At 49.3% G+C, this 57,671-nt stretch carries 57 protein-coding genes and 1 riboswitch (2 of these 58 running past the window's edge); of the genes, 38 read left to right on the forward strand and 19 right to left on the reverse strand.

Features of this window, described 5'->3' with window-relative positions; all coding sequences use genetic code 11:
• From Q320_RS0100545 to Q320_RS0100565, 5 genes are all read right to left on the reverse strand, one after another.
• On the reverse strand, positions 1–443 hold the 5' end (the start) of the coding sequence (locus Q320_RS0100545) for a 2-aminoethylphosphonate--pyruvate transaminase (protein WP_027467374.1). The gene continues 664 nt to the left of window position 1, outside the view; the window shows 443 of its 1,107 coding nt (coding positions 1–443); the start codon lies at positions 441–443; its stop codon lies beyond the left edge, outside the window.
• Between the two features lie 783 nt (positions 444–1,226).
• On the reverse strand, positions 1,227–2,915 hold the full coding sequence (locus Q320_RS17865; RefSeq protein WP_035851562.1) for a putative 2-aminoethylphosphonate ABC transporter permease subunit: 1,689 nt from the start codon (positions 2,913–2,915) through the stop codon (positions 1,227–1,229).
• Complete coding sequence (locus Q320_RS0100555; RefSeq protein ID WP_035851565.1) at positions 2,912–4,015, reverse strand: putative 2-aminoethylphosphonate ABC transporter ATP-binding protein; 1,104 nt, start codon at positions 4,013–4,015, stop codon at positions 2,912–2,914. The genes Q320_RS17865 and Q320_RS0100555 overlap by 4 nt, the downstream gene beginning before the upstream one ends.
• Positions 4,012–4,572 carry an HD domain-containing protein gene (locus Q320_RS0100560; protein WP_027467376.1) on the reverse strand — a complete coding sequence of 187 codons (561 nt, stop codon included), beginning with the start codon at positions 4,570–4,572 and terminating at the stop codon, positions 4,012–4,014. The genes Q320_RS0100555 and Q320_RS0100560 overlap by 4 nt, the downstream gene beginning before the upstream one ends.
• Positions 4,573–4,638: 66 nt before the next feature.
• Entirely contained in the window at positions 4,639–5,655 is a 1,017-nt protein-coding gene (locus Q320_RS0100565; RefSeq protein WP_027467377.1) for a putative 2-aminoethylphosphonate ABC transporter substrate-binding protein, read from the reverse strand.
• 174 nt (positions 5,656–5,829) lie between these two features.
• On the opposite strand from Q320_RS0100565, the gene Q320_RS0100570 reads away from it, so the two are divergent.
• Positions 5,830–6,204, forward strand: a complete 375-nt coding sequence (locus tag Q320_RS0100570) for a YbaN family protein (protein WP_027467378.1) — start codon at positions 5,830–5,832, stop codon at positions 6,202–6,204.
• A gap of 153 nt (positions 6,205–6,357) precedes the next feature.
• Positions 6,358–6,831: a universal stress protein gene (locus Q320_RS0100575; RefSeq protein ID WP_027467379.1), complete on the forward strand. Its 474-nt coding sequence runs from the start codon at positions 6,358–6,360 to the stop codon at positions 6,829–6,831.
• A gap of 48 nt (positions 6,832–6,879) precedes the next feature.
• Here the strand turns inward: Q320_RS0100575 and Q320_RS0100580 are convergent, their stop codons facing one another.
• From Q320_RS0100580 to Q320_RS0100595, 4 genes are all read right to left on the reverse strand, one after another.
• Positions 6,880–7,659 (reverse strand): ABC transporter ATP-binding protein, encoded by a 780-nt coding sequence (locus Q320_RS0100580; RefSeq protein WP_027467380.1) that lies wholly within the window; start codon positions 7,657–7,659, stop codon positions 6,880–6,882.
• 3 nt (positions 7,660–7,662) lie between these two features.
• On the reverse strand, positions 7,663–8,742 hold the full coding sequence (locus tag Q320_RS17870) for a FecCD family ABC transporter permease (protein WP_035851568.1): 1,080 nt from the start codon (positions 8,740–8,742) through the stop codon (positions 7,663–7,665).
• 5 nt (positions 8,743–8,747) lie between these two features.
• On the reverse strand, positions 8,748–9,872 hold the full coding sequence (locus Q320_RS0100590; RefSeq protein ID WP_027467381.1) for an ABC transporter substrate-binding protein: 1,125 nt from the start codon (positions 9,870–9,872) through the stop codon (positions 8,748–8,750).
• Between the two features lie 66 nt (positions 9,873–9,938).
• Positions 9,939–11,921, reverse strand: coding sequence for a TonB-dependent receptor domain-containing protein (locus Q320_RS0100595; RefSeq protein ID WP_027467382.1), 1,983 nt, complete (start codon positions 11,919–11,921; stop codon positions 9,939–9,941).
• Positions 11,922–12,067: 146 nt separating this feature from the next.
• On the opposite strand from Q320_RS0100595, the gene Q320_RS20485 reads away from it, so the two are divergent.
• Positions 12,068–13,033 (forward strand): helix-turn-helix transcriptional regulator, encoded by a 966-nt coding sequence (locus Q320_RS20485; protein ID WP_051534346.1) that lies wholly within the window; start codon positions 12,068–12,070, stop codon positions 13,031–13,033.
• A 215-nt stretch (positions 13,034–13,248) separates the two neighbouring features.
• On the opposite strand, the gene trpE is transcribed toward Q320_RS20485, so the two are convergent.
• The 4 genes from trpE to rpe all read right to left on the reverse strand — a co-directional run bounded on the left by trpE (position 13,249) and on the right by rpe (position 16,824).
• Positions 13,249–14,718, reverse strand: a complete 1,470-nt coding sequence (trpE, locus tag Q320_RS0100610) for an anthranilate synthase component I (RefSeq protein WP_035851571.1) — start codon at positions 14,716–14,718, stop codon at positions 13,249–13,251.
• Between the two features lie 343 nt (positions 14,719–15,061).
• Complete coding sequence (locus tag Q320_RS0100615; protein WP_027467384.1) at positions 15,062–15,730, reverse strand: phosphoglycolate phosphatase; 669 nt, start codon at positions 15,728–15,730, stop codon at positions 15,062–15,064.
• A 63-nt stretch (positions 15,731–15,793) separates the two neighbouring features.
• Positions 15,794–16,138 carry an arsenate reductase (glutaredoxin) gene (arsC, locus tag Q320_RS0100620; protein WP_027467385.1) on the reverse strand — a complete coding sequence of 115 codons (345 nt, stop codon included), beginning with the start codon at positions 16,136–16,138 and terminating at the stop codon, positions 15,794–15,796.
• Positions 16,135–16,824, reverse strand: coding sequence for a ribulose-phosphate 3-epimerase (gene rpe, locus Q320_RS0100625; RefSeq protein WP_027467386.1), 690 nt, complete (start codon positions 16,822–16,824; stop codon positions 16,135–16,137). Before rpe ends, arsC begins: the two co-directional genes overlap by 4 nt.
• A gap of 244 nt (positions 16,825–17,068) precedes the next feature.
• Here rpe and apaG point away from each other — a divergent pair, with 244 nt between their 5' ends.
• From apaG to rfaE1, 34 genes are all read left to right on the forward strand, one after another.
• Positions 17,069–17,446: a Co2+/Mg2+ efflux facilitator ApaG/CorD gene (gene apaG / locus Q320_RS0100630; protein WP_027467387.1), complete on the forward strand. Its 378-nt coding sequence runs from the start codon at positions 17,069–17,071 to the stop codon at positions 17,444–17,446.
• Positions 17,446–19,227 (forward strand): ABCB family ABC transporter ATP-binding protein/permease, encoded by a 1,782-nt coding sequence (locus Q320_RS0100635; RefSeq protein WP_027467388.1) that lies wholly within the window; start codon positions 17,446–17,448, stop codon positions 19,225–19,227. Before apaG ends, Q320_RS0100635 begins: the two co-directional genes overlap by 1 nt.
• Before the next feature lie 175 nt (positions 19,228–19,402).
• On the forward strand, positions 19,403–19,972 hold the full coding sequence (locus Q320_RS0100640) for a hypothetical protein (RefSeq protein WP_051534347.1): 570 nt from the start codon (positions 19,403–19,405) through the stop codon (positions 19,970–19,972).
• A gap of 474 nt (positions 19,973–20,446) precedes the next feature.
• Positions 20,447–21,682, forward strand: coding sequence for an amino acid permease (locus Q320_RS0100645; RefSeq protein WP_051534348.1), 1,236 nt, complete (start codon positions 20,447–20,449; stop codon positions 21,680–21,682).
• A 78-nt stretch (positions 21,683–21,760) separates the two neighbouring features.
• Positions 21,761–23,131, forward strand: a complete 1,371-nt coding sequence (locus tag Q320_RS0100650; RefSeq protein WP_027467391.1) for an L-serine ammonia-lyase — start codon at positions 21,761–21,763, stop codon at positions 23,129–23,131.
• A 34-nt stretch (positions 23,132–23,165) separates the two neighbouring features.
• Positions 23,166–23,648 (forward strand): low molecular weight protein-tyrosine-phosphatase, encoded by a 483-nt coding sequence (locus Q320_RS0100655; protein WP_156938942.1) that lies wholly within the window; start codon positions 23,166–23,168, stop codon positions 23,646–23,648.
• Positions 23,649–23,697: 49 nt separating this feature from the next.
• Positions 23,698–23,813, forward strand: a riboswitch (yybP-ykoY riboswitch).
• Between the two features lie 83 nt (positions 23,814–23,896).
• On the forward strand, positions 23,897–24,466 hold the full coding sequence (locus Q320_RS0100660) for a TMEM165/GDT1 family protein (RefSeq protein WP_035851580.1): 570 nt from the start codon (positions 23,897–23,899) through the stop codon (positions 24,464–24,466).
• 185 nt (positions 24,467–24,651) lie between these two features.
• Entirely contained in the window at positions 24,652–25,944 is a 1,293-nt protein-coding gene (locus Q320_RS0100665) for an NCS2 family permease (protein WP_027467394.1), read from the forward strand.
• A 10-nt stretch (positions 25,945–25,954) separates the two neighbouring features.
• Complete coding sequence (locus Q320_RS0100670; RefSeq protein ID WP_027467395.1) at positions 25,955–26,518, forward strand: adenine phosphoribosyltransferase; 564 nt, start codon at positions 25,955–25,957, stop codon at positions 26,516–26,518.
• An 82-nt stretch (positions 26,519–26,600) separates the two neighbouring features.
• Positions 26,601–27,149, forward strand: coding sequence for a hypoxanthine-guanine phosphoribosyltransferase (locus Q320_RS0100675; RefSeq protein WP_245590952.1), 549 nt, complete (start codon positions 26,601–26,603; stop codon positions 27,147–27,149).
• Between the two features lie 34 nt (positions 27,150–27,183).
• Positions 27,184–28,842 (forward strand): CorA family divalent cation transporter, encoded by a 1,659-nt coding sequence (locus Q320_RS0100680; RefSeq protein ID WP_035851584.1) that lies wholly within the window; start codon positions 27,184–27,186, stop codon positions 28,840–28,842.
• Positions 28,843–28,939: 97 nt separating this feature from the next.
• Positions 28,940–30,187 carry a serine hydroxymethyltransferase gene (glyA, locus tag Q320_RS0100685; protein ID WP_027467398.1) on the forward strand — a complete coding sequence of 416 codons (1,248 nt, stop codon included), beginning with the start codon at positions 28,940–28,942 and terminating at the stop codon, positions 30,185–30,187.
• A gap of 204 nt (positions 30,188–30,391) precedes the next feature.
• Positions 30,392–30,844, forward strand: coding sequence for a transcriptional regulator NrdR (gene nrdR / locus Q320_RS0100690; protein ID WP_027467399.1), 453 nt, complete (start codon positions 30,392–30,394; stop codon positions 30,842–30,844).
• Positions 30,845–30,848: 4 nt separating this feature from the next.
• On the forward strand, positions 30,849–31,973 hold the full coding sequence (ribD, locus tag Q320_RS17880) for a bifunctional diaminohydroxyphosphoribosylaminopyrimidine deaminase/5-amino-6-(5-phosphoribosylamino)uracil reductase RibD (RefSeq protein WP_035851587.1): 1,125 nt from the start codon (positions 30,849–30,851) through the stop codon (positions 31,971–31,973).
• Complete coding sequence (locus tag Q320_RS21140) at positions 31,974–32,141, forward strand: YfgJ family double zinc ribbon protein (RefSeq protein WP_084282230.1); 168 nt, start codon at positions 31,974–31,976, stop codon at positions 32,139–32,141.
• An 8-nt stretch (positions 32,142–32,149) separates the two neighbouring features.
• The gene (locus Q320_RS0100705) at positions 32,150–32,764 is read left to right on the forward strand and encodes a riboflavin synthase (protein WP_027467400.1); all 615 of its coding nucleotides are present in this window, start codon (positions 32,150–32,152) and stop codon (positions 32,762–32,764) included.
• Positions 32,761–33,885, forward strand: a complete 1,125-nt coding sequence (ribBA, locus tag Q320_RS0100710) for a bifunctional 3,4-dihydroxy-2-butanone-4-phosphate synthase/GTP cyclohydrolase II (protein ID WP_027467401.1) — start codon at positions 32,761–32,763, stop codon at positions 33,883–33,885. Before Q320_RS0100705 ends, ribBA begins: the two co-directional genes overlap by 4 nt.
• Positions 33,882–34,349, forward strand: coding sequence for a 6,7-dimethyl-8-ribityllumazine synthase (ribH, locus tag Q320_RS0100715; protein ID WP_027467402.1), 468 nt, complete (start codon positions 33,882–33,884; stop codon positions 34,347–34,349). The genes ribBA and ribH overlap by 4 nt, the downstream gene beginning before the upstream one ends.
• Positions 34,346–34,840, forward strand: coding sequence for a transcription antitermination factor NusB (gene nusB, locus Q320_RS0100720; RefSeq protein WP_027467403.1), 495 nt, complete (start codon positions 34,346–34,348; stop codon positions 34,838–34,840). Before ribH ends, nusB begins: the two co-directional genes overlap by 4 nt.
• Positions 34,841–34,984: 144 nt before the next feature.
• On the forward strand, positions 34,985–35,947 hold the full coding sequence (gene thiL, locus Q320_RS0100725) for a thiamine-phosphate kinase (RefSeq protein WP_027467404.1): 963 nt from the start codon (positions 34,985–34,987) through the stop codon (positions 35,945–35,947).
• Positions 35,944–36,438: a phosphatidylglycerophosphatase A family protein gene (locus Q320_RS0100730; RefSeq protein WP_027467405.1), complete on the forward strand. Its 495-nt coding sequence runs from the start codon at positions 35,944–35,946 to the stop codon at positions 36,436–36,438. The genes thiL and Q320_RS0100730 overlap by 4 nt, the downstream gene beginning before the upstream one ends.
• 8 nt (positions 36,439–36,446) lie before the next feature.
• On the forward strand, positions 36,447–38,327 hold the full coding sequence (gene uvrC, locus Q320_RS0100735) for an excinuclease ABC subunit UvrC (protein ID WP_051534349.1): 1,881 nt from the start codon (positions 36,447–36,449) through the stop codon (positions 38,325–38,327).
• A gap of 135 nt (positions 38,328–38,462) precedes the next feature.
• On the forward strand, positions 38,463–39,035 hold the full coding sequence (pgsA, locus tag Q320_RS17890) for a CDP-diacylglycerol--glycerol-3-phosphate 3-phosphatidyltransferase (protein ID WP_035851590.1): 573 nt from the start codon (positions 38,463–38,465) through the stop codon (positions 39,033–39,035).
• 120 nt (positions 39,036–39,155) lie between these two features.
• On the forward strand, positions 39,156–40,298 hold the full coding sequence (locus Q320_RS0100750; RefSeq protein WP_027467407.1) for an MFS transporter: 1,143 nt from the start codon (positions 39,156–39,158) through the stop codon (positions 40,296–40,298).
• Positions 40,299–40,360: 62 nt separating this feature from the next.
• A complete protein-coding gene (locus Q320_RS0100755) occupies positions 40,361–41,353 on the forward strand; it encodes a 3-deoxy-7-phosphoheptulonate synthase (RefSeq protein ID WP_027467408.1) in 993 nt (330 codons plus the stop codon).
• 17 nt (positions 41,354–41,370) lie between these two features.
• Positions 41,371–42,252 carry a prephenate dehydrogenase gene (locus Q320_RS0100760; RefSeq protein WP_027467409.1) on the forward strand — a complete coding sequence of 294 codons (882 nt, stop codon included), beginning with the start codon at positions 41,371–41,373 and terminating at the stop codon, positions 42,250–42,252.
• Positions 42,249–43,238, forward strand: a complete 990-nt coding sequence (gene mgrA, locus Q320_RS0100765; protein ID WP_027467410.1) for an L-glyceraldehyde 3-phosphate reductase — start codon at positions 42,249–42,251, stop codon at positions 43,236–43,238. Before Q320_RS0100760 ends, mgrA begins: the two co-directional genes overlap by 4 nt.
• 68 nt (positions 43,239–43,306) lie before the next feature.
• On the forward strand, positions 43,307–43,966 hold the full coding sequence (gene cmk, locus Q320_RS0100770; protein WP_027467411.1) for a (d)CMP kinase: 660 nt from the start codon (positions 43,307–43,309) through the stop codon (positions 43,964–43,966).
• Positions 43,967–44,142: 176 nt separating this feature from the next.
• Entirely contained in the window at positions 44,143–45,834 is a 1,692-nt protein-coding gene (gene rpsA / locus Q320_RS0100775; RefSeq protein ID WP_027467412.1) for a 30S ribosomal protein S1, read from the forward strand.
• Positions 45,835–45,848: 14 nt separating this feature from the next.
• Positions 45,849–46,133 (forward strand): integration host factor subunit beta, encoded by a 285-nt coding sequence (locus tag Q320_RS0100780; protein ID WP_027467413.1) that lies wholly within the window; start codon positions 45,849–45,851, stop codon positions 46,131–46,133.
• Positions 46,134–46,251: 118 nt separating this feature from the next.
• Positions 46,252–46,554, forward strand: a complete 303-nt coding sequence (locus Q320_RS0100785) for a LapA family protein (RefSeq protein ID WP_245590942.1) — start codon at positions 46,252–46,254, stop codon at positions 46,552–46,554.
• 16 nt (positions 46,555–46,570) lie between these two features.
• A complete protein-coding gene (gene lapB / locus Q320_RS0100790) occupies positions 46,571–47,743 on the forward strand; it encodes a lipopolysaccharide assembly protein LapB (RefSeq protein WP_084282232.1) in 1,173 nt (390 codons plus the stop codon).
• A 28-nt stretch (positions 47,744–47,771) separates the two neighbouring features.
• Positions 47,772–48,467: an orotidine-5'-phosphate decarboxylase gene (gene pyrF / locus Q320_RS0100795; protein ID WP_027467416.1), complete on the forward strand. Its 696-nt coding sequence runs from the start codon at positions 47,772–47,774 to the stop codon at positions 48,465–48,467.
• Complete coding sequence (gene rfaE1, locus Q320_RS17895) at positions 48,468–49,397, forward strand: D-glycero-beta-D-manno-heptose-7-phosphate kinase (protein ID WP_051534350.1); 930 nt, start codon at positions 48,468–48,470, stop codon at positions 49,395–49,397.
• Positions 49,398–49,449: 52 nt separating this feature from the next.
• Here rfaE1 and Q320_RS0100805 read toward each other — a convergent pair whose 3' ends face one another.
• The 6 genes from Q320_RS0100805 to flgA all read right to left on the reverse strand — a co-directional run bounded on the left by Q320_RS0100805 (position 49,450) and on the right by flgA (position 57,392).
• Complete coding sequence (locus tag Q320_RS0100805) at positions 49,450–51,234, reverse strand: GGDEF domain-containing protein (RefSeq protein ID WP_027467417.1); 1,785 nt, start codon at positions 51,232–51,234, stop codon at positions 49,450–49,452.
• Between the two features lie 115 nt (positions 51,235–51,349).
• The gene (ispH, locus tag Q320_RS0100810; RefSeq protein ID WP_035851597.1) at positions 51,350–52,285 is read right to left on the reverse strand and encodes a 4-hydroxy-3-methylbut-2-enyl diphosphate reductase; all 936 of its coding nucleotides are present in this window, start codon (positions 52,283–52,285) and stop codon (positions 51,350–51,352) included.
• Positions 52,282–52,767, reverse strand: coding sequence for a signal peptidase II (lspA, locus tag Q320_RS0100815; RefSeq protein ID WP_027467419.1), 486 nt, complete (start codon positions 52,765–52,767; stop codon positions 52,282–52,284). Before lspA ends, ispH begins: the two co-directional genes overlap by 4 nt.
• Entirely contained in the window at positions 52,760–55,639 is a 2,880-nt protein-coding gene (gene ileS, locus Q320_RS0100820) for an isoleucine--tRNA ligase (protein ID WP_027467420.1), read from the reverse strand. The genes lspA and ileS overlap by 8 nt, the downstream gene beginning before the upstream one ends.
• Positions 55,640–55,671: 32 nt before the next feature.
• On the reverse strand, positions 55,672–56,589 hold the full coding sequence (locus Q320_RS0100825) for a bifunctional riboflavin kinase/FAD synthetase (RefSeq protein WP_027467421.1): 918 nt from the start codon (positions 56,587–56,589) through the stop codon (positions 55,672–55,674).
• Positions 56,590–56,687: 98 nt separating this feature from the next.
• Positions 56,688–57,392, reverse strand: a complete 705-nt coding sequence (gene flgA / locus Q320_RS17900) for a flagellar basal body P-ring formation chaperone FlgA (protein WP_051534351.1) — start codon at positions 57,390–57,392, stop codon at positions 56,688–56,690.
• A gap of 82 nt (positions 57,393–57,474) precedes the next feature.
• Here flgA and Q320_RS0100835 point away from each other — a divergent pair, with 82 nt between their 5' ends.
• On the forward strand, positions 57,475–57,671 hold the 5' portion of the coding sequence (locus Q320_RS0100835) for a DNA recombination protein RmuC (protein WP_245590943.1). 1,273 nt of this gene lie beyond the right edge of the window; 197 of the gene's 1,470 nt are visible here — the first part of the coding sequence; its start codon is at positions 57,475–57,477; its stop codon lies beyond the right edge, outside the window.

The raw sequence follows: 57,671 nt of genomic DNA on the forward strand, positions 1-57,671 counted from the left end.
GGATTGAGTAGGCCTGTTGCGGTTTCGCAATGAATCAGGCCGATGTGCGTAATGGCGGGGTCGTTTTGCAGCTTGGCTTTGACCGCCAGCGCATCAATGGCCACGCCGTCCGGCCACGAAAGAACCGTGACATCGCGGCCAATCGCACGCGCGATTTTGCTCATCCGTTGGCCGTAAGCACCGTTTTCCAGCACCAGCAATTTGCCCGCGCGTGGTACTAAGGTTCCCAGCGCCGCTTCAACCGCAAACGTGCCCGAGCCTTGCAAAGGAATGCAGCAATGGTTGGCAGCGCCGTTGGCAATGCTGAGTAAATCGGCGCAAACCGAGGCGGTGAGCGCATTGAAACTGCTATCCCAAGAGCCCCAATCGGTTAGCATTGCTGTGCGAGTGGCAAGGCTAGTGGTGAGCGGGCCGGGCGTTAATAAAATCGGCGCTTGTAACATGGAGGCTCCTTGTCATCTAGATGAATTTTTGCGTGTCAAAAAAGCGCTTGAGGCGCTGACGTGGGTATTGAGTTGTAGGGCTTATTCATTAATCTACGTAGGTGTATACCTGATAATTTTTATTTTTCGTTTTTAAAGCGTTGTTTTTGGCAATGCTTTAATCGCTGAATCTGTTGTGTTTCATCTTGTCTGAGTCGCGCTCATGCCGCGCGGCACTGACTTTCTTTGCTTCGCCAAAGAAAGTAAGCAAAGAAAGGCGACCCGGGCGCGCATCGGTCCCCGATGCCCTCGGTCAGTCGTGAGCCAAACGATAAAGCTGTTTGTCTCTCTTCCTCACTCGGTGCGCTTAGACGGGGGTTTTAAGCCCCAGCTCAACGAGCGTGGCACAGCATCAACAGCAACCCTGAATGTCGATTATTCTTTTCAGGTATCTGCCTCCAGCCTTTGCTTAACAAAGCTTAGATGGCAATACATCTACAAATTTCAAACCTCGTCGAGCTGCGGAAAATCCCTTGTATCAAGCCGAGCGAGGAACAAGCGGCAAGGGGCTTTCGGCGGGCTCTGTTTTGTTAAAGCCCGACGCCTTGCCGATTGTCCGCAGCGAGGGCATCCGACGAAGTCGGACGCAGATACTAGGGCGGCCTGCTTACTTTCTTGGCCGTTCAAGAAAAGTAAGTCCCCGTCGCGGATTGCGACTGTAAAACGCTGTGCCGCAGGCACTAAATATGTCGTACAGTATTGCTCTGTAGGCATTGCCATTTAATTGATACAGCAATATACCCATCACTTAATCCGCCAATTCTGACTGCGCCGCTGCAAAAAATGACTGATCACAGCAAATAGCCCGCATGCGACTGCTGAGCTGGCGACAATCAACGTCGCCATCGCTGCCGCAGCCGCAGTGTCGCCCGCGTCGTCCATATTCAGCACTGAAACCGACGCCAGCATCGTTTCTGGTGTGTAGATAAATACGACGGCTGAAACGGTGGTCATCGTGGCGACAAAAAAGTAGCGGGCGATTTCTAAGCAAGCGGGTAGGCAAATTGGCAAGGTGACGCGCCAAGCGGTGATCCAGAATGGCACTTTGAGCGAGGCGGCGACGGCTTCGAATTCTTTGTCGAGTTGCTTCAATGCCGTGACGGCGGTCAGATGGGCGGTGGTGTAAAAGTGCGCGATCGAGCACAGCACCAAAATCGCCATCGTGCCGTACAGGCCATTGAGTGGGTTTTGCGGGTGGTTAAAGAAAAATACATAGCCCAAGCCGAGCACTAAGCCAGGAACGGCCATGGGTAGCATCGCGAGCAGATGCAGCGCTTGCCGCCACGGTTGGCAGGCGGCGACTTTTTCGGTCAGCCATGCGCCAGCAAACACCAAAATCGAGCCAAATAGCGCCGTCCACGCTGACATTTTTAAGCTATTAGCAAACGCCGCCCAACCACCGCCGTCAACATCGTCGAAATTAAAATGGCTGAGCGAGAGTTGCATTTGGTAGGGCCATAATTTAATAAACGCAGCGGCAATCGCCGTGCCTAAAATCGCCAGTAAAGCGCCGCTCACAATCACACAAAACATCAAGGCAGCGCGATCTCGCCACGTGCTGATCGCGGCTTGCATCGGCTGCGCGCGGGCGCTGAGCATCGCTTGCTGCTTTTTTTGCGAGTAATGATCGAGCACAAAAGACAGAATCGCGGGCACCAGTAGTAAGAGGCCAATCACCGCGCCGCGCGAGAAATTTTGCTGGCCGATCACTTGTTTGTAGGCTTCCAGCGCCAGCACATTAAATTGCCCGCCGATCACTTTCGCCACGCCAAAATCGGTAACAACTAGAGTAAACACCACCACCGCCGCCGAAAGCAGGCCGTAGCGCACGCTAGGCAGGGTGACAGTCAACCATTGCCGTGTTTTGCCAGCGCCCAGTGAGGTCGCCGCTTCATACAGGCGGCCATCGGCAACGCGCAGCGCGGTGAGCAAAATCATCATCGCGTGTGGGAATGTGAAAAACACTTGGCCGATGACAATGCCCCAAAAACCATAAATGCTGCCATCCGGAAACCAAGATTTGAGCAGACCTTGATTGCCAAATAAATACACCAGCGCAATCCCAGGCAAGAGCGATGGCGCGAGCAGCGGAATTAGCGCCAGCATCCGAAATAGACCTTTGGCTGCCATCGTCGAGCGGGTTAATGCCGCTGCATAGAGATATGCCAATGGAATCACGATGGCGGTGCTGGTTAGTGCGACTTGCAGACTATTGACCAGACTTTGCAATAAGCTGGGTGAATTCAGAACCGCACGGACTGAGCCTAATCCCCAAACGTTGGCTTTGGGATCGAAAAAGGCTTGGCTTAAAATCGCCAGTAAAGGCCCGCCTAAAATGACGACCAAAATTAGCACGGCGAGTCCGGCTAAGCCCCAAGCGATGGTTTCGCTGCGGATTTTTATCATCGGAGCGGGTAGGGCGAGGCTGCTCATGCGGCGCGCTCCGGTGCAAAGCAGCGCAATTTTTCTGCGGGTAAATACACCGGAATCAGCTGGCCGTCGGCAAAACGCAGCTGCGCCAATTCGCGATGGCTAATGACGACTTCTAATTCAATGCCAGCCCAGAGTGCGACCGAGAGGCGCAGCCGATAGACGCTGCCGATCAGCTCCAAATGCAGTAATTTTCCCAGTGCGAGTTGCTCGCCTGCGCGCCATTGTGGCAGTAGCTCGATGTCTTCGGGGCGAATAAATAGCTCGTGATTTTGCCCTGCGGTGAGCGCGGTTTCGCTATTGATGTTCAATTCAGCTTCGCCCAAACGAACGCGATGGCTATCGACTGCGTGTGCGTGCAACCAATTGCAATGGCCGACAAAATCCGCCACAAAACGGCTGGCAGGGTGCTGATAAATTTCAGCGGGCGTGCCGATTTGCTCGATGACGCCGTGATTCATCACGACGATGCGATCGGCCATTGTTAGTGCTTCTTCCTGATCGTGCGTCACCATGATGGTGGTCACGCCGAGTTTTTGCTGCAGCGCTTTGATTTCACCGCGTAAATGCTCGCGTACTTGCGCGTCGAGCGCCGATAGCGGTTCATCGAGCAGCAACAGGTTCGGTGATGTAGCCAGTGCGCGCGCTAGTGCCACGCGTTGCTGCTGACCACCAGAGAGTTGTGCGGGGTATTTTTCAGCAATGGCGGGTAGGCCAATCAATTCGAGTAGTTCAATGACGCGTCGATCTTTATCTTGCGCGCGACCTTTCAGGCCATAGGCGATATTTTTGGCGACAGTTAAATTTGGGAATAGCGCATACGATTGAAACACAATGCCGTAATCGCGCTCTGCGGCGCTGGCGTGTGTGATATCGCGGCCGGTCTGGACGATTTGCCCGCGATCAGCGGTTTCGAGCCCAGCGATAATCCGCAATAAGGTCGTTTTGCCACAACCAGATGGCCCCAATAGGCATACAAATTCGCTTTTTTGCACATTGAGCGAGATATCGTGCAGCGCGGTAAAGGCGCCAAATTGTTTTTGGATGCCAGAAATTTGTAGCTCAGTGGCGATGTTCAGATTGGTGGTCGATTCGCGAATCATGCCAACTCCTTGCTGATACAGATTGTTTTGGCAATCTGTAGAAAATAGTTAAGCGGGGCAGTGACTAGACCGACGACTTTCGCTTGGTCATCGCAGCGGCGTAAAAAAATCGCATCTTTTGCATAGCTACTGGCGGCAAATCGCATGGCCTGTTCATGGTTCATGACGCCGCCTTGTAGTTGCAATGACATTTGTGATGCAGGAGATAAAGCAGTTAGATAGTCCGCTTCTGTAGCGCACAGATAGCGTTTGGCATCTACATGCCGTGCAATCGCAAATAAAACGCGTTGATCAAATAAGTCTTTTAGTACTGTCACCGCCACAAATTCATGTTGGTCATCAATACCTAAAGCCACATCGTGCTCTTGTTGCTCGCAAATAATGTGGCCAATATCGTGCAGCAGCGCCGCAGTAATCGCCGCAGCATCGCCGCCAGCTAATTGGGCAAAATGGGCCGCTTGCAGCGCATGCTCTAATTGAGAGATCGCTTCTCCACCGTAGAGTTTTTGCCCTGCGCCATTAAGAAGCGGATGAAGATCATTAAAACGAAGCGTCATTATTTTCTTTTCAAACAACATAGCCGCGCCAAGCATCGCTCAGCGCGGTATTCAGATGAAGACTAATTATTTTTTCGGTTCAGATTTGCTGTCGTAACGCTTAGTCCATTCGGCCAAAATACGGTCACGATTGGCGGCAGACCAGCGCAGGTCTTGTTTGATCAGGCGTTTTTCGTAATCGGCTGGAATGTGCGCGTTCGGTTTGGCAATGCCAGGCATCGCAACAATCGCGAAGTTTTTCTCGTACAGCTCGTTGGCTGATTTTGAAGCAGACCAATCAGCGAGCTTTTTCGCGGCATCGAGGTTTTTGGTGCCTTTCATAATCGCCGTGGCTTCCAAATCCCAGCCCAAGCCTTCTTTTGGAAACACCAGATCAATCGGCGCGCCACCTTCTTTGAGCTTAGCTGCGCGGTATTCAAATGAAATACCGACTGGGAATTCACCTGCTGCGACTTGTTTGCAAGGCTTAGAGCCCGAATGGGTGTATTGCGCCATGTTATCGTGCAATTTATCCATAAACGCCCAGCCGTCTTTCTCGCCCATCATTTGTAGCCAAGCGCTGACGTCAAAATAGCCAGTGCCGCTCGATGCTGGGTTTGGCATCACGATCTTGCCTTTGAATTCCGGCTTGGTGAGGTCTTTCCATGTTTCTGGTTTTTTTAAGCCCAATTTAGCGGCTTCAACGGTGTTAAAGCACACCGTCGCACCCCAAACATCCATGCCCACCCATGTTGGCGGCGTGCTGTCATCGACGTATTGCTTGCTCAGTTTCTCTACACCTTTGGGTGCATAGGCTTGCAACATGCCTTCTTTTTCAAATACCAAGAGCGACGATGCTGCCAAGCCCATCACTACATCGGCTTGTGGATTGGCTTTTTCGGCGAGCAATTTGGCGGTGATAATGCCGGTGGAATCACGCACCCATTTGAGTTTGATGCTCGGATTTTCTTCTTCAAATTTGGCTTGATAGGCTTTAAGTTGATCGGCTTCTAGCGCGGTGTACACGGTGAGTGTGCTATCGGCCATCGCGATTGAGCTTAATGCGGCTGAAAGTAGCAGGGAAATTGCGGTGAGTTTTTTCATTACGTTTGTCTCTGAGTGGGTTTAAATGTGGCGCAATTATGCGCACCCCAAAGTGACAATACGATGACGTCTAGACGAATTTATGATGAAATTTATGGGAGTTTTGTTGTCGTAATTAAAAGTCATCAAGCTGATTTTCGTAACAAAGTCTGGCCTCTGTGCCACAATTTAACTATGTCGAAAATTCATCAAGTGTTATTTACACTCTGCGGCATCCTTGCCGTGCTGTTAGGTTTGCTGGGGATTATTTTGCCTGGCTTACCCACTACGCCTTTTATTCTGCTCGCTGCCGCATGTTTTGCAAAAGGCTCGACCAGACTGCATCAGCGCCTACTCGCAAATAAATATTTGGGCGCAATGATTAGAGACTGGGAACAAAATCGTAGTCTTTCTCGTCGTATTAAATGGAGTGCGATTGGATTGATGCTCGTTATGACGAGCTTGTCGATTTGGCAGTTCTCTGGGAAGCCACTGCTACAGTTGCTTTTGGTGGTTGTGGCGGTGATTGGTGCGATCGTCGTCGGTCGTATTCCGACTCGAAGCCATTGAATGGCGTTAGCCTGCTGATTTTGCCTGATTCGCGCCGAGAAAATGATCGCAATACATTCAGAGGTGTGAGCCGTGACTGTTTACAACGGCTAAACTGAAAACAACTATTCTGCGATGGTCGGAAAGGTCGTTTTTATTGCACGGAGAACAAAAATGTATCTACGAATTTTAGTTCCTATTGATCATAGCGAGGCTGCTACAGCGGCTTTCGGGCATGCTTTAGAGCTAGCCAAATTAATGAATAGCACGCTGCATCTGGTCCATGTAGAAAATATTGCTCGCTCATCGATTGCTGCTGGTGTCATACCTGGGTTTGAATTCCCTGCTTACAATGAGCAACGTGAAACCAATATCCAGCATAGCCAAGCATTACTGAATCGACTCGCCGAAGTGGCTAGCCAGCAAGAGGTCAAATGCACAACGCGCCTCATTGAAGAATGGGGTGGAAATCCTGCAGATACCTTGCTGAACGCAGCGAACGCATTCAATGCCGATTTGATTGTAATGGGAACCCATGGGTATTCAGGGTTTATGCAGCTGATCTTTGGCAGTATTTCTGAAAGTTTGCTACATAAATCACGAGTGCCGGTTCTATTAATTAGAAAAGATGAAGATCACGATGAGTAAATCAAACTTAAAAAAAGCCGCAAACCATCAGGTAGCGGCTTTTATTATTTACTGAACAGACCAAGCACTCATCTGGTCCAGCACAAACATTGGCTTTCCTTGTGAGCAATGCTCGATACGGCCTTCGATGCCATAGACTTTTGCAAGTAAAGCAGGTGTTAGCACTACGAGCGGCGTGCCGTCGGCAGCGCATTGGCCATCGTGCAACACGATGATTCTGTCGCAACAGCGCAGCGCCAGATTCAAATCATGCAAGGCAAGTAACGCGATACTATTGCGCTCCCGTACATCGGTACGAATGGCTTCCACCAAGGCCAATTGCCAGTGCAGATCTAGGGCGCTATTGGGTTCGTCTAGTAGTAATAGCTCTGGCTGGCGTGCCAATAATTGCGCCAAAGCCACCATTTGCCGCTGTCCACCCGATAAGGTCGCTAAGGGTCGCATGGCCAAGTTGCTTAAATGTAACTGCGACAAATAGCGAGCAATGCGCACTTCAGCCTCATGAGGTGCTAAACCCAGCGTGAGTAAGCCGCCCAGCAGTAGCTCATAGACCGTTAAGCCTGTCGATTGCGGTAGGCTTTGCGGTAGTAGCGCCACTCGACGACAGCGTTCATCGTGCGCTAATTGCGGCAGCGATTGGCCGTGCAAGATGATTTGACCCCGCGCGGGTAATAAACCAGCGAGCGCATGAATCAGTGTTGATTTTCCAGCGCCATTCGGGCCGATTAATGCGGTCACACTGCCGGCCGTTAAAGGCAAAAGATTAAGTTGAGAAATAACCTGGGTATTGCCTTGCTTGACGTTTAATTCTAATACTTGCAGGCTCATACCTTAAGTCCTTCTGCGTAAAATCAGCAGCATGAGCACAGGTACACCAACGAGTGCCGTGACGATGCCGATTGGAATTAATAAGCCAGGTATCAAGCTCTTACTGGCAATCGAGGCCAAGGACAGCATCAGCGCGCCGCACAATACACTTGCAGGCAGAAAATACCGATGCTGCTCGCCAACTAAGAGTCGTGCGATATGTGGGCCGACTAAACCGACAAAGCCAATTGTGCCGACAAAAGCCAGCGCAACCGCCGTTAAGAGGCTGACTTCAAGGAGTACGCGCCAGCTGAGTTGATTGACTTGCACGCCAAGACTTGCCGCATGGACTGCGCCACCTCGTAGCAAGGTCAGTGCCCACGCACGGCGCATCGCCAGCACAAAACACAAGAGCAATACGGCACTGACAATCGCCACATGCTGCAATGTGGCGCGCCCCAAATTGCCCATAGACCAAAATACGATTTGCTCAAGCGCATTGGCATCGGCCAAAAATTGCAGTAGCCAAACCAGCGCCTCAAGGGCAAATAACAGTGCAATACCGAACAGCACCAGCGTATCGCTACCTCCACCGTGAGCACGGCTCAATAGCAAAATCAGTGCAGTTGCAGCCAATGCCACCGTAAATGCGCCCATCGGTAGCAAGAGATTGTGTGGCAAACCGCTAGGCAGATGATGCTCAAACACAATGACGAGTGAAGCGCCTAGTGTTGCGGCAGCGGCGACGCCCAGCGTGAATGGGCTGGCTAAGGGGTTATTGAGCACGGTTTGCAATTGTGCACCGCCCAAACCTAAGGCGCCGCCAACGGCCAATGCCATTAATGCGTACGGTAGACGCACGTCGAAAATCACAACATGCAGACTGGCATCCAGCGTGCTCGGTTGGAGTACGCCGGCGAGTACGGTCTGCAAAGGATAGTTGGCGCTACCCGTTGCCAGATCGGTGGCGAGGCTGAGGATTAAAGCGATGAATAGGGCGATCAAACACACGCTGCGCCAGCGATTTTTCTGGCGATATTGTTGTGCTAGATCGTTCGGTTGCGGCGCTACTAATGGCGCTGCTTGTAACTGTAGAGAAGCCATCGGTCTTATTGTCCTGCAACCCAGAAGGTTCCCGCTAATGGGACAGGTTGAAATTGCTGATAAAAGCGCTGTAATGTGGCTTGTGGATTCAGCGTGGCAAATTGCTGTGGGTAGAGCCACTTGGCGATGGCTTGCACCGCGACAACATTGGCCGCACTGTAATTAAATTGGTGAGAAATCGCGAAAGCGCGACCTTGTTTGACTGCGTTCAGTTGCGCAAAGCCGGGGCGTGCCAAAGCGCGCTTGAGTGAGGCTTGTGCTGTAGCGTGATCAATCCCTGCGCCGAGTGCAATCCGTGGGCTATTGCTATCGCGTGCGGTAGTGGGGTTGCCGATGCCAGTGCCAATATAAACGTCGGGCTGCGTACTGAGTAAAAATTCCAAACTGACCGTGCCGTGACTGCCTGGCACCAGCGCACTGGCGATATTATCGCCGCCTGCTGCGGTGATAAACGTCCCTAACATGCCATTGGTCAGTGTTTCGCAGCAGCCTTGACTCAGCCCGACACGGCTTTCCAAAAAGACACTGGTTTTACGCGGTAATTGACGCAAACCTTGGCTGACTTTGGCCATTTCTACGTGATAAAAATCAAGGTATTGCTCTGCAGCCTTTTTCCTTCCTAGGACTTGACCCAATACCTTGATGCTCAGTGCTGTGTTCTTGAGTGGATTTTTATTAAAGTCGATATAAATAACACTGATGCCCGCTTTGGATAAGCGTTGCATTGTGGCGTGATCGTTGACATTTGGACCATGACCGCCAAGGCTAAAGATGGCCAGTTGTGGCTTGAGCGCGATGGCTTCTTCAACACTAAAACTTTGGCTGCTGCGCCCTAAGCGTGCCACCTGATCGAGATTGGGATAGACCTTGCGATATTGCGCATAGCTGCCCGGATCAAGTTGTTCAAAATCGCCCAGCATGCCAACGATGCGTTGGCGTGGCAGCTCGCGATCTAAAATCGCCAAGCTAGTTAACATGCGGCCTTCGCCTAAAATGATGCGATCAATCTTGGCTGGGATCGCTACCGTGCGCCCGGCGAGATCGGTGACGGTGGCCGCAGAGACCTGAGCGGCAACACTCAGCAAGCTCACCAAGCATAGAGCGATGGTTTGTTTCTGGAAGAATTTCATTGCGTATTCCAATCTTTGAACGAAAAACACCACTGCCAGACCGCGCAGTGGTGCTGTGCTGCGAGTTTAGAATTGCCAGCTTGCTTCTAGGCGCACATCGCGCCCTGGTTCTGGATAACCGAGCACTTTGCCTTGCCAGCCGTTATAGGCATAAGTCGCTTGGTCGTAGTAATGCTGATCAAATAAATTCTTCACGGCTAAATTGAGGCGTAAAGTCTCTTTGGCCCATGGTTTCCAGCTGATGTAAACATCGTGTACGCCATAGCCCGCTTTAGTTTGCTCAGTTTTTGTACCGATGGGTTGATAATCCAGCGACTCAACAAAACGCCCCAACCAACCCATTTCCAGCCCTTGCGCGGGTAACTGATAAGCTAATCGACTCACCCAAGTACGGCCGGTGCTAACGCCCAAGCCCAGATCACCATCATTAAATTTACGGCCATCCAGTTCAGGTCGGCTATCAGCTACGCTCAAACCCAGCGATAGATCTCCCCAGCGATATTGCGCAGCTAATTCATAGCCATCAATCGTTGCTGAGCCTAGATTGCCACGGCAACCGCCTCGTGAGCTGGGGCAGCTAAATGTGGTGATAAAGTTGTCTATCGTTTGGCGATAAACATTACCGTTCAGACTCAGGCCGCCTTGCTGGTAGACAAATCCCAGCTCGCTGTTATCCGCTTCTTCGGCTTCGATTTGACGATTGTTTTTCCATTGTGCGATATCGAGCATAAATGCTTCTTTCAGGCCGACTCCGCGCAATGCTTTGGCATAGCCCGCGCGTAATTGCAGCGCATCAGTCGCTTGCCAGCGCACGCTGGCGCTCGGGCTAAGGCCGTCACTGTTAAACTGCTGTTGGTGATTATCGGTGTAGCTGTAGTCGTCGTAGCGCAGGCCGCCGGTGAGGGTGATGGTATTAAAATGCAGCTCCCCTTCAACAAAACCACCCAATACACTCATTTCTTCTCGACCGTTTCCGGTTAAGCCAAATGGATTGGCAATTTGATTTGCAGCCGATTTTTCTTCCCGCCAATTAAGGCCATATTTCAGCAAATGCTCACTAATCGCTTGCTTAAACAGCACATCAGCACCCGTGGTCGTGAGCGTCTCACCCCAAGTACGACCTGTTTTACTAGTTCGTTCGCTATCAACTTCCGAGCGATACAGCGTGGCATCCAAGCCGTCGAGCCAACCCAATTGTTGACCTTGGTATTTCAGAGTGGCGGTATCGCGCGCTAGACTTTGTGGAATGGCATCATTGGGCAATACGGGATGGGCAAAGCCAACCATATTGGCGCGAGCGGTGCGGATGCCTTCATCGCTACTGCGTTGAAAACTAGCGCTCAGGCGTTGTTGCTCGGTTAGTTGCACGCCGAGTTTGGCGAGATAGTTATATTGTTCGGTCGATGTGTTGGCTATGGTTTGGCCATTACCGGCTTGATAATCTCGAGTTTGCATCGTGGTCGCACTCAGTAATGCATCGACCTGAGTGCCGATTTTGCCGTACGCACTTGCACTGCTGCGCCAGCCTTCATTGCTAAATGCGCTGCCTGTGAGCATGCCACCGAGTTGTTGTCCGGGGCGCAACATGTCGAGTGCCGAGACGGTTTCATAGCGAATTGCGCCACCCAGTGCGCCAGGACCCGCACTGGCCGACGCCGTGCCTTTTTCAACTTCGACTTGCTTGATCAGTTGTGGATCAAGAATCAAAGCACTCTGATGGTGATAGACCTTGCTATTGATCAGTGCGCCATCGACGCTCAGATTGAGTAATGACTCTTCCATACTGCGGATATACATTTTTTGCGAAATCGGATTGCCGCCACCACCGACGCTAATTTCTGGGTCGGCAACAAAAATATCCCTCAAATTTTGTGCTTGCCGATTAATGAGATCGTCGCGTTGAATGACACCGTCTTGTGTGGGCGTGCTTGCGCTTACTTCAATTGGCTCTAGCACGGTTTCGTCTTGCGCCCAACTAAATTCAGTCGCCAAGCAAAGTGGCAACAGCAGCGTTAACACTTTGAGTGGCAGTGGAGGATTTTGCGGCATATCAATTGTTCCTAAAAAATGCAGTCATTACGACAAACCCGACTACTAATTGAGAATTGTTATCATTACAATGCTGTCATTATCTCAATGCAGGCCAAGCAAAACGTTTGTGAACGACAATTTTTTATTTGCAAAAAGATCAAATCATGGGAAAACGAGAAGCGGTGCTTGATACGGCCAATTTGTATTGGCAGCAAAATAAAAATCATTACTCACTCTGGGGGGAAAGTGCGGTTCAGCCGGTACTAGAGGGGGTTTTTCTGGAGCGGGAGTTAAGACCCGGCCTGTTTTTACACGCGACTCACGTTGATTATCATTGCGGCGTATCAGGCGCTGGTCATCTCTCCTCAGGCTTGAAATTGATCATTATGTTGCAGGGGCGAATTGGTCTTCGCTTTGATCAAACTCATTTGGCGCTGGGTGGCGTTGCGCATAACTGCCTTTTACTACGCCCAAGAACGCAAGATTCATCGGCACGGATTCCATTTCGGCGTGAAGTGATGCAGTCCGGCCCGCAAAAACAAGTGGTTTTAACCGCGAGTGCAGAATGGTTGGCCCAAACAGGGTTGGATCAAATTGTGCTTAACTCAGGGCAAAAGCAGCGAGCAGCACAAGAACTAGCAATCCATCACCATGCGGCATCGGCGCAAATGCTGCAAATTGCAACTCATTTATTGCATTCGGCATCTGATCTAAATCCGCTGAATGCATTGCAGCAAGAAAGCCAAGCATTGGCCTTATTGGCCATCGCGTTACAAGAACCGGACTCGCAAACGGTATGCCCGTTAAATTCTCGGGCGCAGCAGCGAATTAAAATGTTACTGGATTTACTCCATAGCGATTTAAGCGTCGATTGGACTTTGCTTGCCTTGGCGAAACATTTGGGTAGCAATCCCACGACATTACAAGTGCATTTTCGTCAGGCCACAGGCTATAGCATTGCAAACTATTTGCGTCGCCTGCGTTTGCAGCAGGCGTATGAGCAAATACGGCAAGGCCTTTCAGTGACCGAAGCGGCATTTAATGCGGGGTATAACTCGTCGGCAAATTTTGCAACCGCATTTAAGCGCTTATATGGTATCTCTCCAAGGCAAGCACAAAGTGGCTACTAATTTAAGTAAGAAAATATTTTGAAAAAAATCTAGAAAGAATCCAGTCCTAGAAAATAGCGTAGCTTGATCCAGACTCAGGCGCGCTATTTCAATTTGCAAGGCGAGCGAGTGATGGGCCGATATTTTGATCGGCAGGTCGCCGAGCAGCTGCGTGTCACGACCTTAAATCGCTTCACGCAACGGGCACACGAGTGATCTCAATAAGTGGCAGGCGCTTAGGCGTCCAAACCTTGTTCAGCAAGTTCTGCTGCGCGTAACACGGCACGCGCTTTATTGAGTGTTTCTTGCCATTCACTTTGCGGCACAGAGTCAGCGACGATGCCGGCACCGGCTTGCATATAGAGTGTTTTGTTTTTCACCACAGCGGTGCGCAGCGCAATCGCCACGTCCATATCGCCGTTAAAACCCAGATAACCGACTGCACCAGAATAAACCCCGCGTTTGGTGGGCTCTAATTCATCGATGATTTCCATTGCACGCACTTTCGGTGCGCCAGAGACAGTTCCAGCAGGGAAGGTGGCTTTGAGTACGTCAATCGCGCTGAGTTTCGGTTTGAGCTTGGCTTCAACGCTGGACACAATGTGCATCACGTGTGAATAACGCTCGACGATCATTTTGTCGATGAGTTTTACTGAACCCGTTTGCGCAACGCGGCCGGCATCATTACGACCCAGATCAATTAGCATCACGTGTTCGGCGATTTCTTTGTCATCCGCCAGCAATTCGGTTTCTAGCGCTAGATCTTCATCGCGATCTTTACCGCGTGGGCGAGTTCCGGCAATTGGGCGCACGGTGACTGTGTCGTCTTCAAGGCGAACGAGGATTTCTGGTGATGCGCCAACAATTTGCATATCGCCAAAATCATAATAAAACATATACGGCGACGGATTGATGCTGCGTAGCGAGCGATACAAAGACATCGCCGAAGCCTCAAACGGCGCGCTCATGCGTTGCGCCAGCACCACTTGCATCACGTCGCCATCTTTGATGTAGTCTTTGGCTGTGAGAACGGCAGATTTAAACGCGTCTTCACCAAACTCAGAGACCGGCGCGACGTGATGGGATGTCGGCAGTGAGAGCGGGATTTCTGCCGGTTCGCGCAATTTCATACGCAAATCGTGCAAGCGCGCTTCGGCGATATCAAACGCCATTTCTTTATTTGGATCGGCGTAAACAATCAAAAACAATTTACCGCTTAGATTGTCAACGACGACAATTTCGGTTGACAGTAAAAGCTGAATATCGGGCGCGCCAATGGGGTCGGGCTTGTCGCAACTGGCGAGTTTACGTTCGATGTAGCGTATCGTTTCGTAACCAAAATAGCCGACCAAACCGCCCATAAAACGTGGCAAACCTTTGCTTGGCGGTGCTTTAAAGCGGGCTTGATAACTTTCGATAAAATCCAGCGGATTGCCCTCAAACGTTTCAAGCACATCATCGTTATGGATTAGCTCGGTTTTATTGCCGCAGACTTTAATTCGCGTACGCGCAGGCAGGCCAATAAAAGAATAACGACCAAAACGCTCACCACCGACGACAGATTCGAGCAGATAAGAGTAGGGGCGATTGGCGAGTTTGAGGTAGACCGATAGTGGGGTGTCGAGATCGGCAAAGAGTTCTTGGATCAGCGGAATGCGGTTATAGCCTTGGCTGGCCAAGGCATCAAATTCGGTACGAGTGATCATGGGTATTACTCCAATTGAATTGCAAGAAGGGCGTGCGTACGCGAAATCAGCGACGCCATCGCCATGCAAGTCCTGCAAAACCAGTTTCGCGGGTCGGTGTGGAGTAAAAAGCCATGTTAAATGAGTTCTATATGGGAATCGATGTGAGCTGCAATTGTGCGTGAACTGAGGTGTACCGTCAAATTCAAAAACTTGGATCATGAAAAGTACGAAAAACCCTCGCACAAAGCGAGGTTTTAATTGTTATTAGCGCGATACGCTGATGCACTTCTTAGTTGTTATTAATTTTGCTGTTCTTTCGTGCTTTTCGTGATCTCGTTTGTGAACTTGTTTTTTAATACACTTAATCGTTAAGCGCTAAAAAATCACGCAAATCGTCAAAACGATGAATCACTTCATCGGCGCCGAGCGATTCGATATCGCTGCCGTAGCCATAACTAACCGCCACGACAGGGCAGCCTGCTGCGCGAGCGGCGAGGATGTCGTTTTCTGAATCGCCGACCATCAACATATTCGCCAATTCAACATTGAGTTGCAGCGCTGCAAATTGCAGTGGCTCAGGGGCGGGTTTCTTTTTCGGCAGCGTGTCGCCTGCGACGATGACATCAAAATGCTCAAAAACACCGAGTTCACGCAGCAAGGGAATGGTGAAACGCTCGGGTTTATTGGTGATAATCGCCAGCGGCATGCCGCGCTCGTGCAGCATATGCAAGGTTTCTTGTACTTTTGGATAGAAGGTCGTAGCCAGCGTGAGGCCAGCGCGATAGTGCGTATTGAACAGCGCCATACCCTGTAGCTGTATCTCGCTGCCGGTGTATTCTGCATTATGGCTATCAGCCAATACCCTTGCTACTAAACTGGCCGCGCCGTCGCCGACAAAACTGGCAACGCGGTCACTATTGAGCGCAGACAATCCCAAATCAGCGCGCGATAAATTGGCTGCGCGTGCGAGGTCGTGAATCGAATCGACTAAAGTGCCGTCCAAATCAAAAGCAATGGCTTGAATGCTCATATAGCTCCTTATTGGGTATGTGCTTGCAGTCATTTATTATTAATGCCTGCAAGCACATACCCATTATTTACTCAATAAATTGAGCAGATTTTCTACTGGCCGACCGATTGCCGCCTGATTTTGATAAATCAAAATCGGCCGTTCAATCAGCTTGGGATGTTGCACCAACAGCTCAACAATCTCAGCGTCATTTAAAGCACATCCCGCCGACACTTCGCGCCATAGCTCTTCTTTTTGTCGAACTAATTCCAGCGGTGCTAGTTTGAGTTGCGCTAGTAATTCGACGATTTCGGCTTTAGACAATGGCTCGTCCAAATAGCGGCGTATAGTCGGTGTAAAGCCACGCGCTTCGAGTGCTGCCAACGCTTCGCGACTTTTACTGCAACGCGGATTGTGTAGCAAAATCATGGTGTTGCCTGCTTGACCGTTTCGAGTTCCGCACGCATTTGGTCGATGACGGCTTTGTAATCGGCTTGACCATAAATCGCTGAGCCAGCAACAAAGGTATCAACCCCAGCAGCAGCGCAGGCAGCGATGTTATCGACTTTGACGCCGCCATCAATTTCCAACCAAATTTCACGCCCCGTTTTGGCGGTGTAGGCGTCAATCAGCGCGCGCGCTTGGCGCGCTTTGGTCAACGTCGCAGGAATAAACGATTGGCCGCCGTAGCCAGGATTCACCGACATCAGCAAAATCATATCGATTTTATCCATGACGTAATCCAGGTAATGCAGCGGCGTTGCTGGATTAAATACCAAACCCGCTTTACAGCCACATTCTTTAATCAGGCCGAGCGAGCGGTCGATATGTTCCGACGCTTCGGGGTGGAAAGTGATGATATCCGCGCCGGCTTTAGCAAAGTCAGGAATGATGCGATCGACGGGTTTGACCATTAAATGCACATCAATCGGCGCGTCGGTCCACGGGCGAATCGCATCGCAAATCATCGGGCCTATGGTCAGATTGGGCACGTAATGATTGTCCATCACGTCAAAGTGAATGATGTCGGCACCGGCGGCGATGACGTTTTTAACTTCTTCGCCCAAGCGGGCAAAGTCGGCAGACAAAATACTGGGGGCGATGCGAAAAGTCATTGTGTGCTCCTTGGGCGGACAGCTAATCCGAATAGTGTGACAGTTTATCGCGAAAAGCTGATGACTTTGCTCAATAAGTCAGCTAAGCAATATTCCTATCTGATTGTCCTGCTTTGCCGTTGCGGTGTATGCCTGCGGCTTGTCCGCATTGCCATAAAACTTTTGCATGAGTGCTTATGCTGCGAGCAGACTGGTAAACTGTCGTACCAGTAGCCTATTTACCCAGCGCACCCGAGGAAAATTTATGGAACATTCTTATAAAATCAGCGTGCAGGCGCGGCCATTTTATTTGGCGGAGCAATCGGACGTGAACGCCGAGCAATACACGTTTGCTTATCAAATCACCATCAGTAACGAAGGCTCGATTGCGGCGAAATTGCTGTCGCGGCACTGGATTATTGAAGACGCGGAAGGCCGCAAGCAAGAAGTGAAGGGGCCCGGAGTGATTGGCGAACATCCTGAACTCGCACCCGGGCAAAGCTTTGAATACACCAGCGGTGTGACGCTTAATTCGCCAGTCGGCACCATGCGCGGCAGTTATCAAATGGTCGCCGCCGATGGCACTGAGTTTGATGCCGAAATCAGCCCATTTATCCTTTCTATGCCACGGACACTGCATTAATGCCCCCATCAACAGAAACCAAGCCTGCTCCGCAATCGCGTAACGATTGGCAAACCATTTCGACTTTATTGCCGTATTTAATGCAGTACAAGTTCAGGGTCGCTGCCGCCTTAACCTTATTATTTGTCGCCAAATTTGCCAGCGTCGCCGTGCCTTTGGTGCTCAAAGACATTGTCGATCATCTCGGCGCTAAAAATACCGCGCTGCTATTGCCGCTGTCTCTCATTTTGGCCTATGGCGCATTGCGTTTGTCGACGGCGATTTTGGGCGAGTTGCGCGATGCGGTGTTTGCCAAAGTCACGCAGGGCGCCATTCGCAAAGTGGCGCTGCAAGTGTTCGAGCATTTGCATCGCTTATCACTACGTTTTCATTTAGAGCGCCAAACTGGCGGCATGAGCCGCGACATTGATCGCGGCACCAAAGGGATTGCGTTTTTATTGAACTTTATGCTGTTCAATATTCTGCCCACCTTGGTCGAAATCAGCTTGGTCGCGATTATTTTGCTGAAAAAATACGACTGGAAATTCGCCGCTGTGACTTTTGGTACGGTGGGGATTTACATCGCGTTTACGCTGGGGATTACTGAATGGCGCATGCGCTTTCGCCGCGATATGAACGAGATGGATTCCAAAGCGAACACCCGTGCGATTGATAGTTTAATCAATTACGAAACGGTCAAATACTTTGGCAACGAGCGCTGGGAAGCAGATCGCTATGACCGCAGCATGCAAAAATGGGAAGTCGCAGCGGTGAATAATCAAGTTTCGCTGTCGTTTTTGAATGCGGTGCAAGCCAGCATTATCGCCGTCGGCATTACGCTCTTGGTCGGCATGGCCGCCGATGGCGTCGTCAAAGGCACGATGACTTTGGGCGATTTGGTGTTGGTAAACGCGTTCTTGCTGCAACTCTACGGTCCGCTCAATTTTTTGGGTTTTGTGTATCGAGAAATTAAAAACTCGCTGGCCGATATGGAAAAAATGTTTGGTTTGCTCGGCAAAGGCGCAGAAATTCAAGATGCGCCGAACGCGCAAACCTTGCAAACGACGCAGGCCGCCGTTGAATTTAGCCATATTCAATTTGGTTATGAAGACAATCGGCAAATCTTGCAGGATGTGAGCTTTAGCATTCCAGCCGGTAAAACCGTTGCGGTAGTGGGGGCGAGTGGTGCGGGTAAATCGACCTTGTCGCGCTTGCTCTATCGTTTTTACGATGTTGATAGCGGCAAAATCAGCATTAATGGCACCGATTTGCGCGACTTAAGCCAAGCCAGCCTGCGCGCACACATCGGGATTGTGCCGCAAGATACGGTACTGTTTAACGACACGATTTATTACAATATCGCCTACGGTCGCCCGACAGCGAGCAAAGAAGAAGTCATCGAAGCGGCCAAATCGGCGCATATTTACGACTTTATTTTGGGTTTGCCAGACGGTTTTGAAACGACCGTCGGTGAGCGCGGCTTGAAATTGTCGGGTGGCGAAAAGCAACGCGTCGCGATTGCGCGCACCATCCTCAAAAATCCACCGATTTTGATTTTCGACGAAGCCACCAGCGCACTCGATTCGCACACCGAAAAAGCGATTCAAGCTGAGCTAAAAGCGATTTCAGCCAATCGCACGACCTTGGTCGTGGCGCACCGTTTGTCGACAATTTCGGATGCCGATGAGATTTTGGTGATGCGTGACGGGCAAATCGTTGAACGCGGCAATCACCGTAGCCTGTTAGAGCAAAACGGCGTTTACGCGCAAATGTGGGCTTTGCAGCTTAATTCTGAAGAGTAGTTTGATGATGGGTATTGCCATCCAGCCATTGTATTGTAATGATTAGGTGGCAATACTGGTTATCATTGCTGTTCGCGATCAACGTTGGATTGCAGGCTTAGCGCTAGCCCCGCTTGCAGCGTTGAGTCAAACACGTAGATTTCACGTTTAAATTACGAGAAATGGAGAATAGATTTTGGTAGCTGAATCATTCGCGGTAATTGTTGGTTTACTTGGTCAATACCGATCCGAGAGGGGAAGCCAAGCCCAACTTGAATTCAATGACTTCATGGAATGGCTTGCGAAAGCGAATCATACGGAAACTAAAGGACTTCTTGAGTTAAACGTAAATACCACAATTTATATTAAGGCTCTTCTTAATCAAGACCATAAACTCTTTAAAGAAAAATTGGATAAAATTGATGCAGCAATAACTGCTTTTGCTAGCACCATTGATGGTTTTGATGTATTGGCAAATGCAGTAAATCCAAGTGCTACTCTTTCAGGGCAAGCAGTAAATATACTCGAGCAATTTCAAGCGTCTGGAGCAACAAAAGTTCTCGAAGTGAAAAGGACGGGAGGCTCTCAATATCTGTTTATCGAAACTAGCGGAGGACTAGAAATAACCGAGCCAAGGTTTGTGAACGATGATCTTAAAATATTGCTTGAATATGGTTTACTTCGCCACGAATACAACTCAAAAGGTGACAACCTCTATATATTTACGCGAGCGGCATCAAATTTAGTTGGCAATAACAATTCATAACATGATCATCACGTATGCCGCAATGATTTCGTAGGGCGACAATGAGCGAAGCGAATTGCGCCGCATGGTGAAATGCCTTCTGGCGATACCGTGCTTGCGCCAATCTGTACTGCGGTGGTTTTTTCGGCTTCATGCAGAAGAATAATTCTGCATGGGTATTGGTACGTAGCCATTGTAAATAAATGATTACAGGTCAATACCCATGCTAAATTATCCGTTCTAGTTCACACTAAAATCTTTTATCGACTCTCATTCATTTTCACATTGAATGCCTTCACTACGACAATTCTGCTCGTTGCGATATACGGTCAACTCCTAGTGAACAGAGTATTTCTGTTTCAAATCAATGCCTAATTAAATCCCTAATACTTTATGTAAATTTTTTACAGTAATGTTTATGCGAAGCGCGTGTAATCCATTCACGCACTACTACATATCGCGATCCGGTATGGACACATTTCAAAGGGTGGGAACATGAAATTAGATCGGAAAGATTGGGAGTGGGTTTTAACCTGTTTTGGTACTGCGGTGGGCGCGGGGATTTTGTATTTGCCGATTCGGGCGGGCTTAGGCGGTATTTGGCCGATGCTGATTTTAACGGCGATTATTTTCCCCGTGACCTATGTGGCGCATCGCGGGATTACACGTGTGGTGGCGTCTTGCCCTAAGCCAACCGACATCATTGGCGCGGTTGAGTACGATTTAGGCCGCAATGTGGGCTTTGCCGTATCGATTTTGTATTTCCTCTCGATTGTGACGATCTGCGTCGGCTACGCCACGGGTGTCACCAATATCGTCGCGTCTTTCTTGCACAATCAGCTCGGGATTGAAGGCTTTTCTCGCACGTTGCTGACCTTTTTGCTGCTGGTGGGTTTAACCGGTGTGATTTTGGCAGGTGAAAAATTCATGGTGCGCGTGACGTCATTAATGACGTTTCCACTGATTATCATGTTGGCAGGTTTGTCGATTTATATGATTCCGCAATGGAATTTGTCGATTCTAGACGTGCCATTTGAAGCGGGGAGTGTGTTTAAGAATTTATTGCTCTTGTTTCCGATTTTAGTTTTTGCGATGAATTTTTCGCCGGTTTGCTCAACGTTAGCCTCGTCGTATCGCAGCCAATACAGCGCTGATGAAGCGGTAAAACGCACGGATGGCATTATCAAATGGACCTCACTGATTCTCTTGGTGTTTGTGATGTTCTTTGTGTTTTCTATGGTGCTGGCGACGTCGCCTGAAGTTTTGGCGGCATCGCAACAGAATAACGTCGATATTTTAACGACGATTTCCCTGCTGGTTTCGCAGCCATTTTTGAAATATTTAATCCCAGTTATCGCGTTTTTAGCGATTGCCAGTTCCTACTTTGGCCATTTTGTCGGCACGCGCGAAGGTTTGGTCGGAATTACCACGCGTGTGATGACTTGGAAAAATCCAAGTGACGAAGCACGACTTGATCTTAAGAAAATCAATCTGATCGTGACGCTGATTATGATGGTTGGGCTGTGGTTCCTCGCCGTTTATAACCCGCCGATTCTCAAAATCATTGGTGCTTTGTCTGCTCCCGTGATTGCGATCTACGCCTACTTGATGCCAGTGATGCTGATGAAACGTATTCCACGCCTGATGATTTATCAATCGCGTACCGCTGGGTTTATTTTCGTCATGGGTATGGTTGGGATTGTTGGCGACTTTATCGGTAGCTACTTGTAATTTGAAAATTGGGGGCTGGGCAAACCGCCTGGCTCGCCGCGAATACAGTCAGTAGCGATCCTGCTGATGGAGGTGTGTATGTTAAGTGTTTTTGATTTATTTAAAATTGGAATTGGCCCTTCTAGCTCGCATACCGTGGGGCCGATGGCGGCGGCGAAACGATTTGTCGATCAACTCTTACTTGCGCATCAATTACAGCAAGTCGCCCGCATCAAGGTTGATTTATACGGTTCGCTGGCACTGACAGGGGAGGGGCATGGCACTGTAGGTGCTACGCTACTTGGCTTAGAAGGCAATACACCGAGAGGTATTGATCCAGAGATAGTTGGCGTGCGTTTAAATCAATTGCAACAAGCTGATGCACAGTTGAACTTATCCGGCACGCACTGCATCGCTTTTAATTTTACCCAAGATTTAAATTTACAAAAGCACATGTTTTTAAAGCAACACCCAAATGGATTGAAATTTCGTGCTTTTAATGCGGACGGTCAAGTGATCGCCAACGAAGTGTATTTTTCAATTGGTGGCGGATTTGTGGTTAGCGAGGCCGAGTTTGGTCAAATCCGCACAGATGAAGAGATGGTTCCATTTCCGTTTCGCACTGCCGAAGATTTGCTGTTGCACTGCCGTGCGCAGAAAAAATCAATCGCGCAAATCGTCATGGCGAATGAATTGGCGACGCAATCCGAAAGCGCCGTACGCGAGCAATTGCTTGAGATCGCCAATGTGATGCAGCAGTGCATACACAATGGCTGTACGCGCGAGGGTGAATTGCCCGGCGTGTATCACGTAAAACGCCGCGCGCCAGCGATTTTTCGCAAAATGGTCGGCATGCAGTTGACGGGGCGCGCCGATTTTATGTTGTGGCCAATGATTTATGCGTTTGCTGTGTCGGAAGAGAACGCCAGCGGCGGCCGAATTGTCACCGCGCCAACCAATGGCGCGGCGGGGATTATTCCGGCGGTGTTGCAGTATTACCGTAATTTCACGCCGACGGCGAATGATGCCGGTATCGTGGATTTTCTTCTGACTGCTGCCGCGATTGGTATGTTGTACAAAATGAATGCATCGATTTCTGGTGCCGAAGTGGGCTGTCAGGGTGAAGTGGGCGTCGCCTGTTCGATGGCGGCGGGCGCGTATTGCGCAGTGTTGGGCGGCACTTTAGAGCAAGTCGAAAATGCGGCAGAAATCGGTATGGAGCATCATTTAGGGCTGACTTGCGATCCGGTCGGCGGCTTGGTGCAAATTCCTTGTGTGGAGCGCAACGGTGTTGCCGCTGAAAAAGCCATCAAAATCGCGCAACTGGCGCTGATGGAAAATGGCGAGCATAAAGTGAGCTTGGATAAAGTCATCGAAACGATGTACCGCACCGGCATGGATATGCACAATATTTACAAAGAAACGTCTTTGGGTGGCTTGGCGCTGACAGTGGGGATTCCGGCTTGTTAGAATGCCAAAATAAAATGCCCCATAGGAAGCAATAATGCAAAAAGTTCTCATGGTCTGTACCGGAAATATTTGTCGCAGCCCGACGGCGGATGGCGTGCTGCGACATTTCGTGGCTGAGCAGCGCTTGGGTGGGCGGATTGAGGTGGATTCAGCGGGTACACAAAGCTATCACATTGGCGAAGCACCGGATCGGCGCTCGCAAAAACACGCTTTACGCCGTGGTTATGATTTATCTGCATTGCGGGCGAGGCAAGTCAATGCGCAGGATTACGCCGAGTATGATTTGATTTTGGCGATGGATAAAAGCCATCTTTCCTATCTAAAACAGCATTGCCCGGCCGAATTTCAGTCCAAAATTCAATTGTTTTTGGTTTTTTCAAGCAAATTTACCGAGCAAGAAGTGCCCGATCCTTACTACGGCGGCGAGCAGGGATTTGAGCATGTACTTGATTTAATTGAAGATGCTTGCAAAGGCGTTTTGCAAGCGTGTTTACAGCCGAGTTCGCAAGCAAGGTAAATCCCTTATTTGCACTCAATCGTCAAACAGCGATAAAATGCCGCCTTACCCTTCGGGGGAGTAGTCGACCGCCTCATTGAATTTATCAATTTGAGCGGGGCTTGCATCAACATATTTGCGGTATGCCGCATGGTGCAGGCAGCGAATGTGAGGTTCACATCGCCTGACGAGACCTGAAGCTATTGACCGTGCTCAAGGATGGGCCGCGGCGATAGCTTCATGTCCTGCCCATCCGGAGCGTTAGTTTGATGTTTGATACCTTTTTAATTTCTACCGGTGTTGTTGCCATTGCTGAAATGGGCGACAAAACCCAATTGCTGTCATTGATTCTTGCTGCCCGTTTTCGTCGGCCGATGCCGATTATCGCGGGCATTTTTGTTGCTACCGTCTTGAATCACTTTGCTGCAGCATGGATAGGCCAGCAAGTGGCGGGCCTAATTTCGGCAGATGTTTTGCGCTGGGTTGTGGGGATTGGCTTTTTGGCAATCGCCTGTTGGGCCTTGATTCCCGATCAAATTTCGGAAGAGGAATCACAAGTCAAACCGTATGGCGCATTCATTGCAACGACAATTGCATTCTTTTTTGCTGAGATTGGTGACAAAACACAAGTAGCAACCGTTGCGCTCGCGCTAAAGTACAGCCCTTTATGGCAGGTCGTAATGGGAACAACGGTTGGCATGATGCTGGCTAATGTGCCTGCGGTATTTTTAGGCAATTGGATTTCGGCACGAATGCATTTGCTGCAAATGGTTCGTTTTGTTGCCGCAGGGATTTTTGCATTAATCGGTATTTTGGCTTTGCTGGGTATTGCGGGCTAAGTTAAAGCTAGGTATTAAAAAGCGAGCCACGTGCTCGCTTTTAAGTAATAAAGCAAAATTTTTCTTGCATTGTTGTCTCGCCTTGTCGTACGTCTGTACTGCCTGCGGCTTCGACGCCTTGCCATAAAACTTTTGCACGATAACTTATTTATAACAAATAACAATACACAGCGCGGGGAATAGGTATGTTGGAGTCATTTTTTAAGCTCAAAGAGCATGGCACAGATGTTAGAACTGAAGTCATTGCTGGATTGACGACGTTTTTAACGATGGCTTATATCGTCTTTGTGAATCCATCGATTCTGGCATTAACAGGGATGGATTTTAACGCGGTGTTTGTTGCGACGTGTTTGGCTGCTGCGCTGGGCACTGCGATTATGGCCTTGGTTGCCAATTATCCCATCGCGCTCGCACCAGGCATGGGCTTAAACGCTTACTTCACTTTCACCGTTGTACAAGGCATGGGCGTGCCGTGGCAAACCGCGCTGGGTGCTGTGTTTATTTCCGGTATTATTTTCCTCGTTGTGAGTTTGTTTAAAGTGCGTGAAGCGATTGTTAATGCGATCCCTTACTCATTAAAGCTCGCTATTTCTGCGGGTGTCGGTATGTTTTTGGCGATTATTGCGCTTAAAAATGCTGGCGTGGTTGTGGCGTCTCCAGCGACTTTGGTGACACTGGGCAATATCCATGCGCCGCAAACCTTATTGGCGATTTTGGGCTTTTTCATGATCGTCGCGATGGAATATCGCAAGATCCATGGCTCTATCATTATTTCTATTCTAACCATTACTTTACTGTCGATTGCTTTGGGTTTGAGCGAGTTTAAAGGCGTATTTTCAATGCCGCCTTCAATGGCGCCGACCTTTATGCAAATGGATTTAGCTGGGGCTTTAAACGCTGGCTTGCTTGGTGTGATTTTCGTGTTCTTTTTTGTCGATTTATTTGATACGACGGGCACTTTGATTGGTGTGTCACACCGCGCAGGTTTGCTGGATAAAGACGGCAAATTGCCTCGTCTGAAAAAAGCGCTGCTGGCGGATTCTGTTGCCATTACCGCAGGCGCCGCAATGGGAACTTCATCGACCACTGCGTATATTGAATCTGCTGCAGGCACGGCTGTAGGCGGGCGCACGGGTTTAACGGCTTTGGTGGTGTCGCTGCTATTTTTGGCTGCACTATGGTTCTCACCATTAGCTGCAACGGTGCCTGCTTATGCAACAGCACCGGCACTGTGCTATGTCGCCGTCTTAATGGCGCGTGGTCTGGCTGAAATCGAATGGGATGATTTAACTGAGTCTGCTCCCGCTGTAATGACTGCATTTGCAATGCCATTTACGTTCTCGATTGCCGATGGTATCGCTTTTGGTTTTATTAGCTATACCGTAATCAAACTCTTGGCTGGACGCTACAAAGATTTGAGCGTGGCCGTGCTAGTGATTACGGCGCTGTGGATTTTTAAATTCGCCTTTTTCCATTAAGAGAAAAACAATGATCAATCCCAGCTTAGATGAGCCGCCGTATGCCGATTATATTCGCTCACGCATTCGTACCGTACCCAACTGGCCCCAAGCTGGGGTAATGTTTCGCGACATTACGCCACTACTGCAAGACAAAAAAACCTTTCGCGTGTTGGTCGATATTTTTGTGCATCGTTATATGGATCAACAGCTCGACGTCGTTGCTGGGGTGGATGCGCGTGGGTTTATCTTGGGCGCGGTCGTTGCCTATGAATTGAATTTGGGTTTCGTGCCGATCCGTAAAAAAGGCAAGCTGCCGTTTGATACGATCTCGGAAGAGTATGAGCTGGAATACGGCTCGGCAACGGTTGAACTCCATGCCGATGCTTGTAAAGCGGGTGACCGCGTCTTGTTGATTGATGATTTGGTTGCAACGGGTGGCACGATGATTGCTGCGGCCAATCTGCTAAAACGGATTGGTGCCAATGTGATTGAGGCGGCGGCGATTGTTGATTTGCCTGAACTCGGTGGCTCGCAGCTAGTGAAGCAACAAGACATTAAGTTATTTACCGTTTGTGATTTTTCTGGGCATTAAGTAGCTCGTTAGTGCAACTAAATGCATTAATGACCCAGCACTGACGAAGTATTGAAATTACTAAAAAGGAATTATCGTGACGATGCAATTGCCCGAAGCCAGAACCATTCTTGATAATGCCGACTGCCTGCATGATGAAGTTGAGGTGAATGCGGCGCTCGACAAAATGGGCGAAGCCATGTGCGCCGCCTTGGCTCATACCAATCCTGTGGTCTATACCGTTCTGAATGGCGGGCTGATTGTTTCTGGTCATTTATTGCCACGACTGCGCTTTCCGCTCGAAATTTCTTATATGCACGCGACGCGTTACCGCAATGAAACTAGCGGTGGCGAACTCGATTGGAAAGTAAAACCACGTGAAGATCTGCGTGGCCGCACTGTGATTATTGTTGACGACATTTTGGACGAAGGTCACACGTTGGCAGCAATTGTTGAGTATTGTAAGCAGCAAGGCGCGAGTGCCGTTCATGTGGCCGTATTGATTGATAAAAAACACAACCGTAAAGCCCCAGGCATCAAGGCTGATTTTGTCGGCATGGAAGTTGAAGATCGCTTCTTGTTTGGTTGTGGTATGGATTACCAAGGTTATTGGCGCAATACCTTGGCCATTTACGCAGTAAAGGGGTTGTAAAGCTAGGGTGCTGCTTGCAACCGTGGAGGAATTCATGGCAACCAGTACCGATATTATCGTAAGACATTTTCGCCAGATTCTAATCTGGCCTCTGCAGCTGATGCCCTATGAAACGACAGGGCAGGGCAGTACGATGGGGCGGCACTGGATGCTGATGCTCGAAGCCGCGGCTGCCGGCTCTCCGTGGCAGCCACGCCCCACCGAATTTGATGGCGATCCAGCGGAGTTTCAAGAGCGCCATTACCGCGAATTCGTCACTTTCCTGCCTTATGTGCAGCGTTTTCTCTACGGCGAAGGCCGCTCCAACGATTTAAATGCCAAAAGCTTTGGCCAATCACCCCTGCATGTATTTCGCCGCAATGATGTTCGCAAAGTCGTCATGATGTTTAAAGACGGCGCGGTGCATCACTTTACCGTTGCGCATATCGATCTGTATTTCTTTTACGATATTGATGTCGTCATCCTCGCGTTTGAAATCCAAGGTGACAATTTGCCGCTCAAACGCGTGCAAGATGCGCTCTTTCGTTTTGGTCGCGCTTTTCCAGCGCAATGGGATGAAAACCAAACCGCTGCCAGTTGCCTACGCAAAGTCGCTTGGTTGGGTGAGGACGGTGAGGTGCTTGCCTCATCAGATTATGAAGATCGCGCCACTTATTTAAGCCACCTTGGTCGATATCGCGCACCGAAAATGGCGGCGCACTGGGAGTATTTGCTCAATCCCTTGGTGCTACATCATTCGGCGGCCACGGGTGCTTTGCGCTATCGACAAATCGAATACCATCGAATGCCCATTCTGGCTTATGTTGCCGTGGATGATCCGTTTGCTTTGTCTGAAGAAGACTTTTATCGCCTAGGCATGGTCACTCGGCCTGGTGATGGTGATGCTTTGCCCTATACGCGTAAAGTATTTGAAGAGTTCGAGCAGCAGTGCTGTTACGACCGGTTTTGGATTCCTGAGCGAAAAAATGAAGCCACATCAACCAGAATGATGTGCAATGGTCATGCTTTTGTTTTAGTGGGTAAGCACGGCAATTCTTTCTTTTCTGATCCCTACACAGGGGCTTTGGGGCAATTTCGCCACCAGTATTTTTTACTAACGCTGATCGCGCATTTTCATAAAGCGGCTTTGTTAATGTTTTCAGATCGACTTGCGGTGGCGCTTGCCAATCTGAACTTGCAAGACGCGCAATCGATTCGGCAGTTCAAACGTGAAACACGTCATTTGCAAGAAGCATTTTTGCGTTTTAACCAGCGCTATTGGTTTCGCGAAGTATCCAATCAAATTATCTCCGATCAAATCTACCAAATGCTGCATAAAAATTTGGAAGTGCTGCGTCTGCATCAAGATGTGCGCGATTCAATTCAAAGTATGAGCCAGTATTTAGAGAATGACGACTTACGCCGTCAAGCCGATACGGTTGTTCGACTGACGGTCGTGACGATTTTTGGCTTAATTGGCACCACCGTCACTGGATTTTTAGGAATGAATTTGTTTTCCTTAGCCGAGCAATCGGTGTGGGATCGCACGGTGTATTTCTTCATTGTGTTCATCACGATGCTGATTTTGACTTTTGTTACCGTAGCTAAATCCAAAGGCTTTGCTGAGTTTTTAGATGCCGTAGCTGACGATAGAATTGGCTGGTCAGCCAAACTAGCGATCTTGTTAAAGGCGTGGAAACGAAAGAAAGTATGAGCCGCATGCATGAAGAAGTGACGATTGTGCATCTCAAATTTGTGCTGAACGTGTTAGAATCTGCCATCTTTTAACGGCCATCGGAAGCGATCCGCTTATGTTCTCGAAGTCACAAACTATTGCCTCATACGATCCAGATCTAGCCGCAGCGATGGCTGCCGAAGTTGTTCGTCAACACGAACACATCGAATTGATCGCCTCTGAAAACTACACAAGCCCAGCGGTTATGGAAGCGCAAGGTTCACAGCTGACCAATAAATACGCCGAGGGTTATCCAGGTAAGCGATTTTACGGTGGCTGCGAACACGTGGATGTGATCGAGCAGCTTGCCATCGACAGAGTAAAAGCTTTGTTCGGCGCTGAGTACGCTAATGTGCAGCCACATTCTGGCTCACAAGCCAACCAAGCCGTGTATTTCTCGATCCTAAAACCGGGCGATACCATCATGGGTATGAACCTTGGTCACGGCGGTCACTTGACGCATGGTTCGCCAGCGAACTTGTCAGGTAAATTATTCAATATCGTTGCTTACGGCTTGAATGAAAACGAAGAAATCGATTACGACGATATGGAACGCGTCGCAATGGAAACTAAGCCAAAATTGTTGATCGGCGGCGCTTCAGCTTACGCCCTACGTTTTGACTGGGCACGTATGCGTGAAATCGCCGACAAAGTAGGCGCTTACTTCATGGTTGACATGGCGCATTACGCTGGTTTGATCGCTGCGGGTGTTTACCCAAATCCAGTACCACACGCTCACTTCGTAACTTCAACGACGCACAAAACATTGCGCGGCCCACGTGGCGGCATTATTTTGGCTAAAGCTGAATTCGAAAAATCATTGAATTCAAACGTGTTCCCTACGCTGCAAGGTGGCCCATTGATGCACGTCATCGCGGGTAAAGCGGTTGCATTTAAAGAAGCGGCAACTGAAGAATTCAAAGTTTACCAAGCGCAAGTGATCTTGAACGCACAAGCAATGGCAAAAACCTTGACTGAACGCGGCCTGCGTATCATTTCTGGCCGTACTGAATCGCACGTGTTCTTAGTTGATTTGCGCCCTAAAGGTTTGACTGGCAAAGCCGCTGACGCTTTCCTGAGCAAAGCGCACATTACTGTGAACAAAAACGCGATCCCGAACGACCCAGAAAGCCCGTTCGTGACTTCAGGTATCCGTATCGGCGCGCCAGCGATTACCACGCGTGGCTTTAAAGAAGCAGAAGCAATCGAAGTGGCTAACTTGATTGCTGATGTTTTGGATAATCCGACCGACGAAGCAAATATCGCAGCCGTATCAGAAAAAGTAAAAGCATTGACTGCGCGATTCCCAGTTTACGGCGCGTAATTGGTGTTGATTTAAAGAAAGGTGGAGCACCTTGCTCCACCTTTTTGCATTATTAAGATTGTTGTTTTTAATGACGTATATCGCTGTAGCTCTTTATCAGTAATGACTGCATTGATATACGTCATATTTAATTGGTATTGGCTTGGCTGTGTGTCTCGATCAGCTTAAGATGCTCTTTATTCGTTCTTTGTAGGTTTGCGTGTTATGAAATGTCCATTTTGCGGCTCGCCCGATACTCAGGTAGTTGACTCCCGTATTTCCGATGAGGGCGATACGGTTCGTCGCCGTCGCCGCTGCACCATTTGCGACAAACGCTTCACCACATTTGAAACCGCCGAAGTACGCATGCCGCAAGTGGTCAAGCAAAACGGCCAGCGCGCCGAATTTGATCGCGAGAAAGTGCGTACCAGCTTCCAGCGCGCACTGCACAAACGCCCCGTTCCAACGCCTCTCGTCGACGAAGCCCTTTCTCGAATCATCCAAAAAGTCCTCACCGTCGGCGATCGTGAAATCATGTCGCGCCAAATCGGCGAAATGGTTATTGCTGAGCTCGCCAAACTGGATAAAGTCGCCTACATCCGCTTTGCCTCTGTCTACCGATCTTTTCAAGATGTCGAAGATTTTCGCGACGTCATTCGTGAAGTGAGCAAGGAATAATCGCATGAGCGCATCGGTGATTGATTTTGTGATGATGGCACAAGCCTTGCGCTACGCCGCACTGGGTGAATGCGGCAGCTCGCCCAACCCGAGCGTGGGTTGCGTGATTGCAAAAGACGGCATTATTTTGGGCCACGGCCACAGCCAAGCCACGGGCGGCGCGCATGCTGAAGTCATGGCGCTGGCGATGGCGATGGCGATGGCAGGAGTAAATACACAAGGTGCGACTGCGTATGTGACCTTAGAGCCGTGTAGCCATTTTGGTAAAACGCCACCTTGCGCAAATGCTTTGATTCAGGCAAAAGTAGCCCGAGTTGTCGTTGCTTTGCGCGACCCTAACCCACTGGTCGCCGGACAAGGCATTGCTCGTTTGCGTGATAATGGGATTGAAGTTGAGGTCGGCGTTTTAGCCGATGCAGCGCTGGAACATCACAAAGGCTTTTTTAGCAGCATGATTTTGCAAAAGCCTTGGGTTCGTATCAAAGTTGCGGCAAGTCTGGATGGTCGAATTGCACTAAAGGATGGACAATCCAAGTGGATTACTGGCGCGGCAGCACGCACCGATGTGCAGCGTTTACGTGCAAGATCGTGCGCAATGGTGACGGGCGTGACTACGGTACTAGCTGATGATCCACAACTTAATGTGCGAGATTTTTCTGTAACGCGCCAGCCGTGGAAAGTCGTACTCGATAGCCAAATGCGCACGCCGACCAATGCCAAAATTTTGCAGCAAGATAAAGTATTGATTGTTGCCGCGCAAGAATCAGAGCGCCGCGCCGCGCTTGAAGCTAGTGGTGCCGAAGTTATTATCCTTGGCGAGACAAGCGGCCAACGCGTGGGTTTAGCTGCGTTGGTGACACATTTAGCGCAGCGCGGTTGCAACGAAATCACCATCGAAGCGGGCGGCACATTATGCGGGGCGTTTTTACAAGCGGGCTTAGTGGACGAAATGATTTTGTACCAAGCGCCTGTTTTAATCGGCAATGGCCAGCCCTTGGCGAACTTTACCCTCGCGCAGCTAAGCGAAAAATATCAGCCACAAGTTTTTGAGCGACGCATGGTTGGTGCGGATCAACGTATTACATTGCGCTTTAGCGATATTAAGCAGACCTTGCAAGGAGCGACTTAAATGTCCGACGCAACGACTTTGCTTTGCCCCGACTGCGGCAAAGCGATTGAAGTATTGATGGCTTGCGGTGCGAAAAGTTATTTTTGCAATCACTGTAATGAGCTCAAGTCATCCAAACGAATTCAAGCCGCAAATCCAGAGGCATTTCCGCCCAAAGACTCGGAATAAGGAACCTTATGTTTACAGGAATCATTCAAGCAGTCGGTCAAATTGAAGCGCTTGAGCCATTTGATGGCGGCGTACGCTTAACAATCGACGCTACGGATTTAGACCTTTCCAATGTCGCCCTGGGGGATAGTATCTCTCACAACGGTGCATGCATGACCGTGGTGGAGCTAATACCCCAGAGTAAGTATATTATTGATGTGTCCAATGAATCGCTGCGTTGTACCGCAGGGCTGGATGTTGTCGGTGGTGCGGTTAATTTAGAAAAAGCGATGCGCTTGGGCGATATGCTCGGTGGGCATTTGGTGTCTGGCCATGTGGATGGTGTCGGCCGCGTGATTAGTTTTGATGCGATTGGCGAAAACCGCGAGCTGATTATTTTGGCGCCGAAAGCGCTGGCTAAATACTTGGCGGTAAAAGGCTCGGCCGTGGTGAATGGCGTGTCGCTAACGACCAATTGGGTGCGCGACACAGCTGAGGGTTGTGAGTTTTCAATCAATCTGATTCCGCACACGCTTGCAGTTACAACGCTAGGGCAGATTCAAGTCGGCCAAAGTGTGAATTTGGAAATCGATCTGATTGCACGTTACGTTGAACGCATGGTGTCTTTGGAGGCAAAAGCATGAGCCACACTACACCTACAAGCCAAGTCGCTCCCGTTAGCGAGATCATCGCAGAATTAAAAGCTGGCCGCATGGTCGTTTTGGTTGATGAAGAAGACCGTGAAAACGAAGGTGATTTGGTGCTTGCGGCTGATTTTGTCACGCCAGAAGCCATTAATTTTATGGCCAAATTTGGCCGTGGTTTGATTTGCCTGACGCTCAATCAAGAGCGCTGCCAGCATTTAAACCTGCCAACGATGGTTAAAAATAATGGCTCATCGTTTGGTACGAATTTTACCGCGTCGATTGAAGCCGCAGAAGGCGTAACGACGGGTATTTCCGCGCATGATAGAGCCTTGACGATTCAAAAAGCGGTCGCGTTTGGTGCCAAAGCCAGCGATTTGGTGTCGCCCGGACACGTATTTCCAATTATGGCGCAACCTGGTGGTGTCTTGGTTCGTGCCGGACATACTGAGGCGGGCTGTGATTTGGCGATGATGGCAGGTTTAACGCCAGCATCGGTGATTTGTGAAATTATGAACGAAGATGGCACGATGGCGCGCTTGCCAGAGTTGCTGGTTTTCGCGCAAGAACATCAGCTAAAAATTGGTACGATTGCCGATTTGATTCATTACCGCAGCCAAACTGAGTCCTTAGTCGAATGTGTTGGTCGCCGTGTTGTACGCACATTTGCTGGCGAATTTGATTTGGCGGTTTACCGCGACAAACTGACCGCAGCCACGCATTTGGCGCTGATCAAAGGCCAGCCAGAGCCGGATGAAGAAATCCTCGTGCGTGTGCACGAGCCTTTGTCGGTAATGGATTGGATCGATTTAGATGCGCGCTCGCATTCTTGGAATATTGAATCGACGCTGAATGCGATTAATGAAGCTGGCAAGGGCGTGGTGATTTTATTGCATCGTACTGAATTAGGTAGCGATGTTTTGGGTCGGGCGCTACCAGAATTAAAACTGAATCAGCCGCAAAAATGGGACTTACGTACCTATGGTATCGGGGCGCAGATGTTGAAAGACTTGGGGGTTGGACGTATGCGCCTCATGTCACCCGAAAGAAAAATCCCAAGCATGATGGGTTTCGGTTTAGAGATTACTGCCTTTGAGGCACCTAAAGGAAAAGAGCAATGACACATAATATTTCAACTATTGCACCTAATTTTTCTGGCGCAGGCATGCGTGTTGGTGTGGTAATGAGCCGGTTTAATACGCCAGTTTGTGAAGGTCTGCGCGATGTGTGCTTGGCTGAGTTAGTGGCGCTGGGCGTTGCGCAAGAAGATATTTTATTGGTTAGTGTTGCCGGCGCACTGGAAATCCCTGTTGTATTGCAAACTATGGCAGAAAGCGATCGTTTTGATGCCTTGATTGCGCTGGGCGCGGTGATTCGTGGCGACACTTATCATTTTGAACTCGTTGCCAATGAATCTGGCGCGGGTGTGACTCGCGTAGGCTTGGATTGCGGCATTGCGATTGCCAATGCAATTTTAACTACAGATACCGACGAACAAGCAGAAGTACGAATCCAAGAAAAGGGCCGTGATGCGGCTCGCACTGTCGTTGAAACGGCTAATTTAATCAAGGCATTACAAGCATGAGTGAAGCAAACGCAGCAGTTCCAGCAGCGCCCCGCGCAAAACCAAAATCAGCTCGCCGTCGTGCGCGCGAATTTGCGATGCAAGGCATTTATCAATGGCTAATGAGTAATGAGAGCGGTAGTAATATTGACCGCTATTTACGCGATAGCACGCCTTATTTTCCAAAATGCGACGAGCTACTGTTCCGTGCTGTGTTGTTTGGCGTTATTAAAGACATAGGCCCACTGACTAAAGCGCTTGAACCCCACGTTGAGCGCCCACTCAATGAAGTGAGCATCGTTGAAATGGCGGTTTTATACGTTGCCGCGTATGAAATCGTGTCTATGCCAGAAACGCCATATCCAGTCATCATCAACGAAGCGATTGAACTGACCAAATCATTTGGCGGCGCGGATGGACATCGCTTTGTGAATGGCGTACTCGACAAACTCGCGGCGCTCGTTCGCGCGGATGAATTTGCCGCAGCGGCTGCAAAACGCCGTAACGCTTAATTATAAGTAAGTGACCCTGTAAAAGTTTTATAGCAAGGCGAGCAAGCCTAGGCAGTACAGTTGGTACGGCAAGGCGAGACAACGACGCAAGAAAACTTTTACTTCAATGAAACTGCCCGAGCAATCGGGCAGGGTGGCTTTGTTGTGAATGAATTCGATCTAATCGCTCAATATTTTACTCGCTCCACGCCCAGTGTTGATTTAGGCATTGGCGACGATGCTGCGCTCGTCACCGTTACGCCGGGGCATCAATTGGCGATTTCGGTCGATATGCTGGTTGCAGGACGGCATTTTTTTGCCGATGCCGACCCAGAGCGGCTGGGGCATAAATGCCTTGCGGTCAATTTATCCGACATGGCCGCGATGGGCGCAAAACCCACATGGTTCACGCTGTCATTGGCTTTGCCAGCAATGGACGAAGCGTGGTTAGCTGCGTTTAGTCGCGGCATGTTTGCACTGGCTGATCAATTTGGCGTTGAGCTGATTGGTGGTGATACGACACGCGGGCCTTTGTCGATTTCAATTCAAATTGCTGGCGAAGTACCTAAAGGCAAAGCTTTGCTGCGTAGCGGCGCGCAAATTGATGATGACATTTGGGTGTCTGGCTTGCTGGGGGCAGCCGCTGCAGCGGTGATGCATCGCACGCAGCGAGCTCAACTGAACGCAGAAACAGCTCAGCGTTGCGACTTACGTTTAGACCTGCCGCAGCCACGCGTTGAATTGGGCTTGGCGCTGAGCGAACTAGCTAACGCAGCGCTGGATCTCTCCGACGGACTAATTGGCGACCTGTCACACATTTGTGAGCAGTCTAATTGCGCTGCGGAAATTTACTTTAATAAAATCCAGCAAGCTATTGAATTAAAAGAATTAGATTCATTGCTGGCGCTTGAGGCCAGCCTTGCGGGTGGCGATGATTATGAGTTGTGCTTTACCGCCAGCGAGCAAAATCGCGCGGCTATTCTAGCTTTAGGCAAGTTACTCAACCTGCCGCTATCCCGCGTCGGAAAAATTATTCCACGCAATGGTTTAACTCGCTTAGTTCAAGTGTTGAATGAAGATGGGCAGGTCATGGATTTATCCTTCACTGGATTCGATCATTTCAAATGAAGAACACCCCGCAAGTCCCTGTTAATTGGTCGTTTTTAATCAAAAACCCAGCCCATTTTATTGCTTTTGGTTTTGGTAGCGGTTTGCCGTGCAAAGCCCCCGGCACTTGGGGTACGTTGGCGGCTTTGCCCTTGTTTGCGCTACTGCAAATGTTTTTTTCGACTAATACGATTGCGCTACTTTGCATTCCGATGTTTGTCATCGGCGTGTGGGCGGCCGAAATCACGGGGCGCAATTTAGGCGTGCCTGATTTTGGCGGCATTGTCATCGATGAAATCGTCGCGATGTGGCTGGTTTTATGCGTTGCACCAGCCACAATGCCTGGCTGGATTGCTGCCTTTGTGCTGTTTCGCTTGTTTGATATTCTGAAACCTTGGCCGATTCGCTGGCTGGATCAATACGTAAAAGGCGGCTTTGGCGTGATGATTGACGATATTTTAGCGGCCGTTTTTGCGATTGTGCCTTTGCTGCTGCTCGCACCGTATTTGTGAACTGGCCAATGAGCGAAAATATCCCGTCAGATGATGCTGAACAACGCGCAGCTTTACTGAATATCGTTAAAAACCTTCCCGATTTGCCCGGCGTTTATCGCTATTTGGCTGCTGATGGCACCGTGCTGTATGTCGGCAAAGCCAAAAGCCTCAAAAAACGCGTCGGCTCTTATTTTCAGAAAAACGATCAAAGTCCACGTATTCGCTTGATGTTGGCGCAGGTGGCTCAGCTTGAAACGACGGTAGTGCGCTCAGAAGCTGAAGCTTTGGTGCTTGAGAACAACTTAATTAAAGCTTTAAGTCCGCGCTATAACATATTGTTTCGAGACGATAAATCCTATCCTTATGTGATGTTGAGCGGGCATAAGTCCCCACGCCTCGCCTACTATCGCGGCACGCTAGATAAGAAAAATACTTACTTTGGCCCGTTCCCAAATGGCTACGTGGTTAAAGAAAGTATTCAACTGCTGCAAAAAGTATTTTTGCTCCGCACCTGTGAAGACTCGGTGTTTGGCAATCGTTCACGCCCCTGTTTACTGCACCAAATCAAACGCTGCTCTGCGCCTTGCGTGGATTTGATTTCGCCAGAGGATTATCGTCAAGACGTTGCTAATGCGATGTTGTTCTTGTCGGGTAAAGAAAATGAAGTCATCGCGACGCTTGAAAACAAAATGAAAGCGTTGGCCGCCGAATGGCAATTTGAAGGCGCTGCCGCAGTGCGCGATCAAATTCAAGCTTTGTCGCAAGTGCAAGAGCGGCAATTTGTATCGTCCAATACCAGCGAAATGGATGCTGATATTGTCGCTTGCGTCGAAAGTGAAGGCATTTTGTGTGTGAATTTGGCGATGGTTCGCGGCGGGCGACATGTCGGGGATAAGAATATTTTCCCTAGTCACGCCGACGATTACACGCCTGCCGCAGCGATTCATGCGTTTTTAGCGCAACATTATTTAGAGCGCAGCACGCCGGGCGTGATTTTGTGTTCGCCCGCACCCGAAGAAGCCGAAGTTTTGGCAGAACTCCTGTCAGAGCAAGCGCAGCGCAAAGTGCTCATTAATAGTAATCCCAACGGGGATCGACGTATCTGGCTAGAGATGGCGGCACGCAATGCGCAGCTGGCAATACTCCAGCGGCAACAAGCTAAGTTTAACCAAGCGGGGCGCTTGGCTGCGCTAATTGAAGCGCTCGGTTTGCCGGAAGAAACTCAACGTTTAGAGTGTTTTGATATTTCGCACACGATGGGCGAAGCCACGGTAGCCTCGTGCGTGGTGTATGACCGGCAAGATATGCAACCCAAAGAATATCGTCGCTACAATATCGCGACGACCACTTCGGGCATTGCCAAAGACGGTTTTGCAGTCATTACACCAGGGGATGATTACGCGGCGATGCGGCAAGTCTTAATGCGGCGCTATGAAAAAGTCGCCGCAGGCGAGGGCGTCATGCCTGATGTGATTTTGATTGACGGCGGCAAAGGCCAACTCGGTATTGCGATTGAGGTGATGAATGAAATCGGTCTGACTGCGCCATGGTTGGTCGGTGTCGCCAAAGGTGAAACCCGTAAACCGGGTTTAGAGCAATTGATCGTGCCGCGCACTGGAAACACGGTACAATTGCGCCGCGACCATCCGGGGCTGCATTTGGTGCAACAAATCCGCGATGAAGCGCATCGTTTTGCGATTACTGGGCATCGCGCACGCCGTGCTAAAGCGCGAATGAGTTCGAGCTTGGAAGACGTTGAAGGCATAGGCCCAAAACGGCGGCAGAAATTACTGGCGCGTTTTGGTGGTTTGCAAGGTGTCAAAGCGGCCAGTGTTGATGAATTAATGCAAGTCGACGGCATCAATCAAGCGCTTGCCGAGAAAATCCACGCCGCTTTACGCGGCTAATCAAATACTTGTGCAAAAGTCTTATGACAAGACCGTCAGGCCCTAGGCAGTACTTTAGTACGGCAAGACGAGACAACGATTCAAGACTGGGTGGCCTTAGGCCAAACTTTTGCTTATCCACTTATAAGTGCCTCAATGCCATTTAATTTACCTATTTTATTGACTTGGTTGCGCGTTGCGCTGATTCCGGTGTTTGTCGGCGTGTTTTCTTTGCCGCAAGCCGAATATCCTTTGGCTTGGCAGAATATGGTCGGCGCAGGTCTGTTTTTATTGGCAGCAGTGACCGACTGGTTTGATGGCTTTTTGGCGCGCCGCTGGAACCAAACTTCACAATTTGGCGCTTTTCTTGATCCTGTAGCCGATAAGCTGATGGTCGCTGCGGCGCTCATTTTGCTGGTGGAACTCGATCGCACCGCGAGTTGGTTGGCTGTGGTGATTATTGGCCGCGAAATTACCATTTCAGCGCTACGTGAATGGATGGCGCAACTGGGCAAGTCTAAGAGTGTGGCGGTGAGCTTGATTGGTAAGCTCAAAACAACGGCGCAAATGGTCGCAATTTTCCTCTTGGTTTGGGCTGAGCCGATTATCCCTGGCGTTTCCACACATTTGATCGGTACGGCGGCTATGTATATCGCTGCGGTATTAACGATTTGGTCGATGTTTTATTATTTACGCGTTGCCGCCGAGCAATTTAAAGAGGGCGTTTAAAGCGCCTGCAGGACTGAATCAGATATTGTTGCGCGAATTGCAACGCCTATAGTCGCTAGGTATTGCTATCCAGTCCTTGCATTTAAATCAATAGCACCATATACCTACCCATATTGATACGTGTTCAAATCCAAGCCCTTACTGGCAATTGCCGGATTCTATTTCGCCTACTTTGCCTTTAACGGCATTTTCTCGCCCTACTGGGGGCTTTATTTAAGCCACCTTGCCTTTCCCGCCTGGCAAATCGGCATTCTGACTTCACTCACGCAAATTAATCGAATCTATGCACCCAGTTTGTGGGGCTATCTCGCCGATCGCACAGGAAAACGCCAAACCATTTTGCGCTTAGCAGGTGTTTGTGGATTTGCTTTTTTCTTGCCGCTACTACTGGCCAAATCATTCTGGCCGCTCTTTATTGCCGTTTTGTTGGGCAGTTTCTTCTGGAGTGCCGCGCTGCCTTTGGTTGAGGCCACGACGATGAGCTTGTTGAAGGGCGATGGCGGCGCGTATGCGCGCTTACGCCGCTGGGGTTCAATTGGCTTTATGGTGGCGACCTTGCTGGTGGGTTATGCCATTGAAGGCTTTGGGATTGGCACATTGCCATGGGCGGTCATCGCAGTGATGGCGAGTCTGGCCTTGTATGCATGGCAAGTACCCAATGCACCCCTTGCGACGACTGAAGATGTTGCCCAGCTACCGTTTCGGAGCATCCTCCAGCAAAGTGAAGTCCGTTCTTTGCTGCTAGCCTGCTTTTTTATGGCTTTGGCGCATGGCGCTTATTACAGTTTTTACTCGATTTTTGTCGCCGAACAGGGTATCAGCCAGAGTGTAATTGGCTGGCTTTGGTCGATTGGCGTACTCGCCGAAATTCTTGTTTTTAGTTGGATGCCGCATTTAAGTCAGCGTTTTACCTTGCGCGGCCTGTTTTTGTTTGGGCTGATTATTGCGGTGGCTCGCTTTGGGCTGATTGCCGTGGGTGCTCAGTCGATTGTCTTGTTGGTCGTGGCGCAAATCGGCCATGCATTTACCTTTGGTAGCAATCATGCCGTTGCGATGAGCTATATCCATCGCTACTTTTCGGGCTGCCACCAAGCCAAAGGGCAGGCGCTGTATATCGCTGTTACATTTGGCTTGGGTGGTAGTCTGGGTGGTATATTGGCAGGATTAGCTTGGCGCTCGCTGGGCGGCACGACGATTTTCTTGCTGTCGTCTGGCATGGCTTTGCTGGGCTTGTTGATTGCTTGGCGTGGTGTAAAAAACTAGATGTATGTGAATGCAGGCATTAACTATAAAAGCCTGCATTCATATACCCATGAGGTAAGCTTATGATGATAGTCATGCAGCTCAATGCTGAAGAGGCGCAAGTCGCGGCAGTGATCGAGCAAATTCGCGCCGCGGGCTTAAAAGAGCATGTTTCGCGCGGTGCCGAATTGGTCATTATCGGCGCGATTGGCGACGAAGATCGCTTAAGCAGTGCAAGGTTCGAGCGTTTGCCTGGCGTTGAGCGCGTTTCTCGCGTTACCAAACAATACAAAATGGTCTCCCGCGATACGCACCCAGTAGGAACGAGCTTTAAAATTCGCGGCGCTCTGATTGGTGGCGAGCAAATTCAGGTGTTTGCTGGTGTGCGTAGTTTGGATGCGGCATTGCCAGTCAATTCGGTAACGAGCATGGTTCAAGCTGCAGCTTGCCGTTTGCTGTGGGCGGGTTCTGAATCACTCAATCAAAACCCTTATGAATTCAATGGATTTGAAGCTGAAAAACTCATTGAATTACGCGCCGCAGCGCGGAGTCATGCGCTGCCTTTTGCTGCCGAGCTAAATGATTTTTCAGTACTGGAAACCTCGCTAGCAAATGATGTTGACGCTTTGATCTTGGGCGCGCGCAGCATGCAAAATCGCGCTTTATTGCGAGAGTTGGGGCGAATCAATAAGCCTGTCATCTTGCGTCGTGGCCTGGCGGCGAGTCTCAGTGAGTGGCTGTTGGCGGCAGAAACGATTGCGGCTGGCGGCAATCATCATATTATTTTGTGCGAACAAGCCACAAAAAATGGTTTGGATATTGCAACGATCCCATTCCTAAAACGCGAAACGCATTTGCCGGTTTTTGTCGATGCAAGCAATGGCGCAAAAGTGTGGATGGTGCCAGCACTGGCGCAAGCGGCGATTGCGGCGGGTGCCGATGGCCTAATGTTGGACATTCATCCGAATCCAGCCGAGGCGCCACATGGTGGCGATCAAGCTTTGGATTTGGCGCAACTTCAACAATTAATGACGGCTCTGGCGGTGATTGCCCCTGCGCTGGGTCGAAGAATTTGATTTTGGCGGGCAAATAAATGCAGTCTGTTGAACGATTGGTGTTATTAGGTACGGGCTTGATTTCCGGTTCGTTTGCCTTGGCATTAAAACGCGCGCGCTTAGTGAAGCGCGTCGCTGGTGTGGGGCGTAGCTTAGAAAACCTAGAGCGCGCCGTTGAGTTGGGTGTCATTGACGAAGCATCAACGGATGCTGCGCAGGCGGTAATCGGCGCGGATTTGGTTTTGCTCGGTACGCCCGTTGGGCAGATGGGCAAATTAATGCAACAAATAGGGCCCAATTTGTCGGCTAATTGCATCGTTACTGATGGCGGCTCGACCAAGCAGGATGTTTGCGCGCTGTTTCGTGAATATTTACCGCAGCAATTGTCGACCTGTGTACCAGGACATCCGATTGCGGGCTCGGATTTGTCGGGCGCATCGGCTGCGCAATTTGGCCTATATGAAGGTCGCCGCGTTGTGCTGACGCCGCTAGCAGAGGGCGCTGCTCCTGCTGTTGAGCGCGTGCGCGAACTATGGCAAGCCTGTGGCGCGATTGTCTATGAAATGGATGCGGCACAGCACGATGGTATTTTTTCTGCAGTGAGCCATACGCCGCATCTACTGTCTTTCGCCTATATGAATTCAGTTTTAGATCGTTACAATGCGGAGCAGTGCTTGGATTTTGCGGCCAGTGGTTTTCGCGATTTCACGCGAATTGCTGGCTCGCATCCCGATATGTGGCGCGATATTGCGCTAGCCAATCGCGAAGCGATTTTGCAGGATCTCAGGTCGAATGTGACGCAAATGACGCAGTTGATTGAGTTGGTCGAGTCGGGCGATGGCGTCGCCCTTACGCAGTACATTCAACGCGCAAGCCAGGCTCGAATTGAGTGGGGTAAGCCGAAAAAAGGATCATTGTGAGTTATCTTGCCGCAGAAAATCGTTACGATGCAATGCCGTATCGCCGCTGTGGAAATAGCGGCCTGAAATTGCCCGCTATTTCCTTGGGTTTATGGCATAACTTTGGCGACAACAAGCCTTACGACAATAGCCGCGCAATGTTGCTGCGCGCGTTTGATTTGGGTATTACGCATTTTGATTTAGCCAACAACTACGGCCCCCGTCCGGGTGCGGCTGAAGAAACATTTGGTAAAGTTCTAAAGCAAGATTTGCGACCGTATCGCGATGAAATGATTGTGAGTACGAAAGCCGGCTGGGAAATGTGGCCAGGGCCGTATGGCGAATGGGGTAGCCGCAAGTATTTGATGGCGAGTTTGGATCAAAGTTTGCAGCGCATGGGTTTGGATTACGTCGACATTTTCTACTCGCACCGCCCAGATCCAGAAACGCCAATGGCAGAAACCATGGGTGCGCTCGATGCAATCGTTCGCCAAGGTAAAGCGCTTTATGTTGGAATTTCATCGTACAGCCCAGAGCAAACCGCTGAGGCTGCGAAAATTCTAAAAGAGCTGGGTACGCCATGCTTGATTCATCAACCCAAATATTCAATGTTCTCCAGAGAGATTGAGCGCGGTTTGACCGATGTTTTGCGTGAAACCGGCATGGGTAGTATTGCTTTTTGCCCTCTGGAGCAAGGCTTGTTAACGAGTCGATATCTGGATGGGATTCCGCAGGATTCACGCGCGGCAGCGACGGACAATCACTTTTTGAGTTCTGCGGCCGTTGAGCTGCAGTTATCGCATATTCGGCAACTTAATGTGGTGGCGCAGCGGCGAGGACAAACCTTGGCGCAAATGGCGCTGGCTTGGGCTTTGTTGACGGTAACGTCGGTGATTATTGGCGCAAGCCGCGTGGCGCAACTGGAAGAAAACGTCGGTGCAATTGCGAAATTGGATTTCTCTGCTGAAGAATTGCTGGAAATTGAGCGTATATTGGCATCGACTTAAGTTTGTGTGATTTCGTATAATTCAAAAGCCAGCGAGTGTTCGCTGGCTTTTTTGATGATGGAGTGAGTATGAGTCAGGAATTAGTCATTGCAATTGACGGCCCTTCGGCGTCGGGCAAAGGAACTGTAGCGCAGGGCGTGGCGCGTGAGTTGGGCTTTGCCTATCTTGATTCGGGCGCTTTGTATCGGCTAACTGCGTTGGCGGCGCAGTTGAAAAATATTGCTTGGGATAATGAGGTTGAAGTTGCAGTGATTGCTGCAGCACTTGATGTTGAGTTTATTGGTGAACAAATTTATTTGTCTGGCGATGACGTTACTTTGGCGATCCGCGCAGAAGAAATCGGCTCAGGTGCATCGCAAGTGGCGGCGCTGCCGCAAGTTCGTGCTGCTTTATTGCAAAGACAGCGCGCCTTTGTGGGCGAACAAGGCTTGGTGGCCGATGGGCGAGATATGGCCTCAGTCGTATTTCCAAGTGCGCAATTGAAGGTTTTTTTGACGGCTAGTGCTGAAATTCGCGCTGAGCGACGATTTAAACAGCTGATCGCACGGGGTGAGCTTGCTGACTTGGCGGCAATTACGGCAGACCTGCTTGCGCGTGACGAGCGAGATCGCGCCCGTACCGTTGCGCCGCTTGAGCAGGCGGCAGATGCTTTATTGCTTGAGACCTCTAGTTTGACGGCGAATGAGGCGATTGCTCAAGTATTGGCATGGTGGCAATCTAGGGCGTAAAAAATGCGCTAAGCACTTGATAGAGCAAGAACATTTCCGTATAATCACCAGATTCGATTTTGGCTTTCGGGTTTGACTCTTGAGCCAGGGTTGAATTATCAAGCGCGCCCTGTGCTTGATTTTGATTAACTAACCTGCTGATACATCCCGTATTGGCTAATGGAATTTTCCAATAAATGACTATTGATACTATGGAAAGCTTTGCCGCCCTTTTTGAGGAAAGCTTAACCCGTCAAGAAATGCGTTCGGGTGAAGTAATTACTGCAGAAGTGGTTGGTATCGACAACAACTTCGTAACCGTAAATGCCGGTTTGAAGTCTGAATCGCTGATCCCGTTGGAAGAGTTTAAAAACGACAACGGTGAAATCGACGTTAAGATCGGTGATTTCGTACCTGTTGCGATCGATAGCCTTGAAAATGGCTACGGCGAAACTAAGCTTTCTCGCGAAAAGGCCAAGCGCCTCGCGTCTTGGATCGAGTTGGAAGACTGCCTCGAACGCGGCGAGATCATGTCTGGCGTTATTTCTGGCAAAGTAAAAGGCGGTTTGACTGTTATGGTCAACGGCTTGCGCGCTTTCTTGCCAGGTTCATTGGTTGACATTCGTCCAGTTAAAGATACAACACCGTACGAAGGTAAAATGGTTGAGTTTAAAGTTATTAAACTTGATCGTAAACGCAATAACGTCGTTGTTTCACGCCGTGCAGTCCTTGAAGACTCATTGGGTGAAGAACGTCAGAAATTGCTAGAAACCTTGAAAGAAGGTTCGATTGTTAAGGGTATCGTTAAAAATATCACTGACTACGGCGCGTTCGTTGATCTTGGCGGTATTGATGGCTTGCTCCACATTACTGACTTGGCATGGCGCCGTGTTAAACACCCATCTGAAGTATTGGCAGTGGGTGATGAGCTTGAAGCTAAAGTTCTTAAATTCGATCAAGACAAAAACCGTGTATCTCTTGGCTTGAAACAATTGGGCGAAGATCCATGGGTGGGTCTATCACGTCGTTATCCATCGGGCACTCGCATGTTCGGTAAAGTAACGAACTTGACTGACTACGGTTCATTCGTTGAAATCGAACAAGGCATTGAAGGTCTGGTTCACGTTTCTGAAATGGATTGGACTAACAAGAACGTTCACCCATCTAAAGTAGTTTCTTTAGGTGATGAAGTTGAAGTGATGATCTTGGATATCGACGAAGACAAACGTCGTATCAGCCTTGGCATGAAACAATGCATGGCTAATCCATGGGATGATTTTGCAGAAAACTTCAAGAAAGGCGACAAACTGAAGGGCGCGATCAAATCGATCACTGACTTCGGTGTGTTTGTTGGCTTGGCTGGCGGTATCGACGGTCTGGTTCACTTGTCTGACTTGTCTTGGCACGTTGCTGGTGAAGAAGCGGTTCGCAACTTCAAGAAAGGCGATGAAGTTGAAGCAATGGTTCTTTCTATTGACGTTGAAAAAGAGCGCATCAGCCTCGGCATCAAACAAATGGAAGGTGATCCATTTAACAACTACGTTTCTACGTCAGACAAAGGCGCGATCGTTAAGGGCACTGTTAAGTCACTCGACGCTAAGGGCGCAACAATCGCTTTGTCGGATGATGTAGAAGGCTACTTGCGTTCGACTGAAGTTTCACGTGACCGTGTTGAAGACATCCGCACTGTTCTGAAAGAAGGCGACGAAGTTGAAGCTGTCATCATTAACGTTGACCGCAAAAACCGTTCGATCAACTTGTCGATCAAAGCAAAAGACCAAGCAGAACAAAGCGAAGTAATGAGCAAAATTTCAGCAACTGATGACAACGCTGGTATGACAAGTCTTGGCGCGTTGTTGAAAGCTAAATTGTCAGGCTCTGCTGAGTAAAGGTATTTGTTAGAATGACCAAATCAGAACTCATCGCGAAACTTGCTGCTCGTTATCCGCAGTTAGTAGCAAAAGACGCAGAGTTAGCCGTAAAAACGATACTTGATGCGATGGCGCGTAGCCTTTCGCAAGGCCAACGTATCGAAATTCGTGGATTTGGCAGCTTTGACTTGAACTATCGTCCGCCACGGACGGGGCGCAATCCGAAATCAGGCACGAAAGTGTCTGTGCCGGAAAAGTTTGTTCCCCATTTCAAGGCCGGCAAAGAGTTGCGCGAGCGCGTTGATTTAGACGCATAAGCATCAAACTCTTTAACAAATTAAAAGGCGACACTCTAAGAGTGTCGCCTTTTTTATTGCAGACTTAAACCCGAACCAACGATTATTTGCGCTACAATATTACAAAAATAGAGGGTTAATGATGCGTTATTTGTTTTGGCTGATTAAATTTATCGCTTTTGTCATGTTATTTGGTTTTGCAATGCACAATGCAAATCCAGTTACTTTAAATTTCTATTTAGGCTACGCGTGGAATGCGCCACTGGCTTTGATTTTATTGGTATTTTTTGTTTTGGGCGCTGCAATCGGATTGTTGGCGAGTTTGGGGCAAGTCATTCGTCTCCGCCGCGAGCTGCTTGTGTTACGCAAAGAAAAACGCCAAGTCGCCACGGCAAGTAATTCAAATGCCGAGGTATTACAGCCTCCGCGCGATGCACTCTAATTTTTAAAGCTCCCTTATGATAGAAATTCAATTTTGGTGGCTTGCCATCCTCCCAGTATTTTTCGGCATTGGCTGGTTAGCTGCGCGGGTTGATATCAAGCACGTTATCGCAGAAAGTCACTCGCTGCCCGTTGCCTACTTTAAAGCAGTTAATCATTTACTGGCTGGCGAGATGAATAAAGCCGTCGATATTTATGTCGATATCGCCAAAAATCACTCTGAAACCATCGAGTTGCAAGCCACATTAGGCCAATTATTTCGCCGCCGCGGCGAATTAGAGCGCGCCATTCGAATGCATCAAAAAATTCTTGCTCGCCGAGAACTTAGCGATGTGCAGCGTCAGCAAACACAGCTCGATTTAGCCATTGATTTTATTAAGGCAGGTCTATTTGATCGTGCTGAAAAAATACTGCACGATCTTGCAAATACTGAATCAGCACGCTTAGCTCGAAAAGAGCTGCTGGCTATTTATCAACAAGAGCATGAATGGCAAAAAGCCATTGCCACCGCTGAATTATTACGCGATGAAAGCCATAGCTTTCAGCATGAGATCGCACAGTTTTATTGTGAACTTGCGGCAGAAAGCTTAATTCGCAACAATACCGACAAAGCCATTGAAGAACTTAATCTTGCCTTAAAAGAGCATCGGCAAAGCGCAAGGGCGCGTTTAATGCTGGGTGAAATTGCCTTTTCAAAAGGTGAAATGGATTTTGCGATTGAGCACTGGCTAAAAATGCCTGCGCAAGACGTGCATTATTTAGCATTGGCAGCTCGCCACATCTTGAATGCTTACTCAGCAAAAAATCAATTGCCCGATGGTATTACCTTATTGATTCGCTATGTGCAGCAGCACCCTGAGCTAGATGTCGTTGATTTAATTTATGAGCAATTGCTGGCAACATCAGGTATCGATGCGGCGTATGAATTCGTTCGAGAGCGATTGCGCGAACATCCAAACATGCCTGGCCTTAGAAAGCTGATAGAAGCACACCTTTTAATCGCGCCAGATGAACAAAAAGTTGAGCTAGAGATTATCAGCAAGCTTCTGCATGACAATACTCGCACGTACAGCATGTATTACTGCAGCGAATGTGGCTTTAAAACTCGGCAATTCTTTTGGCACTGCCCAGGCTGCAATCAATGGGAAACCTATGCGCCAGTGCGCGGAAAAAGCCGCGCCTCAGTTTAAAAAATTAATTTGTTTTCAGGAAATCACTATGAATCCCAACCCACGCGTTGTCGTTGCTTTAGATTTTGCCTCGGCAGCAGCAGCACTGGCTTTTGCCGATACCGTCAGCCCTAGCTTATGCCGCCTCAAAGTAGGTAAAGAATTGTTTACCGCAAGCGGTCCCGCGCTAGTTGAGCAACTGGTCGCGCGTGGATTTGATGTATTTTTAGACCTGAAATTTCATGACATTCCCCATACCGTTGCACAAGCCTGCAAAGTTGCGGCCAGTCTTGGCGTTTGGATGGTTAATGTGCATGCATCGGGCGGTAGAAAGATGCTTGAAACCACACGCGACGCTTTGGAAGGGTTACCACAGCGGCCTTTATTAATTGCGGTCACGGTCTTAACTAGCATGGGTGCTGATGAGCTCGCTGAAATGGGATTGCCAGCACCTGCTGAACAAGTGGATAAACTAGCTCGCCTCACCCAATCGTGCGGCCTTGATGGCGTTGTGTGCTCGGCACAAGAAGCGCAGCACTTAAAACAAGTCTGCGGTGCAGACTTTAAACTGATTACGCCTGGCATTCGTCCGCAAGGCAGCGATAGTAATGATCAAACCCGCATTATGACGCCCAAAGCGGCCATGCTCGCAGGTTCGGATTATTTGGTGATTGGCCGCCCAATCACGCAAAGCAGCGACCCCGTACTGACATTACAAAACATCAATGCGGAGCTGGCTTTATAAATGCAGGCACTTATTCAGAAAATTAAAGCCGCCAAAGTACTGGTTGTCGGCGATGTGATGCTAGATCGCTACTGGTTTGGCGATGTTGAGCGCATTTCGCCAGAAGCGCCTGTGCCTGTTGCACGAATCACCAAAACCGATGAGCGCGCCGGTGGTGCTGCCAATGTGGCGCGAAATATCGCAGCATTAGGCGGCCAAGTTAAATTGCTGTCGGTAATCGGGGACGATGAAGCGGGCGCCAGCCTTGAACGCCTACTGATTGCACAAGGCATTGAGACTGTATTGCACCGCGATGCGGAAATTTCGACCACAGTAAAATTGCGTGTTCTTGCAAGGCAGCAACAACTATTGCGGATCGATTTTGAGAACAAACCAAGTCATGATGTTTTGGCTACAAAATTAGATGATTTCAAAGCCTCGCTTAGTGGCTGCGATGTGGTTATTTTGTCAGATTATGGCAAAGGTAGCTTGGCACACGTTCAACAAATGATTGCGGCCGCGCGAGCAATGGGGAAATCTGTTTTAGTCGACCCGAAAGGAGATGATTACGAGCCTTATCGTGGTGCAACACTACTAACACCAAACCGCAGTGAATTCCGCCAAGTTGCTGGCAAATGGGAAAGCGAAGCTGAGCTCATCGATAAAGCAAATCGACTACGCAATCAGTTTGAATTGGATGCCTTACTAGTTACGCGCAGCGAAGAAGGAATGACGCTATTTCGCGAAGGCCAAGTCGTGCATAAGCCAACTCAAGCGCATGAAGTATTTGATGTTTCAGGCGCTGGAGATACAGTAATTGCAACGCTAGGATTGATGCTGGCTGCGGGCCTAGATTTACCTGAGGCGATGGATTGGTCTAATCGCGCTGCAGGTATTGTGGTGGCAAAATTAGGCACAGCAGTAGCGAGTAAAGAAGAGTTATTTCAATAGCAGTATTGCCACCTGAATCATATTATATAAGCCTCAGGTGGCAATACACTTGTTAGTCGAGTGTTTCTACGCGGTTTTTTCCCGATTTTTTTGCATGGTACATCGCTTGATCGGCGCGCTGTATCGTATCGTCTCGGCTCTCGCCAACTCGATAGAGCGTGACACCAGCACTGAATGTAATGAGCATTTTTTCATTATTGTGCAAAAAGAAGCGCTTGGTCAGCTCGCGCTGAACGCGCTGCATCACCTGAATAGCCCCTTCAAGATCAGTTTCCGGCATAAGCACCACAAACTCTTCTCCGCCATAGCGAGCAACGGTATCGGTTGGCCGAACTAGGTCTTTTACCACTTTGACTAAGTGCACCAACGCTGAATCTCCTACTGCGTGGCCTTGGGTGTCGTTTAATTTCTTAAAATTATCAATATCTAACAAGGCAACGGCCAGTGGTGAGGAAGATCGCATCGCTCGCGCCGTCTCAATCTCATAGGCCTCTTCAAGCCCACGTCGATTTAATGCACCAGTTAACTGATCGGCGCGCACTTTATCGCTCAGTTGACTGAGTTCAGCCTCCAGTTCTGTAACACGTCGGTGTGCTTCATCCGCCTGCTTTCTTGCATCACGTAAATCATCTCTGGAGCGCAGCACATCGGTTTGCATGCTTCGCGTATCATGCAGCAGATCTTCCATGATGTGCCGAATGCTAGTTAAATCATTGGCCGAATCAATTTTCTCGGCATAAGTGCTGATTTTGTCATGATACTTATCGGTACTTTCCGACATGACACCCAGACGGTCGATAAACGAGGTTAGCATGTTCTTCAAGACCGCTTGCGCTTCAACCAAGCTGTGCTTCACTTGGCTTTGTTTAAACAGCACCTCTTTTAAACCCACTTCAGCATCGTAAATCACCCGCATATCCAGCGGCTGCGCCATGATGTGCTGCACCACGGCAATTTGCCCACGCACCCATTCATCATCAACCACAATCGCCGCCATATTGTCAGTCAACAAACGCAGCAAACCCATTAAGCCATCGCATAGGCGTAGCTCATTATCGTTTTCCAACTCTAGCTTGAGCCAAAATTTTCGCAACCGCGGCAGCCATTTATCCATGCCAGCAGCACTTTCTACGACTTTGGCTTCTTGCGCGACGGCATTGGTTTCCGCTTGTAAATCTGGATTATGCAAGAGCCTAGCCGACAAACCGAACTCCAGAGCCTGAGCAAATGCATCGCGCCATTCGCGCCAATTCACATCTTCTGTATTTGTAGTGGCACTATCCCCACCATTCATTGCCGTAAACTCGGCCTCTGACACGCCGATTTCACTGCCGACTATTGGCGCTATTCCAGTTTCAGCCCATGCGGTCACTAGGCCATTCAGCTTTTCATTGAGGATGCTGCTGTCTTGCTTGAAATTGATTAAAACCCGATCCAATGCATCCTTTTTTCGACTGGGCGTGTAGCTTGGATTGCGTAAATCCCATTGCAAAATCAAGTCTCGAATCAAATCCGCCCAGCTTTTGCTTAACTCAGCCTGACCACCTTGACTGTTGACGACACGAAAAATTTGCTCTGGAATTTCCGCCCATTTTTCTTCGATAATTGCATGGCGAATTTGCTCAATCTGCCGAGTTAAAACGCTGGACTGTTGCGGTAAATTGCCCAACGCATCGACTAATTCTTTGAGCCCAGGGTGAACCCGATCAATGTCCGAGGTTTGTGCAATTTCATGGTAAATCGCTTCATAATGATCTGGGGACGGCAAAATCCGACGCACAGCAAGCTGCTTAAGCGTTTCTCGGGCAATTTCGGTTGGGTTGGTCAACTTGGTCATGGCGGGTCTTGAGCAGCTAGAATAAAATCATTATAGGAGGCAGATTGCGTGTGATTGCAGTTTATCAATAAAAAACGCCACGATGAACGTGGCGCTTTGTTAATGGATCACCAGCTTAAGACAGCAAGCCTTTTGGCAAAGAAAAAATCACATTTTCTTCAATCCCATCCATTGCTGTAACTGAATTGGCACCAAACTCTTGGATTTTCGCAATCACTTGCTGTACCAGCACATCGGGAGCGGATGCACCGGCTGTAATTCCCACTTTGCCCTTGCTGGCAAACCAGTCAGGATTAAGTTCGGTTTCATTGTCAACCATATAAGCATCAATCCCAAGGCCTGCGCCGACCTCACGCAAGCGATTAGAATTTGAACTATTAGGTGAACCGACCACCACCAGAATATCAATGTCTTTGGCCAATTGTTTGACTGCATCTTGGCGATTTTGCGTTGCGTAGCAAATATCATCTTTTTTCGGCCCAACAATCTCAGGAAAACGCGCGCGTAGTGCTTCAATCACCACTTGTGCATCATCCACCGAGAGTGTGGTTTGTGTGACGTAGGCCAATTTACTATTGTCGGTCACGTTCAAAGTAGCGACATCTTGCGGCTCTTCAACCAAATACATGCCCGCTTGCGCCTGACCCATCGTGCCTTCGACTTCTGGGTGGCCTTTGTGGCCAATCATGACGATTTCAAAACCTTGCTCGCGCAAACGCTTCACTTCAAGGTGAACTTTGGTGACGAGCGGGCAAGTCGCATCAAAAATATTCAGGCCACGTTCCGCAGCTTCAGCACGCACCGCTTGCGACACGCCATGTGCAGAGAAAATTAGCGTATTGCCAGTCGGCACATCGCAGAGATCTTCGATGAAAATTGCGCCTTTGAGTTTGAGATCTTCAATAACAAATTTATTGTGTACGACTTCGTGGCGTACATAAATCGGCGCACCGTATTTTGCGAGCGCCTTTTCAACTATCGCAATTGCGCGATCAACCCCAGCGCAAAAACCACGCGGCTGCGCCAAAATAATATTCATCGGTTTATTCATTGCGAAATAAGCTCCGGTTTCTTCAAACTATCAATCACCATCAAGACTGCACCAATGCAGATGGCTGAATCAGCAATATTAAATGCTGGGTAATACCAGCGATGGTTCCAATGAAACAATAGAAAATCAATCACGTGACCAAATACCATGCGATCAATTGCATTACCTAGCGCGCCGCCCAAAATTAAAGACAGCGCAATCGCATAACGCGTTTCTGCATGATGTTTTTTAATCAAAAACACCAGTACGACCGACACGACTAAGGCCAAGCCCGTAAAGAAATAACGTTGCCAGCCACCTGCATCAGCCAAAAATGAAAATGCTGCGCCGGGGTTGTAGCGCAAAGTCAGATCAAAAAAGCCTGGGATGATTGTTTTTACTTCGGCGTATTGAAAAAACGCCTCAATCCCATGCTTGGTCGCTTGATCTAAAATCAGCACCGCCAAAGCCAGCAGCATAAATTGCACGAAACGCTTAGGCATGTTGACGAGCCTCTCCCGCGCCATGCAAATTGCAATCGCAGCGCACACACAGCCCCGGATGCGCCGCAATCGTGCCGACACTCGGGTGGTAATGCCAGCAACGCTCGCACTTTTCTGCGTCGGATGCTGCAACTGCAATTGCAGTTTCACCTTCAAGCAACAAGGCTTGCGACGTAATCATAATGAACTTGAGTTCGTCTCCCAAAGACGCCAGTGCTTGATGGGCTTCGCCTTGCGCCGTAATGGTGATTTCAGCTTGCAAACTAGAACCCAAAGCGCCTGCTGCTCGTTGTAACTCGATGTCTTTTTGTGCGTTGGCGCGAGCTTCGCGCACCAGCGAAAATGCCGTTTGCAGTGCCTCTGCATCGTTGATCGTCGGAATATCCAGCCATTGATCAACAAACACATTGCCGTCATTTTTAAGTGCTTCCCACGCTTCATGTGCGGTGAACGACAATATGGGTGACAATAAGCGCACCAAAGCTTGGGTGATATACCATAGGGTGGTTTGTGCTGAGCGACGGCCAACAGATTGGGCTGGCATCGTATACAGACGATCTTTGATGATGTCTAAGTAGAATGCGCCCAATTCATCCGCACAATAACGATGAATTTCTTGCACGCCCAAATGAAATTCATATTTCGCGTAGCACGCCGTCAAATTGCTTTGAAATGCCGCCAATTCGACCAAGGCGTAGCGATCTAACGTCAGTAACTCATCGACTGGCAACACATCTGCCGCGCTAAAATCAGATAAATTCGCCAGTAAGAAACGTAGCGTATTGCGTACGCGGCGATATGAATCGGTGGTGCGTTTCAAAATTTCATCAGAAATCGATACTTCGCCCGAATAATCGGTGCTTGCTGTCCATAGGCGCAACATATCCGCGCCCATTTGGTTGATCACCGATTGCGGCGCAACCACATTGCCTTTGGATTTCGACATTTTCATGCCTTTGCCATCGACCACAAAACCATGCGTCAGCAATTGCTTGTACGGCGCGCGACCGACTGTAGCGCAAGCGGTTTTTAGCGATGATTGGAACCAGCCGCGATGCTGATCCGAGCCTTCCAGATACAAGTCAGCAGCAGGGCGGCTATCATCGCCATGCTGAAGTTCTTCGCGCTGTTTGATCACCGCAAAGTGTGTTGACCCCGAATCAAACCACACGTCGATGGTGTCTTTGAGTTTTTCGTAATGCGCCGCGTCGTCACCCAATAGTTCAGTCGCGTCGAGTTTAAACCAAGCTTCGATGCCTTCCACTTCAATCAGTTTGGCAACTTGTTCCAGCAATTCAGTCGAGCGTGGGTGTAGTTCGGCCGTTTCTTTATGGATAAAGAAAGTCATCGGCACGCCCCAAGTGCGTTGACGTGATACGCACCAGTCTGGGCTATTTTTGATCATCGCTTCTAGGCGCGCACGACCCCAAGCAGGGAAGAACTCCGTCGCATCCACAGCGCGATTGGCTTTGTCGCGCAGCGTCTCACCGCCGACTTCTTTATCCATGCCGATAAACCATTGCGTGGTTGCACGGAAAATTAGCGGGGTTTTATGACGCCAGCAATGCGGATAGCTGTGTTCGAGTTTTTTGTTCGCCAGCAAAGCACCGCGCTCTTCGAGCAGCGCAACCACTTTTGGATTGGCTTTCCACACGGTTTCGCCTGCAAAAAACTCGGTCGTTGAGATGTAACGGCCATCATTGGCGACCGGATTATCCACTGGCAGTTTGTATTTCAGACCAACTTGGTAATCTTCCAAGCCATGCGCGGGTGCGGTGTGCACCAAGCCCGTGCCGGCTTCAGCAGTGACGTGCTCGCTGCAGATAATCGGCACTTGGCGATCATTGAACGGATGTTGCAGCATTAAGCCATTGAGCGCAGCGCCTTTGGCTTGCGCGATCACTTCATTGGCGTCGATGTCGTAGCGTTTGAGCGCAGCTTCGGCCAATTCACGAACCAAAATCAACAAACCCTTTTCGGTTGCGATCAAGTCGTAAGTAAATTCTGGATGCACTGAAACGGCCTGATTGGCTGGCAAAGTCCACGGGGTAGTCGTCCAAATCACGGCAAATGCGCCTTGGTCGCCGAGGTTCACACCACCAAAGGCTTTGGATAAAGCGGCAGAATCAACAACTTGGAAGCCCACATCAATCGCCGCAGACACTTTGTCTTCGTACTCAACTTCAGCTTCAGCCAGCGCCGAGCCACAGTCCACGCACCAATGTACTGGCTTTTGGCCTTTCACCAAATAACCGTTGTGATGGATTTTGCCCATCGTGCGCACGATGTCGGCTTCAGTTTTGAAGTTCATCGTGAGGTATGGGTTTTCCCAGTCAGCCAAAACGCCTAAGCGAATAAAGTCGACCTTTTGGCGCTCAATTTGGATTGCAGCATATTCGCGGCACAATTCGCGGATGAATGAGCTTGGCAAATGGATCGCCTTTTCATCTAGATCATTGGCTTTGCGGTAATCCACAATCCGCGCATGAATTGCTGGATTGGCTTTGATCGCTTCTTTATCCGATTTCACCAGTTTTTCGATTTGATGCTCAATCGGCATGCCGTGACAATCCCAGCCCGGCACGTAGGGCGTGTCAAAACCGCTGAGTGATTTTGATTTTAAGATGATGTCTTTGAGTACTTTATTCATCGCGTGGCCGATATGGATATCGCCATTGGCGTACGGTGGGCCGTCATGCAAGATGAATTTAGGGCGATTTTGTTCTTTGGCGACTTGGCGAAGCTGCTGATAAATTTTGGCGTCTTGCCATTGCTTTAAAAATCCAGGCTCGCGTTTGGCTAAATCGCCACGCATTGGGAATGGCGTATCCAATAAATTGACTGGGTATTTGTTAGCGGGTTTATCACTCATTGTTATCTCTATGTGCTCAATTATTTAATGGGTTAGCGCGCAGCAAACCAAGCGCGAGCCTGATCGCAGTCTTTTTGAATCTGCGCGATCAAGGTATCAAAATCGGGGTATTTCTCTTCGTCGCGTAATTTAGCTAGAAAATTAACGCGTAAATGCGCGCGATAAATATCGCGGTTAAAATCAAATAGATGCACTTCTAATTTTGGTTTTGCATCGCCGCCATGAATTGTCGGTCGGAATCCTAGACTGGCCACACCTTGATAGGTGCGCTCTAAACCTTGAACTTCAACGACGAAAATCCCAAATAGCGGCGGCGTATTATGTTTGAGTTGAATATTGGCCGTTGGAAAACCAAATTCACGCCCTAAGCGCTCACCACCCACTACGCGCCCTGCAATGGAATACGGTCGATCCAGTAGCGCGGCGGCGTGCGCCATATTGCCGCTTTGTAGCGCCAAACGCACTGCGGTGGATGATACGCGTTCGTTATCGTGTTTTAGCGTCGGCAAACTACAGGCGCTAAAGTCAGTTGATTGGGCCAGCAAGTTAAAATCACCGCTGCGTTTGGCACCGAACTGAAAATCATCGCCGACCAAAACAAATTCAGCATTCAGCCTGCGGGCAACAATTTCATCGCGAAAGGTGAGGGCGTTGATACTGGCAAATTCACGGTTAAAACGCTGCACAATCAAATAATCAATTTCGGCCTCACGCAATAACTCGATTTTCTCGCGCAGACTGGTTAAACGCGCAGGGGCGGAATCAGGCGTAAACAATTCACGCGGGTGCGGCTCAAAAGTCATTACAGCGGTGACTAGTTGGCGCGCTTTTGCCTCGGCTTTAAGCCGATCTAGCATGGCAATGTGGCCGCGATGCAGGCCATCAAAATTGCCAATCGTTAATGCTGAGCGAGGAAGTGGGGTGTGCGGCGTGCCGCGAAGTACATGCATTTAGCTATCGTGGCCACTTAAAGCAGCAAATATCAAACATCCGATTCTAACGCCTAGGCCGAAAATTGTCAGGGTTTTGTGGCAATCGGCAAAAGCCACTACTGACTCATCTCAACGATTCCGCCTTGCTGCGCGATGCCCGTGATAATTTTACCTTTATCAAGACGTATACGCACCGGCTGACCTTCCGCAGCGCTACTCATGGCAATACCCTCGTTAGTGATTTCAAGTCCATCTTGACGGAAAATAATTTTCACTTTTTGATTTTGTGTAATCACCATTGCTGCACGTAATTGTTCTTGTCGTAGTGCCTGACCCGCAGCAACGGGACTATTCAATGCGCGCCCCAGTACGGCATTCGGATCCAAAATGACCGAGCCGGGCAGGGTGCCCAAATCACCTTGCTGCATTGCTATGTCGCCAGTGCTCAATTCTTGATTCGCCGCTAACGGGCGCGCAGCAATAGCATAATTAACCATAATGCTAATTTTGACTGGGAGGTTAAAGCTCCAACTCGCACCCTCAATACATTTGACGCGTAGCATGGTGTTACCCACTAAACGATAACCGGAGGGCGTACTGATTTCTCGCTGCTTGCAGCCATCCAGCTTCAAGCGAGAATCAATTGGCCGCGCTTCAAACGCCACTGCGCCCGGACTATTGCTGAGCGCAGCACTCAGCCAATCATTCACCTCCCGCGTAATCACGGCCAAATCTTGATTTGGTGTCGCCGCGATTGCGGTTGGCATTGCCGACATTACGCCGCTCAATAACAAGAAACCATAGAGTGTTTTTTTTCGCATAGCGCAAATTATAGTCGCATCGCGCGCCTTAGCCTACAATCGATATTTTTCTTAGGTTTCTATTGGTTACATGATGCTAGAAATGCTGTTTGGAGTGACGACACTCGTGGTTTTGCTGGCAGGTGTTTTAGTGGTGAGCCGCCTGCACAACCTTGCAAATTCACAGCGCGAAGTGCTTGAGACACTAACGCAAGACTTAGAATCCAAGCACCGAGAAATGCTCAACGACCTGCATCAGGGTATGAGCAAACAAACCGAAGCGATGCAGCAGGGCTTAGT

It is taken from the genome of Deefgea rivuli DSM 18356, assembly GCF_000620145.1.
GTDB lineage: Bacteria > Pseudomonadota > Gammaproteobacteria > Burkholderiales > Chitinibacteraceae > Deefgea > Deefgea rivuli.

Coding starts and splice junctions, on each gene's coding strand:
- Q320_RS17865 (WP_035851562.1), bottom strand. CDS start 2,915: ATGAGCAGCCTCGCCCTACCCGCTCCGATGATAAAAATCCGCAGCGAA.
- Q320_RS0100555 (WP_035851565.1), bottom strand. CDS start 4,015: ATGATTCGCGAATCGACCACCAATCTGAACATCGCCACTGAGCTACAA.
- Q320_RS0100560 (WP_027467376.1), bottom strand. CDS start 4,572: ATGACGCTTCGTTTTAATGATCTTCATCCGCTTCTTAATGGCGCAGGG.
- Q320_RS0100565 (WP_027467377.1), bottom strand. CDS start 5,655: ATGAAAAAACTCACCGCAATTTCCCTGCTACTTTCAGCCGCATTAAGC.
- Q320_RS0100570 (WP_027467378.1), top strand. CDS start 5,830: ATGTCGAAAATTCATCAAGTGTTATTTACACTCTGCGGCATCCTTGCC.
- Q320_RS0100575 (WP_027467379.1), top strand. CDS start 6,358: ATGTATCTACGAATTTTAGTTCCTATTGATCATAGCGAGGCTGCTACA.
- Q320_RS0100580 (WP_027467380.1), bottom strand. CDS start 7,659: ATGAGCCTGCAAGTATTAGAATTAAACGTCAAGCAAGGCAATACCCAG.
- Q320_RS17870 (WP_035851568.1), bottom strand. CDS start 8,742: ATGGCTTCTCTACAGTTACAAGCAGCGCCATTAGTAGCGCCGCAACCG.
- Q320_RS0100590 (WP_027467381.1), bottom strand. CDS start 9,872: ATGAAATTCTTCCAGAAACAAACCATCGCTCTATGCTTGGTGAGCTTG.
- Q320_RS0100595 (WP_027467382.1), bottom strand. CDS start 11,921: ATGCCGCAAAATCCTCCACTGCCACTCAAAGTGTTAACGCTGCTGTTG.
- Q320_RS20485 (WP_051534346.1), top strand. CDS start 12,068: ATGGGAAAACGAGAAGCGGTGCTTGATACGGCCAATTTGTATTGGCAG.
- trpE (WP_035851571.1), bottom strand. CDS start 14,718: ATGATCACTCGTACCGAATTTGATGCCTTGGCCAGCCAAGGCTATAAC.
- Q320_RS0100615 (WP_027467384.1), bottom strand. CDS start 15,730: ATGAGCATTCAAGCCATTGCTTTTGATTTGGACGGCACTTTAGTCGAT.
- arsC (WP_027467385.1), bottom strand. CDS start 16,138: ATGATTTTGCTACACAATCCGCGTTGCAGTAAAAGTCGCGAAGCGTTG.
- rpe (WP_027467386.1), bottom strand. CDS start 16,824: ATGACTTTTCGCATCGCCCCCAGTATTTTGTCTGCCGACTTTGCCCGC.
- apaG (WP_027467387.1), top strand. CDS start 17,069: ATGGAACATTCTTATAAAATCAGCGTGCAGGCGCGGCCATTTTATTTG.
- Q320_RS0100635 (WP_027467388.1), top strand. CDS start 17,446: ATGCCCCCATCAACAGAAACCAAGCCTGCTCCGCAATCGCGTAACGAT.
- Q320_RS0100645 (WP_051534348.1), top strand. CDS start 20,447: ATGAAATTAGATCGGAAAGATTGGGAGTGGGTTTTAACCTGTTTTGGT.
- Q320_RS0100650 (WP_027467391.1), top strand. CDS start 21,761: ATGTTAAGTGTTTTTGATTTATTTAAAATTGGAATTGGCCCTTCTAGC.
- Q320_RS0100655 (WP_156938942.1), top strand. CDS start 23,166: ATGCAAAAAGTTCTCATGGTCTGTACCGGAAATATTTGTCGCAGCCCG.
- Q320_RS0100660 (WP_035851580.1), top strand. CDS start 23,897: ATGTTTGATACCTTTTTAATTTCTACCGGTGTTGTTGCCATTGCTGAA.
- Q320_RS0100665 (WP_027467394.1), top strand. CDS start 24,652: ATGTTGGAGTCATTTTTTAAGCTCAAAGAGCATGGCACAGATGTTAGA.
- Q320_RS0100670 (WP_027467395.1), top strand. CDS start 25,955: ATGATCAATCCCAGCTTAGATGAGCCGCCGTATGCCGATTATATTCGC.
- Q320_RS0100675 (WP_245590952.1), top strand. CDS start 26,601: ATGCAATTGCCCGAAGCCAGAACCATTCTTGATAATGCCGACTGCCTG.
- Q320_RS0100680 (WP_035851584.1), top strand. CDS start 27,184: ATGGCAACCAGTACCGATATTATCGTAAGACATTTTCGCCAGATTCTA.
- glyA (WP_027467398.1), top strand. CDS start 28,940: ATGTTCTCGAAGTCACAAACTATTGCCTCATACGATCCAGATCTAGCC.
- nrdR (WP_027467399.1), top strand. CDS start 30,392: ATGAAATGTCCATTTTGCGGCTCGCCCGATACTCAGGTAGTTGACTCC.
- ribD (WP_035851587.1), top strand. CDS start 30,849: ATGAGCGCATCGGTGATTGATTTTGTGATGATGGCACAAGCCTTGCGC.
- Q320_RS21140 (WP_084282230.1), top strand. CDS start 31,974: ATGTCCGACGCAACGACTTTGCTTTGCCCCGACTGCGGCAAAGCGATT.
- Q320_RS0100705 (WP_027467400.1), top strand. CDS start 32,150: ATGTTTACAGGAATCATTCAAGCAGTCGGTCAAATTGAAGCGCTTGAG.
- ribBA (WP_027467401.1), top strand. CDS start 32,761: ATGAGCCACACTACACCTACAAGCCAAGTCGCTCCCGTTAGCGAGATC.
- ribH (WP_027467402.1), top strand. CDS start 33,882: ATGACACATAATATTTCAACTATTGCACCTAATTTTTCTGGCGCAGGC.
- nusB (WP_027467403.1), top strand. CDS start 34,346: ATGAGTGAAGCAAACGCAGCAGTTCCAGCAGCGCCCCGCGCAAAACCA.
- Q320_RS0100730 (WP_027467405.1), top strand. CDS start 35,944: ATGAAGAACACCCCGCAAGTCCCTGTTAATTGGTCGTTTTTAATCAAA.
- uvrC (WP_051534349.1), top strand. CDS start 36,447: ATGAGCGAAAATATCCCGTCAGATGATGCTGAACAACGCGCAGCTTTA.
- pgsA (WP_035851590.1), top strand. CDS start 38,463: ATGCCATTTAATTTACCTATTTTATTGACTTGGTTGCGCGTTGCGCTG.
- Q320_RS0100755 (WP_027467408.1), top strand. CDS start 40,361: ATGATGATAGTCATGCAGCTCAATGCTGAAGAGGCGCAAGTCGCGGCA.
- Q320_RS0100760 (WP_027467409.1), top strand. CDS start 41,371: ATGCAGTCTGTTGAACGATTGGTGTTATTAGGTACGGGCTTGATTTCC.
- cmk (WP_027467411.1), top strand. CDS start 43,307: ATGAGTCAGGAATTAGTCATTGCAATTGACGGCCCTTCGGCGTCGGGC.
- rpsA (WP_027467412.1), top strand. CDS start 44,143: ATGACTATTGATACTATGGAAAGCTTTGCCGCCCTTTTTGAGGAAAGC.
- Q320_RS0100780 (WP_027467413.1), top strand. CDS start 45,849: ATGACCAAATCAGAACTCATCGCGAAACTTGCTGCTCGTTATCCGCAG.
- Q320_RS0100785 (WP_245590942.1), top strand. CDS start 46,252: ATGATGCGTTATTTGTTTTGGCTGATTAAATTTATCGCTTTTGTCATG.
- lapB (WP_084282232.1), top strand. CDS start 46,571: ATGATAGAAATTCAATTTTGGTGGCTTGCCATCCTCCCAGTATTTTTC.
- pyrF (WP_027467416.1), top strand. CDS start 47,772: ATGAATCCCAACCCACGCGTTGTCGTTGCTTTAGATTTTGCCTCGGCA.
- rfaE1 (WP_051534350.1), top strand. CDS start 48,468: ATGCAGGCACTTATTCAGAAAATTAAAGCCGCCAAAGTACTGGTTGTC.
- Q320_RS0100805 (WP_027467417.1), bottom strand. CDS start 51,234: ATGACCAAGTTGACCAACCCAACCGAAATTGCCCGAGAAACGCTTAAG.
- ispH (WP_035851597.1), bottom strand. CDS start 52,285: ATGAATAAACCGATGAATATTATTTTGGCGCAGCCGCGTGGTTTTTGC.
- lspA (WP_027467419.1), bottom strand. CDS start 52,767: ATGCCTAAGCGTTTCGTGCAATTTATGCTGCTGGCTTTGGCGGTGCTG.
- ileS (WP_027467420.1), bottom strand. CDS start 55,639: ATGAGTGATAAACCCGCTAACAAATACCCAGTCAATTTATTGGATACG.
- Q320_RS0100825 (WP_027467421.1), bottom strand. CDS start 56,589: ATGCATGTACTTCGCGGCACGCCGCACACCCCACTTCCTCGCTCAGCA.
- flgA (WP_051534351.1), bottom strand. CDS start 57,392: ATGCGAAAAAAAACACTCTATGGTTTCTTGTTATTGAGCGGCGTAATG.